The following is a 55550-nucleotide window of genomic DNA, read 5'->3' as shown; positions in this document are numbered from 1 at the left end:
TTCGGTACCTTCCAGTGCTGCATACACTGCCAGATCAGCACTGACCGTGGCCTCGATTGTGCGGTCGTTTTCAGTTTCCACCGACAGCTCCCAGGGGATACCGGCTGCATCCAGCGCCGATATCACCTGTGGTCGAAACAAACAGCGACGTCCAAGTGCCAAAGGCAGCGGACGCTTGCGCCAGGCCGATCCACCCGGAGCACCTATCCAGCGCAAGGGCAGCTCTGCAATGGTTTCCGCACCGTCCACCGACGACGGTTCCGTGGTCAGGATCACGTCACATTCGCCACGTTTGTACATCTCTTTCAATTGCAATGAATAAGACGACACCAACTGAACTCGGACTCGCGGGAAATCCGCGTTGAACCGTTGCAGGACCCGTGGGATGGCCGGGTAAACTATGTCGTGAGGAACCCCCAATACCACCTCACCTTCAAAGGCCTGATCGGTCAGTTTCGAGATGACCTCATCATTCAACGCGATCATACGGCGCGCATAAGCCAGCAATTGTTCACCTGACGCGGTCAGGGCAATCGTTCTGCCACTGCGGTCCAACAGCTGAAGGCCAAGCAGCTCTTCCAGCCGTTTCAACTGCATCGAGACCGCAGATTGCGTCAGATGCAGGAAACCTGCAGCGCGCGTCACCCCACCCTGATCCGCCACAGCAACAAATGAACGCAGGGTTGTGATGTCCAGATTCCGCATCTTCACAATTCCTTATGGGTTCCATCAAAAATATTCGTTTTTAAAATATGTCATACTCTCCCATATCAATCAAGGAAATTGATGAAGACATGAAAAATCATCGAAAAAAGACGAAAGGACAATAAATATGACCCAAATTGCCATTCATCGCCCTTGCAAGCCCCAAAAGCAATCGCTCGGCACTATCATCAGGCGTGCTGTTTCCCTGAAGCGTCAACGCCGCCAACTGGCACGGCTTGATGACCGCGCCCTTCAGGACATCGGAGTCTCCAGATCAGAGGCTGATGCCGAAGCCAGCCGTTTCGTCTGGGACGCGCCGGAATTCTGGCAGAAGTGATGCAAAATCAAATAGTAACTTCATGAGTGGCGGTCGGCTGATGCGGACCGTCACTTTTGTTGCGTAAATTAGTTGGTTTTCCGCGGTAAATACTTGAAACACAGCCCTGAGTTGCCGATATTTGCCTAGAACGCTTCCCGCACAGCCGGGGGGCTGAATAATTATGTAAAGGGAGACCCTTTGATGGCACAATTCGACACGATCCGGACGGCGGCCGGCGCGCGCGCTGCCGAGATTGATGAGGGCCTGCGCGCCCATATGAACAAAGTCTATGGCACTATGTCCGTAGGCATGCTCATCACATTCGCAGCAGCCTGGGCCATCGCAGGCCTGGCAACCACAAGCGATCCGTCAGCCGCAGCAGCACAGTTGAATGCCGACACCTATCTGACATCGCTGGGCTATAGCATTTACGCGTCGCCCCTGCGCTGGGTCATCATGTTTGCACCTCTGCTGTTTGTCTTCGGCTTCAGCGCCGGGATCAACCGTATGTCGGCGGCTGCCGCACAGCTGGTGTTCTACGTTTTTGCGGCGGTGATGGGCGTTTCGATCAGCTGGATCTTCCTTGTTTTCACCGGTGAGTCGGTCATTCAGGTCTTCCTGATCACCGCAATCGCGTTTGCGGGCCTGTCCCTGTATGGTTACACAACCAAGAAAGACTTGTCCGCCATGGGCACTTTCCTGATGATGGGCCTGATCGGCCTGATTGTCGCGATGGTTGTGAACATCTTTCTGGCGTCTTCGGCGGTTGCCTTTGCAATCTCGGCCATCGGCGTTCTGATCTTCGCGGGCCTGACCGCCTATGACACCCAGAATATCAAGAACACATACCTGCAAATGGCCCATAGTGGCGATCAGGAATGGCTGGGCAAGGCCGCTATCATGGGCGCGTTGAACCTGTACCTGGACTTCATCAACCTGTTCATGTTCCTGCTGCAATTCTTGGGTAACCGCGAGTAACTGCAAACCAACGTAAGGGAAAGGCCGGTCATCAGACCGGCCTTTTTTCGTTTAGAACCAACTGATGATCGCGCTTGCCCGGTACATGAATCCTGGCGGACAAGGCGACGACGTCCGCGTACCCCGCAAAGAAAAAGCCCCCGCTAGATCAGCGAGGGCTTGATACATCAGAAGGTGTAAGACTTAGCTGCAATTCAACGGTACAGCAAAGCCCGAACTACGCTCGGACGTGCCTTTGCGGAACACATCACCGGCAGGCAGACACCCGGTGAAACGCTCAGCCTCTTGCGCGAAACCAACGCCGACCGAGTTGTCGACCTTTACGCTGTTCGTCGGTGTGCGAAGGACACCATACAAGGTTCCGTTGACGCTGACGGTGCTCAGGAACAGATTCGTATCGCTGCCCTGTAGCTGCACCGCATTGTCCGGCGTCCGCCCGCCATTGTCGATAGCAACGGCTGCCACCTTGGAGGGGTCCACTTCATCAGCCAAGAGAGTAACGGTCTGAAGTTCTGCCAGCTCGGCCGGGACATTCGTTTCAGGCGGCAGAAATGCGACGGCTCCGGGAACGTCGGAAATCGTGCGGGGTTCGCCATCGATTCCGGTAAACCCAACACCTTTGCGGTTAAACGGGTCTTCACAGGCCGCCAAAGTCAGAACGGCAATTGTGGATAACAAGATTTTTTTCATGGCGGTCAACATTTTGTGGCGGTTTGCTCAAGCGTACTTGCAGGTCGGCACAAAAAGCAAGCCACAGGCCATGCGATTGCATCGGTGGCTGATGCGCTCCTGCAACGGCCCCAGGTGGGCATGCTGACATTCTTGGCAACAAACCACCGGAGCTCAACACAAAAAAAGGCTCTGCCAAGCAGAACCCTTTTGGAAAGTCCAAATGGAACGGCAAGATTACTTGATCTTGCCTTCCTTGTACTCGACATGCTTGCGAACGACCGGATCGTATTTACGAATGGTCATTTTCTCGGTCATGGTGCGCGCGTTCTTTTTGGTCACGTAGAAGTGGCCCGTGCCCGCGGTCGAGTTCAGACGGATCTTGATTGTCGTCGGCTTCGCCATGGTTATCTCCTGCGTCCGGAAAGGCAGGGGCCTTTCGGTTGAATTCCTATGAGCGTGCGCTTTTACGCGCTACGCCGTGCATGTCAAGGCCAATCGGACGATCCCAGCCCAGGAATCGGGCACAGGTTCAACCCGGTAACGTTGGCGCACCCATATAGCTGTGAATCTGGTCCCTTTCACTGTCCGAAAGACCCAGCGCAGTGGACAATTGCCGCAAATATGCGGCCTCACGATCATTGTCCAACCGTATTGCCGCCAGAGATGTCGCATAAATCTGCGTTCTGAGCGGTGCCCCAGAATCAGCTGCCAGACCCATGACGTCGACAGGTGCGTTCAGTTGTTCCTGCACGAATGCGCGTTCCTCGTCACTGATGTCATCGCCCAACTCTCCGAGGATCGTTTCTTTCTCGTGCTCGTCCAGCTCGCCGTCTGCCTTTGCCGCCTGGATCATCGCCCGCAACATGAGCTTGGCCTGAGCTTCCATGGCAGCCCCGGCTGGTGTTCCGCCAAACACCGTCTCCATCATGTCGGTGGTCTGCTGGCTGCCAGTTCTGGCCGCCCCCTGCATCGCATTCAAAAGCCCGCCAAGACCGGCGGCACCTGCGGCACCTGCGGCACTGCCACCCAGCCCCATCTTACCCATCATGTCCTGAAGGCCTGTCGCACCTCCGGGAAGGCCGAACTGTTCGGCCATTTTGCCAAGCTGATCCATACCAAGGCCGCCGCCTGCGCCTTGCATCATGTCCTGCAAGCCAGCCATTCCGCCCATTTTCTGGTATTTCTCCATCCCCTTCGCAGCCGCGAAACCAACTGCAACGGACGCAAGTGTCTTCATAAAGCTCATGACAATCCTCCCGGTTTTTCAAAATATGCCCCAGTTCTATCAAAGGATTGCAAAGGCGAATACCACGTTCAACCCCCACGGGATTCCGGACTGAATTTCCAAGCCGATGAGGACCAAAAGACAGTGAGTAAGTTTGTACATATCACGATATCGTGATAGGTTTGCCGCAACTGATACGTCCAAGAGGCCAACTTCAGGCTCGACGACCAAGGCAGTGTGAACAGGTAATGCCCGCGCGGAGCAGTGTTGTTTTACGCAGCTTTTCTTGGGGGGCTATCATGACAGAATGGGTTATTCAGGGCGAAGAACTGGCCAATTGTAATTGCAATTTCGGCTGTCCCTGCCAATTCAGCGTTCTTCCATCACACGGAAATTGCGAGGCTGTTGTCGTTTTCGACATCGAAAGCGGGCATTATGGCGATACTGATCTGGCCGGTTTGCGGGCAGCAGGTGTTTATCACTGGCCGGGACCGATCCACGAAGGCAATGGTCAGATGCAACTGATCATTGACGAAAGTGCTACAGCCGAACAGCGCGCAGCATTGCAGGCCATCATGACCGGCGAAGACACCGATGAAATGGCGACCATGTGGTACGTTTACAGTGCGATGGCCCCGACGAAATATGATACGCTTTTTGTCCCAATCGAATTGAACTGGAACCGCGATGATCGTAGCGGCTACGCCAATGTTCCGGGGGTCTTCGACGTCGAGGTCAGCCCGATTCCACATATCGTATCGGGCGCCGCGCACAGGGCATCGATCCAGTTGCCGAACGGCTTTGAGTACCGCCACGCCGAGGCTGCCTCGGGGTCGGCCAAAACAACGGGCGGCGAAATCAGCCTTACCTTTGATGCCACGCACGCCCATCTCGCACATCTGAACCTCTCGGGTCACGGTGTTCTGGGCGCGTAGCCGGAGACCCTCTCATGACCAGACAGAGTGCGACAGCCCCTGCCGGGGCGATTGAGCGGCTGTTGAGGCAGGACAATGCAATCGTGTTGGGCAGCGTCCTTCTGATCATTCTTGCTGCCACCTGGTACACAGTTGCCGGCGTCGGGATGAAAATGTCTGCGGTCGAAATGACCCGCATGGCAGGCCCGGTTGGGGAGCCCATGCAGATGGGTTCCGCAACCGCCTGGAGCCTCGGTTACACTCTGCTCATCTTCCTGATGTGGTGGATCATGATGATTGCCATGATGACCCCAAGTGCCGCGCCAGCCGTGCTTTTGTTTGCAGCGACAAAGCGCATGGGCCCTGAGAAAGACCGCGCCGCAACGTTCAGCCTGTGTTTCCTGTTGGGCTATCTGGTGACCTGGGCTGCGTTCAGCCTGACTGCAACGGCATTGCAGTGGGGGTTGGAACATATCGGGCTGTCGAGCGGGCCGATGATGACAATCCGCTCTGGCCCCTTCGCGGGATGTGTTCTGCTGGCTGCCGGATTCTATCAGTTTTCAAGTTTGAAGAATGCGTGCCTTCGTCACTGCCAGAGCCCTGCAAGGTTTCTGGCCGGTCACAACCGGCCCGGACCCTTCGGCGCACTCAGAACCGGAGCCCTGCACGGCACGTATTGCCTGGGCTGTTGCTGGGCTCTGATGTTGCTGCTTTTCGTCGGTGGAATCATGAACCTCTACTGGATCGTTGGCATTGCCGCCTATGTTGCGCTGGAAAAGCTTCTGCCGACAGCCCGGTGGCTGGTGCCGGTGTCAGGTGTGGCGCTTATCGGCGCAGGTCTTTGGCACATCGCGGCACCGCTGATCTCCGGCATCTGACGCAAGACGGCCCCCGGGGCGGCTGACTGAAAGGCCCTGTGATTTCTCGTTAAAAAGGAGGTACCAATGCCTGTTTTCATTACCTACGCAACTTACTCGCAAGCTGGTGTCAAAGGCATGTTGCAAAAGCCCGAGAACCGAACCGGCCCAGTGAAAGCATTGCTGGAGAAAGTCGGCGGTCGACTGCTGTCCTTCTACATGACAACCGGCAGCAATGACGTGGTCGTGATCAGCGAAGCGCCAGACGGAACAGATGCTGTGGCGGTCGGCATGGCGGTCGCGGCATCGGGTGCGGTCACGAACATAGAAACGGTTCGAGCCTGGACTGCGGACGAGTTCGTTTCGGTCACTGAGAAAGCCGCAAGATTGGCGGGGACCTACACGCCGCCCGGAGGATAAGTAGATACGCGCGGAGGGCCTGTAAGCCGGATCTTGTTCCGGGGTTGCCCCCTTCGATGACCATTCCTCTAGGCCGTGCATTGCTGCACGGCTCAAGCTGCCAACCCGGTCCCTCTCGGCCAAGACGCGCTTAGCGGCGGTATCGGCTTGCGCCGACCGGCCCGCGCGGGGACCCTATTTGGCATTGCTCCCGGTGGGGCTTGCCGTGCCGCCACTGTTGCCAGCGGCGCGGTGGGCTCTTACCCCACCGTTTCACCCTTACCCGGGGCCGAGGCCCTGGGCGGTCTGATTTCTGTGGCGCTTTCCGTCGGGTTGCCCCGCCCGGGCGTTACCCGGCACCGTTGTCTTGTGGAGTCCGGACTTTCCTCTCGGGCATACGCCCCAGCGGCCATCCGGCCCTCCGCGCCTGGGCTGGGTAGGCTTTGCGGTCTGCGGCGTCAAGAGCTGACAGGTCCGAGAAGGGGCCAGCCCCTTCTTGGCCTGCGGCCAATTCAACCCCGGGATATTTTTGGCCAGATGAAGAGCGGATCAGGTTGTTGTGTCCGACGGGGTGACCGCATTCATATCCGCCATGTCCAGCGGACCTTTCGCCCAGGGGCGAAATCGCAATCGGACAGCGGCCAGCAGTTTTGCATCGTCCACGGGGGCGGTGAAACCTGCCATCCGAGCAGAGGCGCGAAATGCTTCTGCATCGGGTGACATCGGATCAACTCCTGTGCCGCGCGGTTTGGCCAGCGCTTGCTTTTCGAGCCTGTTCCAGTCGAAGCGCGGCCCAGGATCGCATTTACGGCCGGGCGCCATATCGGAATGCCCAATGACCCCGGACGACGCAATGGACCAGCGGGTCATGATCAGGGGCAACAACTGTTCCAGCACCGCCATTTGCGGCTGCGAGAACGGATGTTTGCCGGTGTTATCCAGTTCAATCCCGACCGAGCGCGAGTTGATGTCGTCCTTGCCGTCCCATTCCCCTGCGCCGGCATGCCAGGCGCGATCTTCTTCACGCACCATTTGCCACAGGGTGCCATCACCCCCGATCAGGTAATGAGCCGAAACTTCGGAAGCCGGGTCGCATAGGCGATCCAGAGCCGCCTGCGCACCGTCCATGGCCGTATAGTGGATCACGATCAAGGATGGCACCATCCCGCCCCGGCGCTTGCCGAAATTCGGAGACGGATGCCAGATCGGCGTTAAGGCGTCAGTTGTTAACGGCACTGCGGAACGGGCTGGGGTCCCAGCCACAGGCATAGCCGTCGCCATCCGGGTCCAGACCCTTGCGGTCACGTTGCGGACCGCCGTTGGACAGGAATTCGATCTGAGCCTGATCCGGTGACGGGAATTGCGCGCAGTTCCGCTGTGACTTGGCTTGCAGGTTGAAACCGGAACGGCTGTAGAGTTGTGTGCCCACCGGATTGGAGGTGCTCAGCGCATATTGTACGATATTCGGTTGGCCGCTCGCCGTGCGCTCAGGCACGGCGGTTGGAGCGACGACTTTGTAGGTCTGGCGGTTTTGCTCAATCCGGGCGGCATCGGATTGGATGCTGCGCCTCTCGGACACGGCTGCGAAGTCCTGCTCGTCAGAGATTGCGCTGCTGTTGGAGCCGGAAGACGGCGACGCGGAGACCGAGGATTGCCCGGACGTGCTGGCCAACGCTGCGGCGGTCTGGTTGGCGATGTCCGCATTCTCACCTGTTGCAAAGGTCGATGATCCCGGTGTGCCCAGTGGTTGCTGGGAAACATCGACCGGAGCCAGCAGCGGATTGACCGCCCCGCCCTGGCCCGCCAATTGAGCCTCGCGCTGCGCCTGATATTCAGGCGTGTTGAAACCCGTGCTGGTCAACGGCGCGACATTGGTGCAGGCCGCAGCCAGTGTCAGGGCCGGGACCAAAAGCAAAACACGCATTGTTTGGCTCCGTCTTCAGTAATTCACTTGCCCGAAGGCTTACCACCATTTGCCGGGCTTGGCCACAAAACCGGCTGCGGTTTCCAGCGCATAAGCGGTGTTGAGCAAGTCACCTTCTTCCCACGGGCGCCCGATCAGCTGCAACCCCAAGGGAAGACCTTGTGCATCCAGCCCTGCGGGGACCGAGATACCGGGCAAGCCAGCGAGGTTCACGGTAACCGTAAAGACGTCGTTCAAATACATTTGAACAGGGTCCGCCTCGGTCATTTCCCCCAGACCGAAAGCCGCCGAAGGGGTTGCCGGTGTCAGAATGGCATCGATGCCTGCGGCGAACACGTCTTCGAAGTCTTTCTTGATCAGGGTCCGGACCCGGCGCGCGCGATTGTAATAGGCGTCATAGAAACCTGCGGACAGCACATATGTGCCGACCATCACGCGGCGCTGCACCTCGGGGCCAAAACCTTCGGCGCGGGTCTTTTCGTACATCTCGGTGATGCCATCGCCCTGCGCGAGCTGTGCACGGCGACCATAGCGAACACCGTCATAGCGGGCGAGGTTCGAAGATGCCTCGGCCGGGGCAATCACGTAATAGGCGGGCAGCGCGTATTTGGTGTGCGGAAGCGAGATATCGACAATCTCGGCCCCCGCGGCTTTCAGCATCGCTGCGCCATCGGCCCAGAGTTTTTCGATCTCGGCGGGCATACCCTCCATACGGTACTCTTTCGGGATACCGATCTTCTTGCCCTTGATGTCACCGGTCAGCATGTCCTCGAAATTTGGGACCGCCAGTTCGGCACTGGTCGAATCCTTGGGGTCATGCCCGCACATGGTTTCCAGCATGATCGCTGCATCACGCACGTTCTTGGTCATTGGTCCTGCCTGATCCAGCGAGGACGCAAAGGCGACGATACCCCACCGCGAGCAACGACCATAGGTGGGTTTGATGCCCGTGATGCCAACGAAGGCCGCAGGCTGGCGGATCGAGCCTCCGGTGTCGGTACCTGTCGCAGCCAGGCACAAATCAGCAGCCACGGCAGACGCAGACCCGCCAGACGAGCCGCCCGGTGTCAGTTGCGCATCATCGTTGCCACGGCGCCACGGGCTGACCGCATTGCCATAGGTCGATGTTTCATTGGACGATCCCATGGCGAATTCGTCCATGTTCAGTTTTCCCAGCATCACCGCGCCTGCGTCGGCCAGTTGCTGAGAAACGGTGGATTCGTATTCCGGCTTGAACCCTTCCAGGATTTTCGACGCCGCCTGCGACGGCACACCCTTGGTGCAAAACAGATCCTTGATGCCGATCGGCAGGCCACACATCGACGGTGCGTCGCCACGCTGGATCCGCTCATCCGCAGCCTTGGCGCGCTCCATTGCAAGTTCGGGTGTCTTGTGGACAAAGGCGTTCAGCGCATCTGCCTCGTCAATGGCTTTCAGGCAGGCGTCGGTCAGCTCGACAGAAGTGACGTCACCTGAGCGCAGCGCATCGCGCGCCTCGGCCAGACCCAGTTTGTTCAGCTCGCTCATGTCTTACTCCACCACTTTGGGAACTGCGAAGAACCCTTCGCGGGCGTCAGGGGCGTTGGCCAGCACCTTGCCCTGCTGGTTGCCGTCGGTCACCTCGTCCTTACGGCGTTTCAGCCGCATCGGCGTGACCGAGACCATCGGCTCGACACCTTCGACATCCACTTCGTTCAGCTGTTCGATGAATCCGAGGATGGTGTTGAACTCGGATGCCAGCGCCGGCAGCGCGTCATCCTCGACCTTGATCCGGGCCAGTTTGGCCACTTTGGCGGCGGTGCTTTGGTCAATCGACATCGGCTTCCCTCATCTACGTTATGGGGCGTTTACCTGTCTGTCGCGGCAGTCGCAAGACCGCTGCGCCATGGGCCGTCCCGAGTTTAAGTTCCGCCGCATGACACCCGCCATTCAAAACTGAATGAGTGGTATGCAAAAAAGTAAACTAATTAGTTCAATATTGACCTTGAAAACTGAACTGTACTGTTCATTTCTAGTTGTGCGACACAACGCAAACCGGAGAAAAACATGAAACCCCTGATGATTGCCGCAGTCTTGTCCGCCACCTTTTTGGCCGCACCGGCCATGGCCCTGGGTATCGACACAAGCAACCTGACACGCACTTTGACCTTCCCCTCGCCCGTGACGGAACCGGTCACTCAGGACAAGGTTAAACCTGCAAAGTGATGCGCAGGTTCCGGCTGGGTCGGATTTCCCCTCTCCGACCCGGCCAAAGCGCATATTCGAGGGTGCACAGCCCAAAGCGAGTCGTTAGCATTGCTGCAAATACCAAAAGGGAACTGCATAAGGCACTTGCGGTTCTGACAAGCAAGTGGAGCAGCTGATGAACACGCAAAAACAAGCGGTCCTGGATGCCATCGATGCGGCGAACGCAAATGACCCCAATCGCGATGATGGCCGCCCCGAAGCGCGGCTTTACGGCGAGCGCATGAGCGCAGAGCTTGACCGCCTGTTTCCGGGCGCGTCCGACGCCTTGCAGATTGCAGCGCGTGGTCAACATGTCGAGCGGTGGAAACTTGCCCGCAATGAATTCCCAGAAGGTCGGGCGGGTTATCTGGCCTGGCGCAAGGCGCAAGGTGTGCATCACGCGGACGTGGTGATGAGTTTGATGACCCAAGAAGGCTATGACGCTGAGCAGGCCGAAGCCGCGGGTCGCATGTTGCGCAAGCAAGGCATCAAACGCGATGCAGAGGTGCAGGCGCTGGAAGATGTGATCTGCTTTGTGTTTCTGAAATGGTATTTCCAGCCCTTTGCGGCGAAACACTCAGCCGAGAAAATCCAGAGCATTGTTGAAAAGACTGCCCGCAAGATGTCGCCTGAGGGCCGCGCACGGGTCTTGAGCGAATTCAACCTGCCCGATCATCTGGCCGCAGCCTTCAAGGACTGAGAAAGCTCTGCGCAGCTTCACTGACAGCCAGCCCAAGTCTGAAGGATGGTCTCGACAGGCCTCCGTGCCGTATGCTCATGACCCATGAGTTTGGGTGACATGACCCCTGATGAGAGCCGCACAATATACTTCGATCATCCAGCCCAACATGATGGCATTCAGGATATGCCACATGAAGTGTGTCCCCACGGGCCATTGACCACAGAGACGCATATCGAGGGCACGGAAGGTTATCGACAGGATCAGGATCAACGCCCCGATTATCAGTCCTTTGGCCAGAATCGGATCACGGCCGCGCAAAAGAACAGCATAGATCAGGATCAGCAAAGGGACCGGCGCATAAACCGCCGACCCTCCAAGCCCCGGAACCTGTTGGAACAGTGGGACAGCAGCCGTCGCATAGGGAAGAAAAAGAAGCATTCCCCCGAGCGCCACCCCCAAAGGCATCCTCCAGATGTCTTTATTCACCGCAAAAATATAGACCAATATGAACAACAGTATGGGCGCGACATCCGCCAAAGCCGCCCATACCTGCGCATGCGTGTGGAACAGGTAACTGCCAAACCCGATGATCGCCAGAAGCGCCACCAAAACCTTGGCCAGCGGCATGTTCTGATTGCGCACCCGCCGCCACATGACCCATGCGCAAATCAGAAAAGCAGCGTTTGTGACCGCGTTAACGGGCTCGGCCCAGTAGGCTGGAGACAGCCGCTCGCAGTACCCGTCTATTTCACGAAACCAATCCATGGAAATTTACTTATCCGATGTTAGGCTGCCGCCAACAGAATGATTGGGAGGAAATAATTATGAACATTATCTGGTTGGGCCATGGAAGTTTCCGTATCGAAACCCAGGGACAGGTGCTGCTAATCGACCCCTGGCTGACCGGCAACCCGGTCTTGCCCGAGGAACAGCATGACGCCGCCGTTGATGGCGCCACCCACATCCTTCTGACCCATACGCATTTTGACCATGTCGTCGACGTTCTGCCTTTGGCCAAACACCTGAAGATTCCGGTTGTGGGACAATATGACCTGATGGGGTACTGGGCCGAAGCCGAAAGCATCGAGACCATTGGTTTCAACAAGGGCGGCACGGTCAACCTGAACGGGGTCAAGGTAACAATGGTCCCGGCCTCTCACAGCTCGACCTTTTCGACACCGGACGGCCTGCGCACAGGCGGCAGCGAGGTCGGCTTCATGATCAGTGCCGAGGGGCGCATGCTTTATGTTTCAGGTGATACCGACATCATGGCCGACATGGACTGGATGGGGGATTACTACAAACCCGATGTCGGCATCCTGTCAGCGGGCGGGCATTTCACCATGGATATGAAAGCTGCCGCCTACGCCGCCAAAAGATACTTCAACTTCAAGACGGTAATTCCCTGCCACTACAAGACCTTCCCGATTCTTGAGCAATCCGCTCAGGCGCTGGCAGGTGCTTTGCCGGGTGTAGACGTCATCGAACCGCAGGTTATGCAGGCGATAAAGCTGTAGGGATGATATGACCAGCGACATTGTCCCTTCACCGGAACTGATCGCAGTTGTACGGCGATGGAATCAAGCCGTTCATGACAAGGATCGGGCTGTGCTGGTCAATATGCTGTCATCCTCGGAACACCTGCGGTATCAGGGCTCGGCGGATGAAGAGGCATGGTCCGGGCAGGTGTTTCGGCGTGGCTTCGCCGATCACACCAACGAAATCCCGGACTATGACTGGCAGGAACATTCGCTGGAAGCGTTTGAATGTGGGGATGTAGGCTGGGCATTTTGCGAAGCGACGCTGACCTTTCATTCGAACGGCAATTCAGCCTGGCACCGCTTTACATTTGTTCTGCATCTGGAAGACGGCGTCTGGAAAATGGTGCAGCTGCATGTGTCTAACCCGACCTCGAACATGGAAAAGATCGGCATCGAGCATTCGGTGTTGAATGCACTGATCGAAGCCGCAAAACAGGAGTTCACACAGGATCAGACCGAGGGAACCGCTTCGGTCATGTTCACTGACATTGTCGGGTCGTCAGATATCATCCGGCACTTGGGTGACAAAAAATGGGCCCAGCTTATTTCCGGTCATTTTGATCTGGCTGAACACCTTATCCAAGTCCATCAGGGACGGCTGGTCAAATCCCTTGGGGATGGCACGATGTCGATCTTCCCGACGGTCCAGGATGCGATTCAGGCAGCAATCGAGCTGCAAAGAAAGAACGCATTGGCAAATTCCGAAACACCTCTGGGTCTGCGGATTGGAATTCATACCGGCGACGTCATACAGAAAGATGAGGATTTCTTCGGGTCCGTCGTCAATAAGGCCGCGCGCGTGACAGACGTAAGTGGCCCGAATGAAATTCATGTCACCGACGTGACCAGATTGCTGGTCAGCCCGGAGGGCGGTCTGAGATTTAGCTCGCCAAAATCGGTCGCACTGAAAGGGTTCGGCGGGCAGCAGACAGTGTATCGCCTGGACTGGAACTGACAGTGGCCGTCCTGTCAGATCACGGTCATTTTTCTATTCGTTTTTCCGCGAAAAAATCCAGCATCAGGATTTCACATTCTTTGGCGGCTATGCCGTCATAGACCTCGGGCTTGTGATGCGCTTGCGGGTGGGAAAAAACCCGCGCGCCATGGGCCACGCCGCCGGATTTGGGATCGGACGCCCCATAGTAAACGCGCCGGATGCGCGCGGCCGCCAGTGCCGCTGCACACATGGCGCAGGGTTCCAGTGTCACATAGATATCAAATCCGGGCAGTCTTTCAGATCCGGCATAGGCACAGGCCGCGCGCAAAGCCAGGATTTCTGCATGCGCCGTAGGATCGTTCAACTCACGAGTCCGGTTTCCTGCCACCGCCACAACAGAGCCGTCCGGCCCGACTATGACCGCACCAACGGGCACTTCGCCGCGATCCGCTGCTGCGCGCGCCTCACACAGCGCCTGTTCCATATGCGATTTGAACACCATGCCCCTGACTGCATCAGAAACCTGCCTTTCGCAAGCGCGCGGGATAGGGTATGGCCCAGACATGAACAAGACCCCTCCTCCTGGCGACCGGATCGCCAAAGTCCTGGCCCGTGCTGGCGTCGCGTCGCGGCGCGAGGCCGAGCGCATGATCGAAGCTGGCCGCGTGGCCGTGAATGGCAAGACCATCGACAGCCCCGCCCTGAACGTGACGGCGAAAGACAAGATCGTGGTCGACGGCAAACCGGTCTCGGAACCGGAACCCTCGCGTTTGTGGCTGTATCACAAGCCTGCTGGGCTGGTTACGACAACCCGCGACGAAAAAGGGCGCGATACGATTTTCGACAAGCTGCCCGAAGACATGCCTCGGGTGATGAGCGTTGGTCGGCTTGACCTGAATTCCGAAGGTCTGCTGCTGCTGACTAATGATGGTGCTATCAAGCGCAAGCTCGAACTGCCCGCGACCGGCTGGTTGCGCAAATACCGTGTGCGGGTAAACGGCCGCCCGAAAGACGAAAATTTCGAACCTCTGCGCAAAGGTCTGGTGATTGAGGGAGAGCGGTTCCAGCCGATGACCGTCACGCTGGATCGCCAGCAAGGGGCCAATGCCTGGCTGACCATCGGTCTGCGCGAAGGAAAGAACCGAGAAATCCGTCGGGCCATGGAAGATATCGGTTTTAATGTGAACCGTTTGTTGCGGGTTTCTTACGGCCCGTTCCAATTGGGCAATCTGAAGCCGGGCGAAGTCGAAGAAATCCGCCGCCGCGTTATGCGCGATCAACTTGGGCTGGATTCGGATGCCAAACCCGAAGCGGCCCACAAACGCCCGACGCGACCACAAAGAAAACGCCCGCCCATCGGCAAGAATCCCCGCAAGTGATGCAGGTTCGGCAACCTTCCCCCTAGCGCCAAGCCTGCGTATCCCCTAAATTTTCTGTGATTGCTGCTATTTGGGGAGCGTGATGTCCGGAAGCGGAGTGCAAAAATTCGCCTACGCCGTATTGCTGGTGCTTTTGTTTGGCGTGTGCACAGGCGTGCTTGGAGGCTTGTAACGCATGGCAAAGCGATTTGGCGGCAAATACAGCCCTCAGGATGATAAGTCCGGCGACACTCTTCAGCCCCGTGGGCAATTCGATGGCGCGCGGGTCGAACCTGCGGGCGCGCGTGCCAATGTCCTGTTCATACCGGCCATCCCATTGGTGTTTCTGTCGCTGAACGATGGCGCGATTGGCATGACCATAGGTCTGATCGCAGCTGGCCTGCTGACGGCAGCTGCGTTCTTGCTGCGCGAAGGTCTGCGGGCCGAAGCCGCGTTTAACGCCCGTAAGGCTGCCCGCCGGCCTGCGTTTCCCCGTAAAATCTTTGCCAGCCTTCTGACAGGTCTGGGCGCCGCTCTTGCGTCCTACCGGACCGAGTTTCTGAATGCGGAAACGGCGTCGCAAGTCAGCCTGCTTGCCCCTGTCTTGTTCGGCGCTGCAGCAACGGTGCTGCATTCGGCCTCCTTCGGGTTTGACCCGATGAAGGACAAGGGCATGGAAGGAATTGACACCTTTCAGCAAGACCGCGTTGCCCGGGTCGTTGAGGATGCGGAAAACCGTCTTTCCGAGATGACGGACGCCATCAAACGCGCGGGTGATCGCCGGATCGAAGCCCGTTTGGAACGGTTTCAGGACACCGCACGTGACCTTTTTCGAACGGTCGAGGAAGACCCCCGCGATCTGGCGGGCGCGCGAAAATACATGACGGTTTATCTACAGGGCGCGCGTGATGCGACGGTCAAGTTTGCCGATGTTTACGCCCGGACCCGTGATGCCCAGGCGATGACAGACTATGTCGCCTTGCTGGATGATCTGGAACAGAATTTTGCCGCGCGTACGCGGAAAATGCTATTGGATGACCGCAGTGATCTGACGGTCGAAATCGACGTGCTGCGCGAAAGACTGCAGCGCGAAGGCGTCCGGTTGGACTGACCGGCCATTATTTGAGCGAGGAACATCCCCATGTCCGATGAGATCAAGAACAAGGCGGCTCAGGCCGAAACACTGGTGCAGGAAGTCACCGCAGTTGCCCTGCCCGAACCAAAGGCCGAGGTTATCTCGCTTGAAGAAGCCGATGAACCCGTGAGTGCCGAGATCCGCAAGCGCATGGACGAGATCGACATGGGCAACACCAACTCGATTGTTGCTTTCGGGTCTTCCGCTCAGGCCGAATTGCAGGAAATCAGTCAGGCCATGCTTGCGGATGTGCGCAACAAGGATGTTGGCCCGGCAGGTGACAGCCTGCGCAATATCGTGACCACGATCCGCGGATTTTCGGTCAGTGAGCTGGACGTGCGCCGCGAGCGTAGCTGGTGGGAAAGGCTGCTGGGCAGAGCCGCACCATTTGCGAAATTCACCGCTCAGTTCGAAGAAGTTCAGGGGCAGATCGACCGCATTACTGACGATCTTCTGGGACATGAACATACACTGCTCAAGGACATCAAATCGCTGGACCTGCTGTACGAGAAAACTCTGGGTTTCTACGATGAACTGGCGCTGTATATCGCGGCGGGTGAAGAAAAGCTGACCGAGTTGGACAGCCATGACATCCCCGAAAGGGAAGCCGCCGTTCAGGCCGCGCCAGAAGAAGAACAGGTGATGAAAGCACAGGAACTGCGTGACATGCGCGCCGCGCGTGACGATCTGGAGCGCCGCGTGCACGATCTGAAACTGACCCGTCAGGTCACGATGCAGTCGCTTCCGTCGATCCGGCTGGTGCAGGAGAACGACAAGTCGCTGGTCACAAAGATCAACTCGACGCTGGTGAACACCGTGCCGCTATGGGAAACGCAACTGGCACAGGCCGTCACCATTCAGCGCAGCGCCGAAGCTGCTGCCGCGGTGCGCGACGCCAACGATTTGACCAACGAGCTTTTGACTTCGAATGCTGCCAATCTGCGCCAGTCGAACAAGATGATCCGCGAGGAAATGGAACGCGGCGTGTTCGATATCGAAGCTGTCAAAAAGGCCAACGCAGACCTGATCGGCACCATCAACGAAAGCCTGGCCATTGCGGATGAAGGAAAAGCCAAACGTGCCGCGGCCGAGGCCGAGCTGCAGAAGATGGAGGCGGAACTGCGCGACACTCTGGCATCCGCCAAGGCGCGACGAGACGGGACCGGCGACAACGCCGGAACCGCTGTCCCCGGCTGAGGCTGAACTGGGCGTGCGGGATATTACATATCTGAAACTGGGGTTGGGGATGGCGGCGTTTTTGGCTTTGGCCAATTGCGATGAAACACTGACATCCTCGATTGCGCCGCAAGCGCGCCCGGCGCCTGTTTCTATTGCGGCGAATGCCTATGTACCGCCCTCTGCCGCAAGTCAGGATCTGGCGCGGTTTTACCAGCGTGTCGAACGCGACCTTTTGGTGCGGGGGTTATTGCGGACAGACGGGGGCGGGCCCGATACGCCTTATGATGCCCAGGATCTGGCGCGAAATTTCGAAGCGATTGCGTTCTACAGCGAATATCCGACCCAAAACGTTTCCATCGGGTCGCGCCAGACAGACGGGCAGCTCAGCCGTTGGTCGGGGCCGGTGCGCATCCAGACTGAGTTTGGGCCTTCCGTGCTGCCTGCTGTACGGGAACAGGATGCGGAACGGGTTCAATCCTTTGCTTCGCGCCTGGCGAGGCTGACGGATCATCCGATTTCCGTGGTCTCCCGAAACGCTAACTTCCACGTCTTTTTCGCGGGCAAGGACGACAGCACCTATGTGGTGTCCCGACTGAAACAGCTGATCCCGAATATCAGTCAGGCTTCGCTTGATTTGGTCGCAAATCCGAGATCGAATTTCGATTGTTTTGTTTTTGCCTCGGCGACAACGGCGTCTCCGTACAAATATGTGCGCGCCGTTGCGTTGATCCGGGCCGAGCTGACCGATCTGGTCCGCCGCAGCTGTATCCACGAAGAAATCGCACAGGGGCTGGGATTGTCGAACGACAGCCCGGCAGCGCGCCCATCGATCTTCAATGATGATGACGAGTTTGCCCTGCTGACGAGCCATGACGAAAAACTGCTGACAATGCTTTATGACAAGCGGCTGGAGCCAGGCGTGACAGTCGATCAGGCCCGCCCCATCGTGCATGTCATTGCCCGGGAAATGATGGGGCAACCGCTCTGACACCAAGGACAGGAGAACCCAAATGGGAATATTCGATTTTCTGACCGGAGAATTCATTGACGTCATCCATTGGGTTGACGACACTCGCGACACCATGGTCTGGCGGTTCGAGCGTGAAGGCCATGAAATCAAATACGGTGCCAAGCTGACTGTGCGCGAAGGTCAGGCGGCCGTATTTGTGCATGAAGGGCAGTTGGCGGATGTGTTCACGCCAGGTCTCTATATGCTAGAGACCAACAACATGCCGATCCTGACCACATTACAGCACTGGGATCATGGCTTTCAGTCGCCGTTCAAGTCCGAGATCTACTTCGTCAATACGACCCGGTTCAACGACCTGAAATGGGGGACCAAGAACCCGATCATGCTGCGCGACCCCGAGTTCGGGCCGACCCGCATACGCGCCTATGGTACCTATACCGTTCGGGTCAAAGACCCGGCCAGGTTCCTTGTGGAAATCGTCGGAACCGACGGCGAATTCACCATGAGCGAGATCAGCTTTCAGGTCCGCAACATCATCGTGCAGGAGTTCAGCCGCGTTATTTCGGGGTCAGGTATTCCTGTATTGGACATGGCGGCGAACACGGCTGATCTGGGCAAATTGATCGCGACTGAAGTTTCCCCGGTGTTGGAAGGCTATGGGCTGGAGATGCCGGAATTCTACATCGAGAATATTTCGCTTCCTCCGGCGGTCGAGGCCGCATTGGACAAGCGGACCTCGATGGGATTGGCCGGAGATCTGGGCAAATTCACACAGTATTCCGCAGCAGAGGCAATGACGGCTGCGGCCAGCAACCCCAGCCAAGGCGGTGGCATGGGCGCAGGTCTTGGCATGGGAATGGGCATGGCGATGGCACAGCAGATGTCAAACATGGCAGCGGGCCAGCCGAGCGGCCCGTGGGGATCGCCCGCCCCCGCTGCCCCACGTCCGGCAGCTCATACGGCCCCGCCGCCGCCGCCGGTCGAGCATGTTTGGCATATCGCCGTGGATGGGCAGACCAGCGGCCCATACTCCAAAGCCAGGATGGGCCGAATGGCCAGCGAGGGCGATCTGACGCGCGACACTTATGTCTGGACCGCGGGCCAGGACGGCTGGAAAAAGGCCGGTGACGTGCAGGAACTGGCGCAACTGTTCACCATTCTGCCGCCACCGCCGCCGGGGGCCTGACCGAAACGCGATACTCCTCCATCTGACCTGACACTATTGGGTAACGTATGACACACGCCCCTGACTTTGCAGAGCACCGCTTTCCCTGCCAGCAATGCGGTGCGGATTATCGGTTCAGCCCTAGCAATGGTACGCTGACATGTGATCATTGTGGTCATTCGGAACCAATCGGATCGGGCCCCTGGCAAGGTGCCAGCCTGCGCGAACTGGATTTTGACGCGGCCATTGCGGACCGTCTGCCTGACAGCGAGCTGGAACAGACCCGCGTTCTGTCCTGTCCGAACTGCGCAGCCCAGGTTGAATTCGACCCCAACACGCACGCTGCGGAATGCCCGTTCTGTGCCACGCCGGTGGTAACCGACACCGGCGTGAACCGGCATATCAAGCCGAAGGGCGTTCTGCCTTTTGCTTTCGACGAGCGCGAGGCGCATAAGGCGATGAGCGATTGGCTGGGGCGGTTATGGTTCGCGCCCAACGGGCTGAAGGACTATGCCCGCAAGGGCCGCAAGATGCAGGGCATTTATGTGCCGTACTGGACCTTTGATGCCGACACCAAATCCGCCTACCGTGGTGAGCGCGGCGTGATCTATTATGAAACCCACACTGTGATGCGGGACGGTAAACGGGTTCAGCAACAGGTGCCAAAGGTGCGCTGGTCGCCCAAATCGGGTCGTGTTGCGCGTTTTTTTGACGATGTCCTGGTGCTGGCTTCGCAGTCGTTGCCCAAGGCTTACACTGACGCGTTGCAGCCTTGGGATCTGCCGGCACTTGAACCTTACCAGCCAGAATACCTCGCCGGATTTCGCGCCGAGGCATATACAGTTGAACTAAATGAGGGCTATACCGAGGCCCGCGCGCATATGGCGCGCGTGATCGAACGGGATGTTCGCTTCGATATTGGGGGTGACAAGCAGCGTATCCACGCGGTGGACACCGAGGTGCGCGATGTCACCTTCAAACATATTCTGCTGCCGATCTGGATGGCGGCTTACAAATATCGCGGGCAGACCTATCGATTTGTGGTGAACGGTCGAACCGGGCGGGTTCAGGGGGAACGTCCCTGGTCAGCCATCAAGATCACGATTGCCGTTGTTCTGGGCCTGCTTGTTGCCGGGGTTGTCGGGTATCTGGCAGCCAACGGGCAGCAATAGCAACTGCTTGTACATCTCGCGCGGCATGATCATCCTGAGGGTCGGAACATAACAACGAGGCGCTAGTGTCATTCGCAGAACTGAATAACCTTCTGGAGAAACGCCAATCCTGCCGGGCCTTCCTGCCCGACCCTGTACCAAAGGAGCAGATCGAACAAATCGTGGCCAGCGCGGCCCGGGTCCCAAGCTGGTGTAACGCGCAGCCGTGGCAATTGGTGATCACAAGCGGCGCAGAGACCGACAGGTTCCGCGCGGCGATGCAAAACGAAGCTGAAACAGGCGCACCGGCCCCCGATCTTCCGTTTCCCGCGTCATATTCAGGCGTCTATCAAGACCGCCGCCGCGCGTGCGGTTGGGCGCTCTATGAAGCAGTCGGTGTGGAACGCGGGGACCGGGCAGGATCGGCCCAACAAATGATGCGCAATTTCGCTCTGTTCGATGCACCGCATTGCGCCATCGTCTCAAGCCCGGCGGAACTTGGGCCATATGGCGCAATGGATTGCGGAGGGTTTGTTACGGCTTTCTCGCTGGCAGCGCAGGCGTTGGGCGTGGCAACCATTCCTCAGGCCGCATTAGCTGCGTATGGCCCGTTCCTGCACAGATATTTTCAGATCCCGAAAGACCGTCTGATCCTGTGCGCGATTTCCTTTGGGTATTCAGACAGAAAGCATCCCGCAAATAACTTTCGCACAGATCGTGCCGCGCTGGGTGACTTTGTCGACTGGCGCGGCTAAACCATCGCTCAGGCAAGATAATCGCCAAGGGGGGGGAACCGCGTGCGCGCATTGCTGCAAAGAGTTTCGCAAGCCAAAGTATCGGTCGATGGCAATGTCATTGGCGCATCCGGTCCGGGGCTTTTGATTCTTGTCTGCGCCATGCAGGGGGACGATGAAGCCCAGGCTGAAAAACTGGCCCGGAAAACCGCCAGACTCAGGATTTTCAAGGACGATGCGGGCAAGATGAACCGCTCGCTTCTGGATGTAAAAGGGTCAGCCTTGGTGATCAGCCAGTTTACATTGGCGGCAGATACAACAAGCGGTAACAGGCCGGGGTTTTCAACTGCAGCACCGCCCGAACTTGGCGAGCATCTGTATAATACCTTCGCAAACTACCTTGCTGCGCAAGGTGTAGCGGTGGAAACTGGACAATTCGGGGCCGACATGGCCGTTGAACTTGTCAACGACGGACCGGTCACAATCTGGGTGGAGACTTGATGGATACTGAAAAGCAAGCCGTTCAACTTTGGCGCGCCGGGGTTGAGGCCGTTGACGGATACACCGCCACCGAGGCCGCCCTGCACGACATCCCGAAACCGGACCGTATTCTGGCCGTAGGCAAGCCCGCCGCCGCCATGGCACGGGCGGCGTTGGCGCGGTTCGGCACGATTCCCACGCTTGTTGTGACCAAGGACGATCACGGCCGTGACTTGCCGGACACTGTCGAGGTGATCGAAGCCTCGCACCCGGTTCCGGACAACCGCAGCCTTGCAGGCGGGCGCGCTCTGCGTGCTGCGCTGGAGCAGATGGAACCCGGATCACATGTGCTGCTTCTGGTGTCGGGTGGCGCGTCTTCGTTGGCCGAGGACCTTTTGCCCGGAAAATCGCTGAGCGATCTTGAAGCGTTGAACCGCAAGTTACTGTCAGAGGGAATGGACATCGGCGCTATGAACGCTGAGCGGCGCAAACTGTCCCGCATCAAAGGCGGGGGGTTGCTGTCGCACTTTGCGGGCGCGCGCGCGACCGTTCTGGCCATCTCGGACGTACCGGGCGACGACCTCAATGTCATTGGATCGGGTGTCGGCGCTTTGCCTTCCAGCCACACATTTGAGGCCGTCACGCGGATCGTGGCCTCGAACGCCCATGCCCGCAGTGCGGTTGTACAAGCCGCCGAAGCGGCTGGGCTAAAGGTTTGGGCCGATGAAGAGGCGCTGCATGACGACTATCTGAAGGTTGCCGCACATCTCGGCCAACTGCTGCGCGGCATGGAAAAGGGCGTGATGGTCTTCGGCGGAGAGCCGACAGTGGTCTTGCCCGATCACCCTGGGCGCGGTGGGCGAAACCAGGCGCTGGCACTTGCACTGGCGCAGGAGATTGCCGGGCAGCCAAACCTTACAGTTGTTGTCGGCGGCACGGACGGCACAGACGGGCCGACCAATGCGGCAGGGGGAATCATTACCGGCGCAACATGGAGCGAAAGCGGGATAACCGCCCTTCGAAATGCTGACAGCGGATCGTTTCTGGAAAAAGCCCAAGCCTTGCTGACAACCGGGCCAACCGGCACCAATGTCATGGACCTGGTTGTCGCAATACGTGGATGAATTGACGCATATCGCACCGCGCCGTACCGCAAAGGCTCGGAAACTGGCCTGAAACAGAATTGTATCATAGTATTCTTGTGGAAAGGGCATCGCGCCAAACAAGGTTACTTGCGCTTCGGCCTTCGGCATCTAGGAGAAATACCCTTGCCCGGTCCGCCGAAATAAGCCAACGTTGACTCATGCGTCAACAAAAACCCGAAAAGGGTTAAAACCACTCGATAGGGAGAATAATCGATGAACGAACAAATCACGCATATGGCCGGTCAGGTCACAGCCGGAAAAATGACCCGCCGCGAATTCATGGGGAAAGCCGCGGCTCTGGGTGTTTCGGCTGCGATGGCCAGCACAATGTTCGCGGACGCCGCTCGGGCTGCTGGGCCGAAAAAGGGCGGTGATTTGAAATTTGGTCTTCAGGGTGGTGAATCCACTAACTCTCTGGACCCAGCGACCTACGCAAGCTCGGTTCCCTTCCAGAACGGCAAACAGTTTGGTGACCAGCTTGTTGAAGTTGCACCAGACGGCTCGATCGAGCCGCGTCTGGCGGAAAGCGTTGAAGGCAGCGCCGACGCTAAGGTTTGGACTTTCAAGCTGCGTCAGGGTGTCGAATTCCACAACGGCAAGACTATGACCAGCGAAGACGTGCTGAAAACCATGCAGCGCCACTCGAACGAAGACTCCAAGTCCGGTGCCCTGGGCATCATGAAGGGCATTGAGTCAATGAAAGCTGACGGCGACAACTTCCAGGTCACCCTGACCGAGCCAAACGCCGACCTGCCCTATCTGATGGCCGATTACCACCTGATCATTCAGCCTGATGGCGGTATGGATAATCCGGGGGCAGGTATCGGGACTGGACCGTACAAATTGGAAGTTGACGAACCCGGTGTGCGTCACTTGTTTACAAAGAACGAAAACCACTGGAACAGCGATTACGGCAATTTCGACAGTGTCGAAGTCATCGTCATCAACGACGCAACTGCGCGTACCGCTGCCCTGCAATCCGGACAGGTCCACGCGGTCAACCGCGTGGAACCCAAAGTTGCCGACCTGTTGGGCCGCGCACCCAACCTGACCGTACATTCTACCGCTGGTCGCGGTCACTATGTCTTCATCATGCATTGCGACACGGCACCGTTTGATAACAATGAACTGCGCACCGCGCTGAAATACGCCATCAATCGGGCTGACCTGGTAGACAAGGTTCTGCGAGGCTACGGTTCGATCGGTAATGATATGCCGATCAACGCGGCCTACCCACTGTTTGACGAAACAATCGAGCAGCGCGAGTTCAGTGTCGAAAAGGCGGCCGAGCACTACAAAAAGTCTGGCCATGATGGCTCGCCGATTATCCTGCGTGTTGCAGATGGTGCCTTCCCAGGTGCTGTCGACGCCGCAGCTCTGTTCCAGCAGACGGCCGCTCAGGCTGGTATCCCGCTGGAAATCAAACGTGAGCCCAACGATGGCTACTGGTCCGAAGTCTGGAACGTCCAGCCCTTCTGTGCGTCGTACTGGGGTGGTCGCCCTGTACAAGACCAGATGTATACTACCGCTTACCTGTCAACTGCGGATTGGAACGACACTCGTTTCAAAGTTCAGGCCTTTGACGATCTGTTGTTTTCGGCGCGTGCAGAACTGGATGCAGAAAAGCGCAAAGGCATCTATAGCCAGATGGGCCGTATGGTCCGCGACGAAGGCGGCTTGATTTGCCCGATGTTCAACAACTTTGTTGAAGGCGTCAGTAATCAGCTGGATGGTTGGGAATCAGACCCGAACCAAGAGATGATGAACGGCAACATGTCCCGCAAAATGTGGTTCGTCTAAAACGGGCCACGGATCATGCATCCTATCATCAAACTGGTTTCCCAGCGCCTTGCGCTGGGACTCCTATTGCTGTTTGGCGCTTCGGCTCTGATTTTTGGCCTGACCGAAGCCCTTCCCGGAGACGCAGCGCAAGCCGTCCTGGGGCAGTCCGCAACCCCAGAGGCCCTTGCAAACCTTCGCGAAGAAATGGGCCTGAACCGGCCTGCCCTGACCCGCTATTTCGAATGGCTGGGCGGTATCGTTCAGGGTGATCTGGGTCAGTCCCTGACCAACAAGCTCGACATTGCTGAAAGCATTGGCAAACGGTTGGGCAACACATTGTTTCTGGCATGCGCCGCGGCCGTGGTTTCGGTTCCCCTTGCCATCTTTCTGGGCCTGCTGGCAGTCCGCTACCGCAACCGCTGGCCAGACAAGCTGATCTCTGCCATCACATTGACAACGGTTTCGATCCCCGAATTTCTGATCGGTTATGTGGTGATCTACTATGTCTCGGTAAAGCTGGGCTGGTTTTCCTCGCTTGCGATGATCAATGACTCGATGTCATTTGGGCAAAAACTCAATGCGATCGCGTTGCCCGCATTCGTGCTAACACTGGTGGTTCTGGCGCAGATGATGCGCATGACCCGCGCAGCGATCCTCAACCTGATGCAGTCGGCCTATATCGAAACGGCGGAACTAAAGGGGTTGTCGAACTTTCAGGTCATTGCGCGACATGCCTTTCCGAACGCGATCTCACCCATTGTAAACGTGGTGATGCTAAACCTGGCCTATCTGGTTGTGGGTGTTGTCGTAGTCGAAGTGGTGTTCGTTTATCCCGGCATGGGACAATACCTGGTGGACTCGGTGACCAAGCGTGACGTGCCGGTCGTGCTGGCGTGTGGTGTGGTCTTTGCCGCCGTCTATATCGGGCTGAACATGGTGGCCGATATCGTATCGATCCTGGCCAACCCAAGACTGAGGCATCCGAAATGATGAAGAATATTCCAATTTCGGCGATGATCGGTCTGTTTTTCACAGGTCTCTATTTCTTTGTCGCCTTGGCCGCACCTTTGATTGCACCATACGGTATGGCCGAAGTGGTTGGCGATGTGTGGGAGCCATCAAGCGCCGAACACCTGTTGGGCACCGACAATATCGGTCGGGATCTACTGACACGCATGATCTATGGCGGGCGCACCACCATCTTCATTGCTGCTGCGGCTACGATCCTCAGCTTTGTAACCGGCACGTCGCTGGGTTTGCTGGCTGCGGTTCTGGGCGGTTGGGCCGATCAGGTGCTCAGCCGGGCAGTTGATCTGGTTATGTCGATCCCGACGCTGATCCTGGCGCTGGTCATTCTGGCCATCGTCCCGGTGACGGTTCCGATCCTGATCCTGGTGATGGGGCTTCTGGACGCGACCCGCCCGTATCGCCTGTCGCGGTCGGTTGCTGTCGACATCAACGTGATGGATTATGTCGAGGCGGCCAAATTGCGCGGCGAGGGCCGTGCCTGGATCATCTTCCGCGAAATCCTGCCAAACGCCCTGTCACCGCTAGTGGCCGAGTTTGGGCTGCGGTTCATCTTTATGGTTCTCTTCATCTCGACCCTTTCGTTTCTGGGGCTGGGCGTTCAGCCACCGCTGGCCGACTGGGGCGGCATCGTGAAGGAAAACAAGGACGGCATCGTGTATGGCATTGGCGCAGCGCTCTACCCCGCCGTGGCCATCGCGACGCTCGCGATTTCGGTCAACCTTGTGGCTGACTGGATCCTGAACCGAACCACATCGCTGAAAGGAGGTCGGGGATGAGTGATACCCTTCTCAAGGTCCGTGACCTCAAGATCGGTGCGACCGTTTACCCACCGGGTGAGAAACCCCATGACATCGAAATCGTGCACGGGGTCAGTTTTGACCTCGAACGCGGCAAGGTGCTGGGGCTGATCGGAGAATCCGGTGCCGGGAAATCCACCATCGGCCTCGCTTCCATGGCCTATGGCCGGGGTGGTGTTGAAATCACCGGCGGCGAGGTTTGGGTAAATGGGCGCGATATCCTGAAATCATCCCATGGCGATATCCGCAATCTGCGCGGGGGTGAGGTTGCGTATGTGTCGCAATCCGCTGCCGCGTCGTTCAATCCGGCCAAGAAGATCATGGATCAGGTTGTAGAAGCTGCGGTCGAGCACAAGAAGTTTTCGCGAAAAGAGGCCGAAGGCCGCGCGCGGGAACTGTTCGCCAAACTAGGTCTACCCGACCCGGATAATATCGGTGACCGCTACCCGCACCAGGTTTCAGGCGGACAGTTGCAGCGATGCATGACGGCGCTGGCGCTGTGCCCTGAACCCGATCTGGTGGTGTTCGATGAACCCACCACGGCGCTGGATGTGACCACGCAGATCGACGTGCTGATGGCGATCAAAGAAGCCATTCGCGATACCGGTGTTGCTGCTCTTTACATCACGCACGACCTTGCGGTCGTGGCGCAGGTCAGCGACGAAATCATGGTTCTGCGGATGGGAAATACGGTTGAATACGGGTCAACCGATCAGATCATCAACAACCCGCAGGAAGAGTACACGCAAGCTCTGGTCTCGGTCCGTTCGATCGAGCACGAAGAAAAACAGCCCACAGCGGAACCACTGTTGAGCGTTGACGGTATCACCGCACGTTACAAGGGGTTGAATTTCGACGTGCTGCACAACGTCAATGTCGAGCTTCATCCGGGGCAGACGCTGGCAGTTGTGGGCGAATCCGGTTCTGGTAAGTCGACACTCGCCCGGGTGATCACCGGCCTGTTGCCGCCGCGCGATGGCGAGATTACGTTTGCCGGACGCAAACTTTCGCCTGATCTTGCCGGACGATCCCGCGAGGACCTGCGCGAGTTGCAGATGATCTATCAGATGGCTGACGTGGCAATGAACCCGCGCCAGACCGTCGGCACGATCATCGGGCGCCCGCTGGAGTTCTACTTCAACATGCGCGGTGCCGAAAAACGCAAACGGGTTGTCGAGTTGCTGGACGAGATCGAGTTGGGCGAGAAGTTCATCGACCGTTACCCAGCCGAGTTGTCCGGTGGCCAGAAGCAACGCGTGTGTATCGCGCGGTCTTTGGCGGCCAAGCCCAAGATGATCATCTGCGACGAGGTGACATCGGCACTCGACCCGCTTGTGGCGGACGGTATCCTCAAGCTGCTGCTGGATTTGCAGAAGATCGAGGATGTGGCCTACCTGTTTATCACCCACGATCTGGCGACGGTTCGGGCGATCAGCGACAGCATTGCGGTGATGTATCAGGGACGCGTGGCGCGCTATGGCCCAAAGAGCCAGGTGCTCAGCCCGCCATTCGACGACTATACAGACCTGCTGCTGAGCTCGGTGCCCGAGATGCATCTGGGTTGGCTGGAAGAGGTCGTTGCCCATCGCAAAATGGAAAGCGCGGGGAACTGATCTCTGCGCCTGTAACATCACTTTGAAGAAATGGATTCCCGGCGTTTTGCATCTTGGCTGACGTCGGGAATTTATTATTTGGGACGCGATTTGACAGGCGCGTGGTTTCAACTCGCGTATCGTCCCCATGAAATACTCAGATCAAAAGGCCGAACCATGGACCGTAAACTACTATTGATCATCCTTGACGGAGTACCATACCGGAATTTCCGCCGCCTGTTCGGCAACCTCGAAGGCTGGGTCGACAGCGGCGAAGCTCGGGTGTGGAAGCACCGCGCGGTGCTGCCTTCAACTTCGGCCAGTTGCTATGCATCGATCCATACGGGCGTAACCCCGCAAGAACACGGCTGCACCGGAAACGGCAACGTTTTTCGCCTGAGCCACAAGGATATCTTTAGCCAGGTACGTGAGGCCGGCGGCGTGACTGGGGCAGTAACGCACAGTTTTTGGTCGCAGTTCTTCAACCGTCACCCGTTCGACTATGTGCGGGACGTCGAATATGACGAGCCAGAGAGCCAGACCATCAATCACGGTCGCTTTCACAGCATGACCGGTTACGGCAAAGACAATCAGATGACCCCGTCCGACGTCGATCTATTTGCGACCCTGACCAATCTGTGTCTGCGCTTTGGGTTGGACTATGGAATCCTGCACACCTGCACACTGGACAGCATGGGTCACCGTTTCTATCACGACTGCGAGGAAATGGATCATGCCTGTTTTGTTGCAGACGAGATGCTGGCCCCGTTCATCCCACGCTGGCGCCAACTAGGGTATGAGGTGATCGTCACCGCCGATCACGGTCAGGACGAGCGCGGACACCACGGTGGGCGCAGCCCACTGCAACAGGAAACCGCGCTGTATTACTTCGGTGATGCCGACGGGCCTGACACGGAAACCGTAATCGACCAGATCCAATTGGCCCCGACCATTCTGAACCGTTTGGGTGCACCCCTCGCAGAGACGATGAAGGCTAAGCCTTTCCTGAAGTAGCTGGCTGGCGTCAGTCGTAGGGCCAGATTTCTTGCCCAAGTGCTTCGATTGCGATCGAGATCCGTTCGAAACTGTCTGCTGCGCGCTTTACCGAGGTTCGCGCGCGCAGGTACCCATGGACAAGGCCAGGTTCGTTGATCCAATGGGCCAGACCACCAGCTGCGCTGATCCGCTCGCAATAGTCCTTCCCGTCATCACGGAGCGGATCACAATCAGCAGTAATCACAACAGTAGGCGGCAGTTTCGAGAAATCATTGTCCTGTAAGGGCGCGTAAGTCGGATCGCCCTGAGGCGGGGTACCTGCGTATCGGACGGTTTCGTAGAATTTAATATCGTCCAGTGTCAGTAAAGGAGCATGGGCGTGCTCAAGATATGAGCCGCGCGATTGGTCTCCGCCAAAACCGGGGTAGATCAGCACCTGCCCCAGTATATTGTCCAACCGCCCGCGCGCATGGTGGGCGATAGCTGCTGCCAGATTTCCTCCCGCACTATCCCCGGCCAGAACAAGCGGGTCGCCATACTCAGCCGCCGCCCATTTCACAGCCGTCCAGCAATCCTGGAACTGCGCCGGATGCACATGTTCAGGGCACAGCCTGTAGTCAACTGAAACGACGCGGTATCCCGTTTGGGCACAGAACTCGGCACAGACATCATCATGGCTGTCCAGCCCGCCAACAACAAAGCCACCACCATGAAAATAGACGACCGTTCTGGTCGGATGTCCGGCGGTATAATGGCGGACCGGCACGCCATCGGCGTACAGGTCCTGGGTTTCGACACCGGCAGGGCGCGGTTGGCGAAACTGCTCGCACATCGTGTCATAGACGCGACGCTGGTCCTCGATGGACAAATCGACCGCATCATCCGGATAGCTTTCGGCCGTGCGGCGTATGAACGCCCAGGTTTCTTCGTCGATCAGGCGTTCATAGTCCATTGTTCCTCCGGCTTATTTGGACCACTCCCAGGGCCGGGTAAATGCGCCCAGGACTTTCGCGACATCGTCTTCCGAAGATCCGTTCGCGTCAAGCTGCGCGACAAGGCCACGCTTTTTATCGTCGATCACCAGAACAACCCGCGCAGCAAGACCCGCAGCGTCAAGAGCACCATTGTAGATGCGGGTGATGGCGTGTTTGCGCAGGTCCGGCTTGAACACCTTGCCGACCGCAGTTTTCGGCAACTCGTCAAGAATGGTTATATGCTTGGGTTGTGCGGCTCGCTCATGCACGTGAACTTTGCAATATTCCAGCAGCTCATTTTCAGTGACCGACGCCCCATCAACCAATTCAACAAAGGCACAGGGCACTTCGCCCGAATGCGCGTCCGGCTGACCGATCGCCCCCGCGAAGGCAACTGCATTGTGACCCAGCAGCGCCTCTTCGATTTCAGCAGGATCGATATTGTGACCACCGCGAATGATCAGGTCCTTGGCGCGACCGGTGATCCAAAGGTAGCCGTCTTCGTCAAACCGCCCCAGATCGCCCGTACGCAGGTATTTGTCAAAGTGATAAAGACCAATGTTCTTGTCGGCCTCAGTATACGTGTTGCCTGCGTACACACCGGGGTTCGAGATGCAGATCTCACCAATCTGATCAGTACCGCACTCTGTCGGCCCATCCGGTCCATCCAGCAGGATTTTGACATCCGTATAGGGGAACGGAATACCGATCGAACCGATCTTTTTCTCGCCATCCACGGGGTTGCATGAGACCAGACAGGTGGCCTCGGTCAGGCCGTAGCCTTCGACGATGGTGACGCCCGTCGCCTCTTCGAAGCGGCGGAACAACTCCACCGGCAGCGGCGCTGAACCCGAAAAGGCGGTTTTCACACTTGAGATATCTGCGTCCACCGGGCGTTGCATCTTGGCTGATATCGCGGTTGGAACAGTGATGATAAAGCTCACTTTCCAGCGCTCGATCAGCTTCCAGAAATTGTCGAACACACCGTCACCGCGATAACCTGCGGGTGTCGGGAAAATTACATGCGCACCTGACGAAACGGCGGCCATCACGATCACATGCACAGCAAAGACGTGGAACATCGGCAGCGGGCACATGATGACGTCATTCTCGTCAAACAACAGCGTGTTGCCCAGCCAGCCGTTGTAGATCAGACCCGAGTATTTATGCTGCGCCACCTTGGGCATCCCGGTGGTCCCACCAGTGTGGAAGAAACAAGCAACGCGATCGTCCTTGCTGTCCTCGAATGTCAGCGTCGTCGGTTGCTTGGCAAGTTCCTTGTTGAAGTTTTTGTAATCCGCATGCGCCAGCTTTTCCTTTTCGCCCATCTTGGGGCGCAGGAAGGGAACCAGCCACGATTTGGGAGGTGTCAGGTACCGGTTCAGGTCAATTTCCAGAATGGTGTTGACCTTGGGCGCGTGGCGCACCGCCTCTTCCACCTTCTGGGCAACATCCGTTTTCGGGAAAGACTTCAATGTAACAACCACTTTGGCGCCTGTCTCACGCAGGATCGCCGCAATCTGCTCGGGCTCCAGCAGCGGATTGATCGGGTTCACAATCCCCGCAACTGCACCGCCCATCATGGTAATCAGTGTTTCGTTACAGTTTGGCAGCACATAGGCCACCACGTCTTTTTCACCGACACCCAGCGAGCGGAACAGGTTTGCTGCCTGATTGACCTTGCCCAGAAGTTCAGACCAGGTCAGGGTTTCGGCTTTGTCATTGGGGCCAGAAAAAAGCTGAAAACTGATGGCATTGTGGTTTGGGAACTTCCCCGCCGTGCGCGACAGGAGCTGATGGAAGGTGACAGGCAGATCCCGATCCTCCCACGACATTTCCTGTTCCATGCGCGTCTTGTCTTCCAATCCCACAAAGGCCATGTGGTTCCTCCCGTTTTTCTCCCGTGTTTTTGCACGAGCTTGTTGTTCGCAACCAAGATGGAAGCAAAACAACCCTCGCGCAAGCGAGGCCTTAGCCTTCAAAGGGGGTAAAATGTAGAATGACGCTACGGCGAATTGACAAATGCCCGCGCGTCACTCCTATTCTGCCGCAACGCCATCTGTGAACTGCAGTCGTGCAAGGCGCGCATATAGCCCATCTTGGGACACCAGATCATCATGGCTGCCCTGCGCCACGATACGGCCTTCTTCTAGCACGACAATACGGTCGGCTTTCTTTACGGTCGCCAATCTGTGCGCAACAATCAGGGTCGTGCGGCCGGCACGCATCTGATCCACGGCGCCCTGCACCGCACGTTCACTCTCCGCATCAAGAGCCGAGGTCGCCTCGTCCAGCAGCAGCACGGGTGCGTCGCGTAAAATGGCGCGGGCGATTGCGATACGCTGTTTTTGCCCACCCGACAGCATGACACCGCGTTCGCCGACAAAACTGTCATACCCATCGGGCAATACGGCAATGAAATCATGTGCGATGGCGGCACGGGCTGCGGCTTCTACTTCGGCATCCGTTGCGTCCAGACGACCGAAACGAATGTTTTCGCGGGCTGAGGCGGCAAAGATCACTGGATCCTGCGGCACCAATGACATGTACTTTCGGAAATCTGTGCGATCCAGTTCCCGCAGATCATGGCCATCCAACATCACCCGGCCCGAATTTGGGTCATAGAACCGTTGAATCAATTGAATGATCGTCGTCTTGCCCGCCCCTGACGGTCCGACAAAGGCAACGGTCTCGCCCGGGTTTACCTGAAGCGACAAGTGATCCAGCGCGATTGTATCGGGGCGCGCTGGATAGCGAAAACTGACATCTTCGAACCGGATTTCGCCCCGGACGTCCTTTGGCAAAGGAGCGGGTTTGGCCGGGTCCGAAACCGTATCTTCGGCATTCAGCAACTCAACAAGTCGCTCGGTGGCTCCGGCGGCGCGCTGAAGCTCGCTCCAAATCTCGGACAAGGCCGCGACTGAACCCGCCATTATAATCGAGTAGATCACGAATTGAATCAGAACGCCCTCGGTCATCACACCGTTGCGTACGTCATTTGCACCCATCCACAGAACGCCAACGATGCCTGAAAATACCAGAAATATCACAATCACCGTCAGCACCGCACGCGTCTGAATCCGACGCAGCGAAACGGTGTAGGACATCTCGGTCATCTCATCGAATTGCTGGCGGCTGGCCTGTTCGTGGGTAAAGGCCTGCACGGTCTGCACCGCCCCCAATGCCTCGCCCGCGTTTCCGGATGACGCAGCGATCCAATCCTGGTTTTCACGGCTGATAACGCGCAAACGCCGACCCAGAATCAATATCGGCACCACCACCACGGGGATAAGCAGCAAGACAAGCCCGGTCAGCTTGGCCGAGGTCAACAGCATCAGAACCAGCCCGCCGATAAACATCAGCATATTGCGCAGCGCGATGGAAACGGATGAGCCAAGAACCGATTGGATGAGTGTCGTGTCGGTGGTGATCCTGCTCAACACTTCACCGGTCATGATGCGTTCGTAGAATTCGGGGCTCATGCCGATCACACGATCAAATACAGCCTTGCGGATGTCAGCAACCACACGTTCCCCCAACCGTGTGACCAACGCATATCTGATGCCGGTTCCCGCAGCCAGAACAGCGGCAATGCCCAACGCTGCCAAAAAGTACCAGTCCAGCAATTCACCGTCCTGAATGCGGAAATTGTCGACAACGCGTCGCACGGCCAATGGCAGGGTCAGCGTCATGCTGGCTGTCAGGATCAGCGCCAGTGTCGCCCCGATCATCAATAGCCTGTAGGGTTTCATGAAAGGCCAGAGCGACCGCAGCACCCCGATCTTCCTTGAGCGGGCCCGCTCTTCGCTAGCGCCAGGAGCCGCTGATTGTGCTGGTTTATTGGCGGTCTGTCTTGCCATGTCCGGCCCTTGTGTATTGAACGCTACAAAGTGAACGCTTTCTTGGCCCCAGCCGCCGTTCCGGTCAAGCATTCCTGCCAGAAACAGCCAACCATAAGGGCCATTTGACGCAGAAATCAGTGGGGATTGGAGCGGGTAGACGGAATCGAACCGACATAGCCTGCTTGGAAGGCAGGGGCTTTACCATTAAGCTATACCCGCAAATGGTTTGCGCTGGTTAAGTCATGCGCCGGGGCGCGTCAAGCGGGAAGTGTGAAAATTCGCGCGACCAAAACCGTGATATTTCCCGGTGGATGTACGGCCTTCAATCGTGACTGCGGAATATCCGCGTCGAGGAGAAAAACCGCTCAAGTTCCTCGATGCGTTCCTTGCTTTCTTCCCACCGTGCCTCTTGCACTTCAGCGATCAGGGTCTCCGATATCAGCTGTAGCGCTATTGTTGAATCCCAGCTGGATGGCGCCTCGACCAGTGCGTGAAAGGTGTAGTTGGCGGTCTTGCCTATCGGTGATCCCCATTGGTCGGTGAACAGGATAACCGTCACACCGCGGCTTGATGCGACCTGCGCCAATTTCTCGAGATAGGCCTCGTATCGGCGGATATCAAAAATCACCAGAACCGAGGTTTCATCCATATCAAGCAGGTACTGCGGCCAAACGTTTGCCGAATTGCCCAGCATCGTCACATTGGGTCGAATAATCTGCATGTGATTGAACAGATAGTCCGCATTTGAACGCGTGATACGCCCGCCCACGACGTAAAGATGGCGATCCGTATTTGCCAGAAGCTGGGCAACGGTGTCGAACATCTCTTTGTCCAGACGTTCCAGCGTGTGGCGCATATTTGTCCAAACAGCCTGCGCAAACCGCGTTGTGGGATGCTCCGCCGCGTCATCCACAACCCAGGCATCCCGTTTCGAGATCGGCTTTTTGATCTGTGCCGCCACCTCTTCTCGCAGGGCGTCCTGCAGGGCGGGAAAACCGTCGAAACCCAGCTTGCGTGCCATACGTATGACCGTCGGGGTCGAGACCTGCGCGGCAGCGGCCAGCTTGGTGATCGATTGCAAGCCGGTCATTGGATAATCCTGCAAAAGTACCGAGGCCAGCTGCCGTTCTGACCGTGTCAGATCGTCAAGCTCTTCCTGTATCCGCTGTTTGACAAGTTTCGCAACGGTGGCCATCGGCACCTTCATTTCTCAAATTTTTTACAGGATATGATTGTTTGTAATTTTGTCTACAGTAATTTTCTTGACAGGTCTGAGGTTGCTGTAACAAATGCTTCTTATGCACCACGATTCCGAGACACCAATGCTACTTCCAACCGAAGCTCCGGCAGCCCGCGCGCAGAATGCCAACGGCCGGGCGCAGTGCGTTTTGGTATGCGAACATGCTAGCCGATTCATCCCAGCGTCATTGAACGGATTGGGCCTGACTGAAGACGCAGCATTGTCTCATGCAGCATGGGATATTGGCGCATTGGCGCTTTCGGTCGAATTGATGAAGGCTTTGGACGCGCCGCTGGTTCATTCCTGCATCAGCCGACTTGTTTACGACTGCAACCGCTCGCCTGAACGTGCAGATGCTATGCCGCAGGTAAGCGAAGTGTTTTCCATTCCCGGCAATGAGAACCTGACAGACACCCAACGCGCCCAAAGAATCCACGAGGTTTATGAGCCGTTCAAACAGCTTTTGTCGTCCACTCTGGACGCGCAGGACCGGCCGCCTGTCGTTGTCACGATGCACAGTTTCACGCCCGTCTACAACGGAAAGACACGATCAGTCGAACTGGGCATTCTTCATGACGAAGATGACAGGGCGGCCCAACTTATGCTGCGCTGTGCCAAGGGCTCGGGTCTGAATGCCGCGTTGAACGAACCTTACTCTGCCACGGATGGCGTCACGCACACGTTGCAGGAACATGCGATCAGTCGGGGGCTTCCGAATGTCATGGTCGAGGTTCGAAACGATCTTATCGACACACCAACGGGAGTAGACCGCATCGCCGGGATTCTGACGCCGATCCTGCAAACGGTAATTGATGCGTATTCGCACACAGAGGCGAAACAATGAGAGTTGAGGTATCGAGATGAAGTTCTTGCGGGGCTACGTGGCGGTCATTGATCGAACGAACCGCTGGATCGGACGCGTCGTCATGTACGGCATTTTCGTCATGATGGGTATTCTGTTCTGGTCTTCGGTCTCGAAAACCTTTTTCGTACCGTCGCTCTGGACACTCGAGATGGCTCAGTTCGCCATGGTGGCCTACTATATGCTTGGTGGCCCTTATTCGATCCAGATGGGGTCAAACGTGCGAATGGACCTGCTTTATGGCGAATGGTCTCATCGCCGCAAGGCCTGGACGGATGCCTTCACAGTCGTATTCCTGATCATTTATCTGCTCATCTTGCTGTGGGGTGGATGGGACAGCCTGATGTATTCTTTCCAATATGGCGGTGAGCGCAGCGCGACGATCTGGCGGCCCTACCTGTGGCCCGTCAAGCTGATCATGGTTATCGGTATCTTCCTGATGCTGCTGCAAGCCGTGTCCGAATTGTTCAAGGATATCTTGCGCCTGTGCGGCGACGATATCCCGCGTGAGGTAATCTGATGTCATACGAGATGATTGCCTTGCTGATGTTCGCATCAATGATGCTAATGATGCTGACCGGCCAGCGCGTCTTTGGTGCAATCGGCTGTGTCGCTGTGGTTTCAGCCTTGTTCCTTTGGGGGGATAGGGGCGGTTACGATCTGGGTTTTGCCGCTGCGATCAAGGTCATGAAGTGGTACCCGCTGCTGACACTGCCCATGTTCATTTTCATGGGATACATCCTTTCCGAAAGTCGGATCGCAGATGACCTTTACAAGATGTTCCATGTCTGGATGGGTGGCTTGTCCGGTGGTCTGGCTGTCGGAACCATCGGACTGATGGTTCTGATCTCGGCAATGAACGGGTTGTCCGTTGCAGGTATGGCGATTGGTGCCACGATTGCCTTGCCGGAGTTGCTGCGCCGGAATTATGACAAGCGCATGGTGACCGGCGTCATTCAGGCCGGATCATCCCTTGGGATTCTGGTGCCACCATCCGTTGTTCTGGTTCTTTATGCCATGATCGCGCGGCAACCCGTTGGCCAGCTATGGCTTGCCGGAGTGATACCCGGGCTGATGATGGCGGCCATGTTCATCATCTACATTGTCATCCGCTGCCGCATCAACCCGTCGCTCGGCCCGGTCCTGCCCGCGGAAGACCGCGACATTCCGTTGCGAGAAAAGCTGCTGCTGTTGCAAGCCGGATTGTTACCCTTGGGCATTTTCATGGTGATGATGGTCCCTTTTGTTAACGGCTGGACTTCGTTGGTGGAATCCTCCGCCATCGGCGCCACTACGGCCATGCTGGCTGCCTTTCTGAAAGGGCGGCTGACACGCACGGTTTTCGAGAATTCAATTCGGCACACCCTGGGCATCTCGTGTATGTTCATGTGGATCATTCTGGCGGCTCTGGCTTTTGGCGCTGTCTTCGACGGGTTGGGTGCGGTCAAGGCAATCGAAAGCCTGTTCACCGAAAAACTGGGTCTTTCCCCTTGGATGATCCTGGTTCTCATGCAGCTCAGCTTTATCCTGATGGGCACGTTTCTGGACGATACTGCCATGCTGGTTATCGTCGCGCCGCTTTACGTTCCGCTGGTGGGTGCGCTTGGCTTTGATCTTATCTGGTACGGCGTGCTTTATACGATCACCACGCAGATCGCTTATATGACGCCGCCATTCGGCTATAATCTGTTCCTGATGCGCGCGATGGCCCCGCCGGAAATATCGCTGCGCGATATCTACAGTTCGATCGTTCCTTTTGTTCTGGTGATGGTCTGCGCCTTGGCCATAATCATCATCTTTCCTGAAATCGCGCTTTGGCTGCCGAATTATGTCTATGGAAATTAAGTCACAAGACCCCGGCAAGGGGCGAAGTTCAGCAAGACTAAACAGAGGAGAAAGACAATGACTACAAGACGCAGATTTCTAAGTTCCGCCGGTCTGGCGGGGGCCGCCACATTGGCCTCTCCTGCGATCGTCAAAGCGCAATCCGCCATCAAGTGGCGGTTCCAGACCTATGCCGGTGGCGCATTGGGCGAACATGTGACCAAGCCAGCCATCGATTACATCAACGCCAATGCCAATGGCGAACTTGAGATCGAACTGTTCTATGCGGACCAGATCGTTCCGACAGGTGAACTGTTCCAGGCCCTGCAACGCGGCACGATTGACGGTGTGCATTCAGACGACGATTCCATGGCTTCGCCTACTCCGCTGCGTCAGTTCGGTGGTTATTTCCCCTTCGCCACCAAGCATATTCTGGACGTTCCGGTGCTGTTCAACCAGTACGGTCTGGCTGATATCTGGCGCTCGGAATATGAGAAGGTTGGCGTGACGTGGCTGTCGGCAGCGGGTCAGGACCCCTGCAACTTCAACACCAAAAAGGAAATCAAGAGCCTTGGCGACCTGGATGGGCTGAAGCTCTATACCTTCCCGACGGCCGGGCGTTTCCTGGCCAAGTTTGGTGTTGTGCCGGTCAATATCCCTTACGAAGACGCGGAAGTGGCGGTACAAACCGGTGAGTTGGACGGAATGGCCTGGTCGGGCATCACTGAAGATTACACTGTTGGCTGGGCCAATGTGACCGACTATTTCCTGACCAACAACATCTCAGGCGCGTGGATCGGATCCTGGTTTGCAAACCAGGAACGCTGGGCCGAGTTGCCTGACCACCTGAAATCGGTTGTGATGGCAGGTGTCGAAGCAGGCCACACCTATCGTAACCAGTGGTATTGGGGCGGCGAAGCGGCCTTGCGCGCGAATGGCGACAAACTGCAGTTGCGACAGGTTCCGGCGGCAGAATGGAAAGAAGTGGAAAATGCCGCTATCGAATTCTGGGACGAGGTCGCACAGGAAGGCGAAATTCACCAGAAGATCGTTGGCATCTTCCGTGAGTACAACTCGGTCATCAACCAGGCCGGCGCTCCTTACACTTTCGATTGATATCAAAACAGGGGCGCTGTCATGCGGCGCCCCTACTCAACGCATGAGGTTTGTTTCATGACCGCAACTCTGACTTTCGAAACCCTGAAATCGCTTGTCGCAGACGGCGCGATCGACACTGTATTGGTTTGCATGGTTGACATGCAGGGTCGGTTGATGGGCAAGCGTTTTCATGCAGGTCATTTTGTGGCTGGCGCGTGGGAAGAGACCCATTGCTGTAATTACCTGCTGGCCACGGATCTCGAGATGGCGACGCCGGATGGGTATGCCTCGACCAGTTGGGAGCGGGGTTATGGCGACTATGTGATGAAGCCAGACCTGAGCACATTGCGCCCGGTGCCCTGGCTGGAGGGCACCGCGATGGTGATGTGCGATATGCTGGATCACCACACCCATGAGGAAGTGCCACATGCGCCGCGCTCGATCCTGAAAAAGCAGGTGAACCGCCTGAAGGCGATGGGGTATGAGGCGATGTGCGCCACCGAGCTGGAATTCTTCCTGTTCGCGAAAAGCTTTGATGCGATCCGCAAGGAAGGGTTCCGCGATCTGGAGCCGATCTCGGGGTATAACGAAGATTATCACATTCTGCAGACCACCAAGGAAGAGCATGTGATGCGCCCGATCCGGAACCACCTGTGGGATGCGGGTATTCCGGTCGAGAACACCAAAGGTGAAGCCGAGGCCGGACAGGAAGAACTGAATATCAAATACGCGCCTGCGATGGACACGGCAGAGTATCACTCGATCGCCAAGAACGCGGTGAAAGAGATCGCCTGGCAGCAGGGTCATGCGGCGACCTTCCTGCCGAAATGGCATCATGAAAGGGTTGGCAGCTCGTCGCATGTGCATCAGTCGCTCTGGGCGGATGGCAAACCAGCCTTCTATGATGCCGGGGATGAACTGGGCATGTCGGCGCTGATGAAAAGCTATATGGCCGGCCTGCTGAAATACGCCGCTGATTACACGTATTTCATGGCGCCGTACATCAACAGCTACAAGCGGTTCATGAAGGGCACCTTTGCGCCGACGCGGATCATCTGGTCGGTAGACAACCGTACGGCAGGGTACCGCCTGTGCGGGGATGGCACCAAGGCGATACGGGTCGAGTGCCGTATTCCGGGATCGGACATGAACCCTTATCTGGCGATTGCAGGGATGCTGGCGGCCGGGATCGCGGGGATCGAAGAAGGGCTGGAGTTGCAGCCGCCGACCAAAGGCGATGTCTATCAGGGAGAGACGGGAAAGATCCCGGGTACTTTGAAGGATGCACGCAACGCTTTGCACGGGTCACAGATGCTGCGCGCGGCCATGGGCGATGACGTTGTCGATCACTATACCCGCGCGGCTGAGGTCGAAATCGAGGAATTCGAACGCGTGGTAACCGATTGGGAAATTGCCCGCGGGTTTGAGCGGGCTTGAGATGGAGGAAGCGAGGGGCCGGCCCCTCGCGCACCCCGGGATATTTATGGCCAGATGAAGCAGGGATCCTGCTCTCTTTAGAGATGGAGTGACTATGGGGCAGATGTTGCAATGTGTCTCGCCGATCGATGGATCGGTATTTGCCGAACGAGAAGTACTGTCTCGGGATGCTGCGTTTGAATTTGCTGACCGTGCGCGGGCGGCGCAGGCCGGATGGGCAGCGCGACCGTTGCAGGAGCGGATTGATCTGGTGATGACGGGCGTCGCGGCCATCGGCGCGATGAATGATGAGATTGTTCCGGAACTGGCCCATATGATGGGCCGCCCGGTGCGCTATGGCGGCGAGTTTGGGGGATTCAACGAACGCGCCAGCCATATGGCAAAGATCGCCGAGACGTCACTGGCAGATATTGCCGTGGGCGAGGATGAAACCTTCAAACGCTATATCAAGCGCATTCCGCATGGGGTGGTCTTTGTAGTTGCGCCCTGGAACTACCCCTACATGACGGCGATCAACACGGTGGCCCCCGCTTTGATCGCGGGCAACACGGTTGTTCTGAAGCACGCAACCCAGACTTTGTTGGTTGGTGAGCGGATGGCGCAGGCGTTCCATTCGGCGGGGGTGCCCGAAGACGTGTTCCAGAATGTGTTCCTCAGCCACGACGTGACCAATGACCTCATCGCGGGTAACGCGTTCGATTTTGTGAACTTCACCGGTTCGGTCGGTGGCGGTCAGGCCATGGAGCGTGCGGCGGCGGGGACTTTTACGGGCGTGGGCACTGAACTGGGCGGCAAGGATCCGGGTTATGTCATGGACGACGCCGATCTGGACGCGGCGGTCGATACGTTGATCGACGGCGCGATGTTCAATTCGGGCCAGTGTTGCTGTGGGATCGAGCGGATTTACGTTCACGAAAGCCTTTATGATGACTTTGTCACCAAGGCCGTAGACATCGTGAAAGGCTACAAACTGGGCAATCCGCTGGACGCCGAAACAACTATTGGTCCGATGGCCAATGTGCGTTTCGCTGACGAGGTGCGCGCGCAGATTGCCGAAGCGGTTGAGGCCGGTGCGGTCGCGCATATTGAAGCCTTCCCCGAGGATGACGGCGGCGCATATCTCACGCCACAGATCCTGACCAATGTCACCCATGATATGCGGGTGATGCGGGACGAAAGCTTTGGCCCGGTGGTGGGCATCATGAAAGTGTCCTCGGATGCCGAGGCCATCGCGCTGATGAATGACAGCGAATTTGGCCTGACTGCCAGCCTTTGGACCCGCGATGTGGACCGAGCGGCGCGTGTGGGCGACCAGATCGAGACCGGCACCGTCTTTATGAACCGGGCCGACTATCTGGATCCTGGGCTGTGCTGGACCGGTTGCAAGAATACCGGACGCGGCGGTGGTCTTTCGGTCATCGGCTATCACAATCTCACCCGTCCAAAATCCTACCACCTGAAGAAGGTCACGGGCTAAGGACGACGGCCTGCTCGGGGCTGACCCCCTCACCCGAGCAGGTCTCAAATCACAAAGGAAACCTGACATGTCACTTGTTGGAAACTGGTCCTATCCGACCGCAATCAAATTTGGTGCCGGGCGCATCAAGGAACTGCCCGCAGCCTGTGCCGCAGCCGGGATGAAGAAACCTCTGCTGGTCACGGACAAAGGGTTGGCCGATCTGCCGATCACATCGGCGACGCTGGATATCATGGAGGCGGCTGGTCTGGGCCGCGGTCTATTCAGTGATGTGGACCCAAACCCAAATGAGAAAAACCTCGACGCAGGCGTTGCGGCATACAAGGCCGGTGGTCACGATGGTGTGATTGCCTTTGGCGGCGGCTCGGGGCTGGATCTGGGCAAGATGGTCGCCTTCATGTGCGGCCAGACGCGCCCGGTATGGGACTTTGAGGATATCGGCGACTGGTGGACCCGCGCCGACGCGGATGCAATCGCGCCGATCATTGCGGTTCCAACGACTGCGGGGACCGGGTCCGAGGTTGGTCGTGCCAGTGTCATCACCAATTCCGAGACCCACGCCAAGAAGATCATCTTCCACCCCAAGGTCCTGCCGACGGTGGTGATCTGCGATCCGGAACTGACGGTTGGGATGCCCAAATTCATCACCGCAGGCACCGGTCTGGACGCCTTCGCGCATTGCGTCGAAGCCTATTCGAGCCCGCTTTATCACCCGATGAGCCAGGGCATCGCACTGGAAGGTATGCGTTTGGTGAAAGACTATCTGCCGCGCGCCTACGCAGATGGCAACGACATTGAGGCCCGCGCCCAGATGATGAGCGCGGCGGCCATGGGCGCGACCGCGTTCCAGAAGGGACTGGGTGCGATCCACGCCATGAGCCACCCGGTTGGCGCGCACTTTAACACTCATCACGGCACCACAAACGCGGTCTGTATGCCTGCCGTGCTGGACTTTAACGCCCCCGCCATCGCCGACCGGTTCCAGAACGCTGCCGCCTATCTGGGCATCAAAGGCGGGTTCGATGGCTTCCGCGCCTTTGTGCAGGAATTCAACGACAGCCTTGGTATCCCGCGAAAGCTGGCAGACCTCGGCGTGACCGAAACCTCAATCCCAACCCTCGTCGAAGGCGCAATCATCGACCCTTCATGCGGCGGGAACCCGATTGAGTTGACCAAAGAAAACCTGACACAGCTGTTCAAAGCAGCACTGTAAGAACGCAAGCGCCCGGCAAGGAACCTGCCGGGCGCTTTAAGAACTGTTCTACTGGTGCCGGATCAATGCCCGGTCAGTACCAGAGTGTTGACCGGCATCAGGATCAGGCGCAAACGCAAACCTGCCGCATGGACCACGCCAATTGTGTCAACCACATGCAGGAAAGCAGCTTGCCAAAAGCCCAAATCCTCGTGTTCCAGACGGTCATGGTTGTCGGTGTAGACATTGGCCAGACAGTTGCTGCCTGGAGGAATGTCATCGGCCATACCTTTATACAGCGGCTCCATAAAGACCAGAATTGATCCGGGATTAGTATTGTTCTGTACATCCCGCAATTCATCTGATGGACGGATCTGGCCGGACGGTATGACATCCTGCACCTCGACCACCACAGTGGGGATAACGGTGAAAGGCTTGGTCATGCAGCCCAACTCACCGATCATACCTGGCTTGATCACCTGAGCAGACAGCTGGTTGAAAGCCGCCTGAAAACGGTCATGTCCGGTATGCGATGGAACGAGGATGCCAGCAGGACGCAACAAGGGGCTCACGTAATCACCGACTTGCAGGCTAAACTGCTCGACCCGTCCGGTAACACCGGCGACAATCAGTGTTTTGTCCAACTCGGTTTGCGCGGCGTCCAGCTGTGCTATGGCACTGGCCAGTTGCGCGGGGATCAGCTCCTCGATCTGCTGTTCAACTGCCGCACGTCTGGATTCGGCCGCAACAACCTGCGCCTCACGCTCGGCAACAAGGTTTTCCAACCGCTCAATCTCGGTCAGTCGGACAGCGCTTGAACCTTGGTCGCGCAGGGTCGTATTTCTTTCAAGATCTTCCAAGGACTGCGCCAAAGCCGCCTTGGCACCGGCAATACCGGCATCAGCCTCGGCCAGATCAGTTTCAGCCACGCGCAGCGAGGCCTGAACCTGTGCAATCTGTGCATTTGCCGCCTGAACCTGCGCTGCCTGGCTGAAATCTTCGATCCTGAAAATCGGCTGACCAGCGGTTACCAACTCGTTATTCTTGACGAATATTTCCGAAACGCGACCGCCAAGTTGCGGCAGGATCGTCACGGTTCGAAAATAGGACGCTGCGGTTTTACTGGCTGGGTGAAAATAGAACAGCGTGGTGATTACCGTCAGCGCCAGAATGGCACAGGTCGTAAGGCCCCAGCGCAATTCGTACCACATGGTGAAAAGGGTGATCTCGTGACCGATACGTTTGCCCTGAACAAACCGGCGGAACAGATAATCAGGCAGCACCGTGATCAGGGCGCAAAGCAGGGTCTCAATCATGTGTTTTGCTCCTGCACGTCGGTGACTTCTGAAACGCCAGGGGTTGGAGCAGGTGCCTCGGGCACCGGTTCCGGAGCACTTGCACCTCCAAGAGAACGAATGGCATCGGCGATGTTTCTAAGCGGGGAGGCGAAATCCGGAAACTGAAACCCTGCGACCAGTACGGCGGCAATCCAGAATATCCCGTTATGTGTAAACAGGGCCAGCAGTGCCAGAATGCCCACCAACTGAAATTGCGGATGGTTGTTCTCGTGCGCCATTTTTTCCGGAACCGAATGAAGCGTCAGGTACCCAACACCGATCAGCACCACGAGAATGACAAAGAAGACGACCATAGCCGAAAAAAGGTAATCGCTTCCGTCAGCTGCGACGATATATCGGGGAATGTGCCCAGTGGCCATTGGATGAAGATCTGCTGTGGTCACCTTGCCCTCCTGTTCGTTTTGATACTTCTTTGAACGGGTTGAAGCCCAAATTCAAGGCTGCATATATTTTGGAGATTCTTCGAAATGCCAAGTGCTTGACCCAGAGAGCTAAATGAAACCCAGAAAACTTGTGGCGAACCTGCTGCGGAAGGAACACAAATAATGATCGATTTCCTCGTCATCGGGGGCGGAATTGCCGGGTTGAGTGCGGGCGCGCGCTTGTCGGAACATGGAACCGTGATGGTTTTGGAGGCCGAAGACGCCTTGGGGTATCACGCGTCGGGTCGCTCGGCAGCCCTGTTTGAGCAAAGCTATGGTCCGCCATCCGTGGTGGCGCTGAACACGGCTGGGGCCGCGTTCCTGCACACAAAGAACGGTGGGTACCTGACACGGCGCGGACTGATGTTGATCGGTTCGTTTGAACAAAGCGAGGTTTTCGAAGCCGACCGCAAGGATCTGAACATGGAAAGAATTCCCATCGATCAGGCGGTTTCGAGCGTTCCGATCCTGAACCCGGCCAAGGTGGGTTTCGCGGCTATCAGTGAAGCTGCGTTTGACATCGATACCGATCGCCTGTTGCAAGACTTCGCGCGGGCCATTCGCCAGAACGGAGGAACCGTTGCAACGAAAAGCAAAGTAACTGGCATTCGAAAGGAGCGGCATTGGCTGGTCGAGGCCGGGCAAATCTTCGAAGCCCGCAATTTGGTGAATGCGACCGGTGCATGGGTGGACGAGATCGCCATGCTTGCCGGGATACCACCTATCGGCATCACTCCTCGCCGCCGATCCATGGCACGGCTGCCCGCCCCCGGGGGCCATGATGTATCCGGATGGCCCATGATGCTGGGCACGGGTGAAACATGGTACGCCAAACCGGACGCGGGCAAGCTGCTTGTTTCGCCTGCCGAAGCCGACCCGGTACCACCTCAGGACGCCTATGCCGACGATATGGTGCTGGCCGAAGGTCTGGCGCGCTATGAAGAATTGATGACCGAACCAGTAACACGCGTCGAAACAAACTGGGCAGGATTGCGCAGTTTCGCACCAGATGGAACCTTGGTGCTTGGGCCTGACCCGATCGATCCGTCGTTTATCTGGTCTGCGGGTCAAGGCGGGTATGGTTTCCAAACAGCACCGGCAGCTTCGCAGTTGTTGTGTGATTTGGTGGTCGGAAACACGCCGGTGCTGGATCCAGACAGTGTTAAGTCGCTGACCCCAAACAGGTTGAACAGATGATCAAACGCAATCTACCGCCCTCTGCGAATGTCGCCAACGCGAGTGAGGATGGGAAACTGGTGGCCCCGGCAGCGACGCGAAACTCCGATGCGCTTTGCGCGTTGCTACAAGACTGGGCACCGCGCCGTGGGCACGCGCTGGAGATTGCAAGCGGAACCGGTCAGCATGTCTGTGGATTTGCTGATTTGCTGCCCGATCTGACGTGGCATCCCACCGAACCTGACCCTGAACGCCGCATTAGCATCGACGCCTATACCAGCGCCTTACCCAACGTGGCAAATGCCGAACATCTGGACGCAACGAATTCGGGCTGGCATGCGCGCTTTCCTTCGCAGAACCTGATCGTCTTGATTAACCTGATACATTTGATCAGTTGGCAGGACACCAGAACCATTTTCGCCGAAATCGCTCAGTCCCTGACTGAAAATGGGCGGTTCGTTTTGTACGGCCCATTCAAACGCTCGGGGCAATTGACAAGTGACGGGGACAAAAAGTTTCACGAGGCTCTGATCGGGCAAGATCCAGACATTGGATACAAGAACGACGAAGATATGCTTGGCCTGTTTCAGGACGTAGGGTTGCGCGTGCTGAAAACCATCGACATGCCCGCAAACAACCTTGCATTTGTTTCCGAGCGCCCGGCCAACTGATCGAGATCAAGGTCAACTTACCACTGCCTGCACATATTCCCGTTATCTTATGAAAAAGGCACTCAAAATGGCTTGGCAAGATAAGCTCTCGGCGACGCGCACCAGCTTGCGCAACCTCAACGGGGCCATTCCCGACACGTCGCGCGCATTCGGCGCACTTGGGAAGGCTGTGAAGGAAGGCGGAACGCTCGACTATAAAACAAAGGAATTTATTGCGCTGGGTATGTCGGTATCGCTCCGCTGCGAGCCCTGCATTACTCTGCACACCGATGCGTTGGTCAAAGCGGGTGCAACACGTGAAGAGGTGTCCGACGTTTTGGGTATGGCCATTCAGATGGGTGGTGGACCAGCCATGATGTATGCCGCCAAGGCGTTGGAATGTTTCGACGAACTATCCGCGTAACCAACAGAAAAGGCCCCGGAATTTCCGGGGCCTTTGATTGATCAACCGTCCTTGCGGATGGTTTCGTTTTTCGGATCGTATGGGCTGTCGCAGGTGACAACCGCATCCCACAACTTGTCCTGCATCTTGACCTTCAGCTTGGTGCCTTCGACCGCCAGTTCAGGCTTCACATAGCCCATGCCGATCGACTTCTCGAACGCGACCGAATAGCCGCCCGAGGTCAGGCGACCTACACGCTCGCCTTCCGGCGTATACAGCGCCTCGCGGCCCCACGGGTCAGCATCGGCCGGACCGTCGATCAGCAAGGTGCAGCACTTGACGCGCACACCGGTCTCTTCCAGCTTGGCCTTGCCGTGGAAGTCCTTGGACAGGTCGACAAAGCGCGGCAGGTCGGCTTCCAGCGGGGTCGCATCGCGGCCCAGTTCGGTGCCGAAGGCGCGATAGGACTTCTCCTGACGCAGCCAGTTCTGGGCACGGGCACCGACCAGCTTCATACCGTGCTTTTCACCGGCTTTTTCCAGCAGGTCGAACAGGTAGTTCTGCATTTCGATCGGATGGTGCAGTTCCCAGCCCAGCTCACCGGTATAGGCCACGCGGATCGCGTTCACGGGGCACATGCCCAGTTCGATCTGACGGGCCGACAACCACGGGAAGCGCTTGTTGGACAGTGCGGTTTCCGGATCGGCGTCCTTGATGACTTCTTTCAAAACGTCACGCGACTTGGGTCCGGCGATGGCGAAGACGCCCCACTGGGTGGTCACGTCCTGGATTTCGATGTAACCGAACTCCTCCATCTTGTCCTCGGCCGCTTTACGCAGGTAGTCGGCGTCGTACTCGGTCCATGCACCGGCAGAGACGATGTAGTAGTTGTTCTCACCATTGCGGACGATGGTGTATTCGGTGCGGGTGGTGCCATTCGAGGTCAGCGCGTAGGTCAGGTTGATACGACCGACCTTGGGCAGCTTGTTGCAGGTGAACCAATCCAGGAACTGCGTGGCACCGGGGCCTTTGACAACATGCTTGGTGAAGGCCGATGCGTCGATCAGGCCAACGCCTTCGCGGATCGCTTTGGCCTCTTCGACGGCATATTGCCACCAGCCGCCACGGCGGAACGAGCGTGCTTCCTTGTCGAAATTCTCGGGCGCGTCCAGCGGGCCGTAATAGTTCGGGCGTTCCCAGCCATTCACCCAGCCGAATTGAGCACCGCGGGCTTTCTGGCGATCATAGGCCGGAACGGTCCGTAGCGGACGGCAGGCTTCACGCTCTTCATCCGGGTGGTGCAGGATGTAGACATGCTCGTAGCATTCTTCATTCTTGCGCGCCGCGAACTCGGTGGTCATCCAGTTGCTGCTGTAACGCTTAGGGTCCAGCGATGCCATGTCGATCTCGGCTTCGCCATCGACCATCATCTGTGCCAGATAATAGCCGGTGCCGCCCGCAGCGGTGATGCCAAAGCTGAAACCCTCGGCCAGCCACATGTTACGCAAACCCGGGGCCGGACCAACCAGCGGGTTACCATCCGGTGTATAGCAGATCGGGCCGTTGAAATCATCCTTCAGGCCGGATTCGGCACAGGACGGCACGCGCTCGGCCATTGCCATGTACTGCTCGGCGATCCGGTCCAGATCCAGTGGGAACAGGTCGGCGCGGAAGCTGTCCGGAACGCCGAATTCGAACTGCGCAGGGGCGCCGTGTTCATAGATGCCAAGAATCCAGCCACCGCGTTCTTCACGCGCATAGGATTCGTTGTCGGCGTCGCGGACAACGGGGTGCTCGGGGTTGCCTGCTTCGCGCCATTTGACCAACTCGGGGTCTTTATCCATGACGATAAAGGTATGTTCCACCGGGATAGCAGGCATTTTGATGCCCAGCATCTTGGCGGTGCGCTGCGCGTGGTTGCCCGACGCGGTCACAACATGTTCGGCGGTGATTACGACCTGCTCGTCGGAAGGCACCAGGTTGCCGCCCTTTTCGACCATCTTGGTGCAGGTCACTTCCCAGTGCGTGCCGTTCCAGTGAAACGCGTCAGCCTGCATCTTGCGCACGATTTCGACACCACGCTGACGGGCCCCCTTGGCCATCGCTTGGGTCACGTCGGCAGGGTTAATATAACCGTCCTCGGTGTGATAGATCGCGCCCTTCAGATCCGATGTCTCGATCAGCGGCCAGCGTTCCTTGATCTGGTCCGGGGTCAGCCATTCGTATTTCACATCACAGGTTTCGGCGGTCGAGGCATAGAGCATGTATTCGTCCATACGCTCTTGCGTCTGTGCCATGCGCAGGTTGCCCACAACCGCGAAGCCCGCATTCAGGCCGGTTTCTTCCTCAAGCGTCTTGTAGAAATCCACCGAATACTTGTGGATATGGGTCGTCGCATAGGACATGTTGAACAGCGGCAACAGGCCCGCGGCGTGCCAGGTGGACCCGGACGTCAGTTCGTCCCGTTCGATCAACATCACATCGTCCCAGCCCGCTTTGGCCAGATGATAGGCAATCGAGGTCCCGACGGCGCCGCCGCCTACGACCAATGCTTTGACTTGGGTTTTCATAACCGGGCGTCTCCCCTTGAAATCAGTTGACACCATATGGCGCACTTAAGGGGGAAAGCGCGACATTCATCCGACCAGTGATATGAAAAAAACGACCCGAATATCGAAAGCGGGTCGCAATTCATTCGTTGGACCGCTGCCCTCAACCACCGGAACGGCAACGTTTGCTTGTTCCGACCGAGACGCAAACTAATTTGCCACTTTCTTCCGAGGGATTCTTCACCGCCGGTTCCTGTGATGGCGAAGGCTGCGCCTCTGCCGTGAACCAGCCGTCAGAAAGACCGACACGCGAGGAGACCGAGGCAAGATATTCTTTCACGCCCAAACCACTTTCCGATGCTTTGGCTTGCTGAACATAGTCCAGCCCTACAACGGCCAACCCGCAGATGGCTACAAACCCCGCCAGATATTTTACGCTCATGTCGACCATCCTCTGTCATCAACCCTTTGAAACCATGACATGTGGACGTTTTGAGGGCGCAAATACGGACCAGGGGGTGAATATGGCTACGTGTCGTCCGACAAGATCTTGCCGGGATTCATGATGTTGTCTGGGTCCAGTGCGGCCTTGATCGCAGCCATGTACCGCGTGGCAGCACCCAGTTCCCTGTTCAGATACGGTCGCTTTCCCTGCCCGATGCCATGTTCACCGGTACATGTGCCTTCCATGGATATTGCCATGTCGTTCAGCCAGCCGACAAACGCCTCGGCCTTGGCAACTTCTTCAACGTTTTCCATGTCGATCAGCAGCAGCGTATGGAAATTGCCGTCCCCAACATGACCCACGATTGGGGCCAGCAAGCCGAGGCCGGCAGCTTTCTCCTGGGTCTCGGTCACACATTCGGCCAGACGCGAGATCGGTACACAGACATCGGTCGAGATGCCCCGCGCACCGGGGCGCAGTTGCAGACACGCCCAATACATATCGTGCCGTGCCTGCCAAAGTTTGTTCCGTTCTTCGGTGGTCGAAGTCGCTGCAAAATCCGTGCCGCCAAACTCTTCGGCGATCTGACCAAAGGTTTCAGCCTGCTCTGTGGCACCGCTTTCCGAGCCGTGAAACTCCAGCAACAACAACGGTGTATCCGGCAGACTCAGCCCGGAATAGGCGTTGGCGGCCTGAACCGACAACTCGTCCAGCAACTCGATCCGGGCAACCGGGATGCCATACTGAATCGTCATCATCACCGCACGGCACGCGGCATCGACGGTCGGAAAGGAACACCGGGCCGAACTGATCGCTTCGGGGATACCCTGCAACCGCAATGTCAGCTCGGTGATGATTCCCAGCGTGCCTTCCGCCCCGATCAGAAGACGGGCCAGATCATAGCCGGCCGAAGATTTCTTGGCCCGGTGCCCGGTACGGATGATCTGACCGTCTGGCATCACGGCTTCAAGGCTGAGAACGTTGTCCTTCATCGTCCCATAGCGCACCGCATTGGTGCCCGACGCGCGAGTGGCAGCCATCCCACCCAGCGACGCATTCGCCCCGGGATCAATCGGAAAGAACAGGCCCAGATCGCGCAGATGGGTATTCAACGCTTCGCGCGTGACACCGGGCTGCACGACACAATCCAGATCCTGGGCATGAACTGCAAGCACACTATCCATTTGTGTCAGATCGACCGAGACGCCCCCCGCCGGCGCATTTACATGCCCTTCCAGTGATGTTCCTGTTCCGAACGGGATCACTGGCACCCGGTGCGCCGCGCAGGTTTTGACGATGTCCGAAACATCCTGCGTCGAATGCGGGAAAACCACGGCATCGGGGCTTTGGTTTTCGATCCAGGTCGTGGTGTGCCCATGTTGTTCACGGACAGCGGCACCCGTTTGCAACCTGTCGCCAAAGCGCTGCTTGAGAATGCTTATGACGGTTTCAATACCAGCTTCATTCCTTGGCAATGCGGTTGCCTGCACCATTGTCATCCTCCCCTGCCCCAAAACATTTCGGGCCTTTCAGCCTATGACTAAAAGGCCCGTTGAAAGCAGGCAATCCCCACTAATACCGAGGGTCTATTCGCCCAGCGCAATCCCTTCGCGGCGCGGGTCGGCACCACCGCTCAGCCCGTCACCGATTTCGATGGCGTGCAGCCCCGAAGTCAGGTCGCGTGCGTTGACTTCAAAACCCAACTGAGCAAGCGCGTCTGTAAATCCTTCCGCAGAAGTCGCCGCCTCAACATCATATGTTCCGAACCGGTTGACCAGATGAGGCAGGGAAACCGCCTGCTGCACGTCCATTCCCCAATCGGCCCAGGCGATGATGGACTTGGCGACATAGCCGATAATCCGGCTGCCGCCCGGAGACCCGATAGCCAGAACCGGCTCGCCATCCTGCAACACGATAGTCGGGCTCATGGATGAGCGCGGACGCTTGCCAGGCTCCAGCCGGTTGGCAATCGGCACACCGTCGCTGTGTGTCTTGAACGAGAAATCAGTAAGCTCGTTGTTCAGCAGGAACCCGTTTGTCATCAGGCGCGACCCAAAACCATTCTCGATCGTCGTCGTCATCGACAGCACATTGCCATAGCTGTCCACGATCGAGATATGCGAGGTTGACGGCAGCTCCAGCGACACGTCGTCTGCCCAAATCAAAGCATGGTCAAATTCCGGTTGGCCCGGTGCGACCTCGGACAAGGCCATTTCGCCTTCCAGCAATGCCGCCCGCTGGGTCAAATAACCCGGATCAACCAGCCCCTTGGTGGGCATGGGTATGAAATCGCTATCGGCCATGTACCGCCCACGATCCGCAAAGGCGAGGCGCGAAGCATCGCCGATCAGGCGCCATGCCTCGGCGCTCTCAGCGCCCATTGCTGCAAGATCATAGCTGTTCAACATCCCCAGAATCTGCCCGACGGTCAGCGCACCCGACGACGGCGGGCCCATGCCGCAAACCTCGTAGGCGCGGTATTCGGCACAGACCGGTTCACGTTCGATCACCTGGTAGAGCGCCAAATCCACCCCTGCAAGAACGCCGGGATTTCCTGGGGCATTGCGAACAGTTCGCACGATATCCGCAGCGATCTCACCTCCGTAAAAACCGGCAGCGCCATCGCTGGCCAGCACGCGCAATGTTTCGGCATAATCCGGGTTCATCAACCGCTGGCCCTGCTGCAACGGCTGACCGTCAGGCAGGAAATATGCGGCTGTTTCGGGAAAGCGCGACAGGCGGTCAGCATCGTTTTCTACAAGGCTGGCCAGACGCGGGGAAACAAGAAACCCTTCATCCGCCAATCGGATACCGTCGGCAAACAGTCCGGGCCAAGACGCGCGCCCCCATCTTCGATGCGCCTCTTCCAGCAGTGCAGGCGTACCCGGTGTACCCACCGACAATCCGCCCACCACCGCATCGAAGAATTTCAGCGGCTCGCCGTTTTCATCCTGAAACAGCGTCGGGGTAGCGGCAAGGGGTGCCGTTTCGCGCCCGTCCAGTGTTGTCATCTGCCCGCTGGCCGCGTCGTACCAAACCAGAAACGCTCCCCCGCCCAGACCAGAAGATTGCGGCTCGACCAGCCCCAGCACGACCTGCACAGCAACCATCGCATCCGCGGCAGACCCGCCCGCGCGCAGCACTTTGGCCCCTGCCTCGACCGCCAGCGGATTGGCCGCAGCTATCATCCAGTTTTCGGATGTGACCGGAACGCCCTCAAGCTTGGCTTCGAGGGCCGCAATAACCTCGTCGGTCATCGCCTGAACCTGCCCTTCTGTCGCGGCTTCGGGTGCAACGGCATCGGCTGTTTCCTGCGCGAACCCCGGTGTCGAAATAGCAAGTGCGGTAGTAAGCAGCAGTGCTGAAACGTGTCTCATCTGTTCTAACCCTCCAATACAATCTTTATTTTCAATCCTGTAAGGATTTTGCCCCCTCTGCAACGATCAGGCATGGCAGCGTGTTATCACAGCGAAGTTTCGCCATTTCCCCTATGGTTCGGTTTCTTCGGCGCGACGATCCTGATCATAGCGGGTTGTCTCGGCAAATTCGGGTAGCAACGCCTCGCGTCGTTTGGTCCAGCATTCATATGTCGGTATGAATTGGTCAGGCGCGTCAAGACAGCCCAGATGCACTTCGACTTCGGCACCGCTTCGGGCAAATACCGGAGATCCGCAATCAGGGCAAAAGTACCGGTCGGAATAACCTTTCACATTTCCGGTGATCTTAACCGCATCCGCCGGAAAAATAGCCGCCGCATAAAACAACGCGCCGTGGTGTTTGCGGCAGTCCAGACAATGGCAAATCCCGACGCGAAGAGGACAACCCGAAGCCGTGACGCGCAGTTTTCCACAACGGCATCCCCCTTCAAACACGTCCATCCATGATCCTTTCCGACGCGTCAGAGCATCGCAGGCACAACCTGATCCGGTGGGCGGTGGCCATCTTCGAAGGTTTTGATGTTGATGATGACTTTTTCACCCATCTCAACCCGGCCCTCCAGCGTGGCCGACCCCATATGCGGCAGTAGAACCACGTTCGGCAACTGCCGCAAGCGCGGGTTCACACCGGTTCCCTGTTCGTAGACATCCAGCCCCGCGCCCGCAATTTCCCCCGCACGGATCATCCGGGTCAAAGCGTTCTCGTCAATAACCTCACCCCGCGAAGTATTCACGATCACTGCCGAGGGTTTCATCAGCTTTAGGCGGCGCGCGTTCATCAGGTGGAAGGTAGACGGTGTCGATGGGCAGTTGATAGATATCACATCCATACGCGCCACCATCTGATCCAGGCTTTCCCAATAGGTCGCCTCTAGTTCTTGCTCAATCTCTGGGCGCAATCTGCGGCGGTTGTGATAATGGATCTGCATACCAAACGCCTTGGCGCGGCGGGCCACAGCCTGTCCGATCCGGCCCATGCCCAGAATACCCAAACGCCGCCCGCCAATGCGACCACCCAGAAACGCGGTGGGGGCCCACCCGGTCCAGTCGCCTTGCTGCATGACGCTCAACCCTTCGGGAATGCGCCGTGTGACAGCGAGAATCAGGGCCATGGTCATATCTGCCGTGTCGTCGGTCAGCACACCGGGCGTGTTGGACACCAATATGCCGCGCTGCCGCGCCGTCGCCACATCGATATTGTCGACACCGGCCCCGTAATTGGCGATCAGCCGCAGTTTTTCACCTGCCTGACCCAATAGCCCGCCATCAATGGTATCGGTCACCGTAGGCACCAGAACATCGGCATCCTGCACCGCTGCTACTAATTCTTCACGCGTCATTGGGGTGTCGTCGTCGCGCAGGCGCACGTCAAACAATTCGCTTAACCGGGTTTCTACTGCCTCAGGCAACCGTCGCGTAACGACAACACTTAAACGTTCTCTTGGCACCTCGGCTCTCCCACTGCTTTGCAAACGGACGCGCGCCATGGCATCGTGGCGCAGGATAAGGCGGGGCACAAGAACCCCAATGGCATTGTGTCGACCTTTTTTCAAAACCGGATCAACAGGCATAAGAGCGGGCAGTCAGTGAGTGGTATTCGACCGGTAAAACGCCGATCTCTGGCGGTAGTTTCCGTATTTCTGGTCATGTTCGGTGTCTGTGCCGCACATGCCGAAGTCAAACGCGGATCGGTCACCAACCTGCCCCTGCCCCGATATGTGTCGATGAAGGCAGCCGAAGGGAACGTGCGGCGCGGACCATCCCTAACCCACCGAATCGATTGGGTATTCAAAAGGCGTGGCATGCCGCTGCAGGTCACTGCCGAATACGGCAACTGGCGCAAGGTCCAAGACCGCGACGGCGCGGGTGGCTGGGTTCACTATGCCTTGTTGTCTGGCGTCCGAACGGTGCTGATCGAATCCGAGATGCTGCCTGTTTATGCCCGCCCCGACCCGACCTCGCCCGTGAATGCCCATTTCGAGACCGGAGTGGTGGCGCGCCTTGGAGCCTGTTCGCTGGACTGGTGCAGGATCACCGCCGGCGGATACCGTGGCTGGACACTGAAATCGAACCTTTGGGGCGTCGATTCTTCCGAAATTCGGGAATAGGCGAAAGACAATTTCCGGTATCCGCGGTTGCGCATCGCCCCGAAAAAGCGCGACAAGCTGTTTGAGTTACCGGCCCAATCGCCGCTTAACTCGACCTAAACGGAGGACCCTATGCGCGCAGTCACCTATTCAGCCTTCGGAGACGCTGTCGATGTCTTGCGCAT

At 57.5% G+C, this 55550-nt stretch carries 57 protein-coding genes, 1 tRNA gene and 1 other RNA gene (2 of these 59 only partly in view); 35 read left to right on the top strand and 24 right to left on the bottom strand.

From position 1 onward, the window contains the following. A protein-coding gene (locus ACR0DY_RS10695; protein WP_480482000.1) for a LysR family transcriptional regulator crosses the window boundary here: on the bottom strand, positions 1 to 705 show its 5' portion. Its footprint begins 177 nt before the window's first position; only the first 705 of its 882 coding nucleotides appear in the window; it begins with the start codon at positions 703 to 705; its stop codon lies beyond the left edge, outside the window. Positions 706 to 832: 127 nt separating this feature from the next. Here ACR0DY_RS10695 and ACR0DY_RS10690 point away from each other — a divergent pair, with 127 nt between their 5' ends. After that, entirely contained in the window at positions 833 to 1042 is a 210-nt protein-coding gene (locus ACR0DY_RS10690) for a DUF1127 domain-containing protein (RefSeq protein ID WP_267367668.1), read from the top strand. 183 nt (positions 1043 to 1225) lie between these two features. Next, the gene (locus ACR0DY_RS10685) at positions 1226 to 2002 is read left to right on the top strand and encodes a Bax inhibitor-1/YccA family protein (protein ID WP_209504618.1); all 777 of its coding nucleotides are present in this window, start codon (positions 1226 to 1228) and stop codon (positions 2000 to 2002) included. 183 nt (positions 2003 to 2185) lie between these two features. Here ACR0DY_RS10685 and ACR0DY_RS10680 read toward each other — a convergent pair whose 3' ends face one another. The 3 genes from ACR0DY_RS10680 to ACR0DY_RS10670 all read right to left on the bottom strand — a co-directional run bounded on the left by ACR0DY_RS10680 (position 2186) and on the right by ACR0DY_RS10670 (position 3920). Continuing rightward, entirely contained in the window at positions 2186 to 2692 is a 507-nt protein-coding gene (locus tag ACR0DY_RS10680; protein WP_480486391.1) for a hypothetical protein, read from the bottom strand. Between the two features lie 216 nt (positions 2693 to 2908). Further along, positions 2909 to 3076: a 50S ribosomal protein L33 gene (gene rpmG, locus ACR0DY_RS10675; RefSeq protein WP_037309480.1), complete on the bottom strand. Its 168-nt coding sequence runs from the start codon at positions 3074 to 3076 to the stop codon at positions 2909 to 2911. A gap of 127 nt (positions 3077 to 3203) precedes the next feature. Beyond that, positions 3204 to 3920 (bottom strand): DUF533 domain-containing protein, encoded by a 717-nt coding sequence (locus ACR0DY_RS10670; RefSeq protein ID WP_480486393.1) that lies wholly within the window; start codon positions 3918 to 3920, stop codon positions 3204 to 3206. Positions 3921 to 4198: 278 nt separating this feature from the next. On the opposite strand from ACR0DY_RS10670, the gene ACR0DY_RS10665 reads away from it, so the two are divergent. From ACR0DY_RS10665 to ACR0DY_RS10655, 3 genes are all read left to right on the top strand, one after another. Beyond that, positions 4199 to 4834, top strand: coding sequence for a DUF1326 domain-containing protein (locus ACR0DY_RS10665; RefSeq protein WP_480482006.1), 636 nt, complete (start codon positions 4199 to 4201; stop codon positions 4832 to 4834). A 14-nt stretch (positions 4835 to 4848) separates the two neighbouring features. Next, positions 4849 to 5691 (top strand): DUF2182 domain-containing protein, encoded by an 843-nt coding sequence (locus ACR0DY_RS10660; RefSeq protein ID WP_480486394.1) that lies wholly within the window; start codon positions 4849 to 4851, stop codon positions 5689 to 5691. A 66-nt stretch (positions 5692 to 5757) separates the two neighbouring features. Then, the gene (locus tag ACR0DY_RS10655; protein ID WP_209504623.1) at positions 5758 to 6090 is read left to right on the top strand and encodes a GYD domain-containing protein; all 333 of its coding nucleotides are present in this window, start codon (positions 5758 to 5760) and stop codon (positions 6088 to 6090) included. Positions 6091 to 6096: 6 nt separating this feature from the next. On the opposite strand, the gene rnpB is transcribed toward ACR0DY_RS10655, so the two are convergent. From rnpB to gatC, 5 genes are all read right to left on the bottom strand, one after another. Next, positions 6097 to 6494, bottom strand: an RNA gene (rnpB, locus tag ACR0DY_RS10650) — RNase P RNA component class A. A gap of 124 nt (positions 6495 to 6618) precedes the next feature. After that, on the bottom strand, positions 6619 to 7233 hold the full coding sequence (locus ACR0DY_RS10645; protein WP_480482346.1) for an N-acetylmuramoyl-L-alanine amidase: 615 nt from the start codon (positions 7231 to 7233) through the stop codon (positions 6619 to 6621). 55 nt (positions 7234 to 7288) lie between these two features. Further along, positions 7289 to 7993 (bottom strand): hypothetical protein, encoded by a 705-nt coding sequence (locus tag ACR0DY_RS10640; RefSeq protein ID WP_480486396.1) that lies wholly within the window; start codon positions 7991 to 7993, stop codon positions 7289 to 7291. Between the two features lie 39 nt (positions 7994 to 8032). Next, a complete protein-coding gene (gatA, locus tag ACR0DY_RS10635) occupies positions 8033 to 9520 on the bottom strand; it encodes an Asp-tRNA(Asn)/Glu-tRNA(Gln) amidotransferase subunit GatA (protein ID WP_480486398.1) in 1488 nt (495 codons plus the stop codon). 3 nt (positions 9521 to 9523) lie between these two features. Continuing rightward, the gene (gatC, locus tag ACR0DY_RS10630; RefSeq protein WP_267365979.1) at positions 9524 to 9811 is read right to left on the bottom strand and encodes an Asp-tRNA(Asn)/Glu-tRNA(Gln) amidotransferase subunit GatC; all 288 of its coding nucleotides are present in this window, start codon (positions 9809 to 9811) and stop codon (positions 9524 to 9526) included. A gap of 228 nt (positions 9812 to 10039) precedes the next feature. Here gatC and ACR0DY_RS10625 point away from each other — a divergent pair, with 228 nt between their 5' ends. Together ACR0DY_RS10625 and ACR0DY_RS10620 are read left to right on the top strand one after the other, a co-directional pair. Continuing rightward, positions 10040 to 10198: a hypothetical protein gene (locus ACR0DY_RS10625; protein ID WP_209504628.1), complete on the top strand. Its 159-nt coding sequence runs from the start codon at positions 10040 to 10042 to the stop codon at positions 10196 to 10198. 157 nt (positions 10199 to 10355) lie between these two features. Continuing rightward, positions 10356 to 10919, top strand: coding sequence for a DUF4202 domain-containing protein (locus ACR0DY_RS10620; protein WP_480898229.1), 564 nt, complete (start codon positions 10356 to 10358; stop codon positions 10917 to 10919). A 75-nt stretch (positions 10920 to 10994) separates the two neighbouring features. On the opposite strand, the gene ACR0DY_RS10615 is transcribed toward ACR0DY_RS10620, so the two are convergent. Then, complete coding sequence (locus tag ACR0DY_RS10615; RefSeq protein WP_480898227.1) at positions 10995 to 11666, bottom strand: ceramidase domain-containing protein; 672 nt, start codon at positions 11664 to 11666, stop codon at positions 10995 to 10997. 59 nt (positions 11667 to 11725) lie between these two features. On the opposite strand from ACR0DY_RS10615, the gene ACR0DY_RS10610 reads away from it, so the two are divergent. Then, positions 11726 to 12418 carry a metal-dependent hydrolase gene (locus ACR0DY_RS10610; protein WP_480482020.1) on the top strand — a complete coding sequence of 231 codons (693 nt, stop codon included), beginning with the start codon at positions 11726 to 11728 and terminating at the stop codon, positions 12416 to 12418. 7 nt (positions 12419 to 12425) lie between these two features. After that, the gene (locus ACR0DY_RS10605; protein ID WP_480545777.1) at positions 12426 to 13397 is read left to right on the top strand and encodes an adenylate/guanylate cyclase domain-containing protein; all 972 of its coding nucleotides are present in this window, start codon (positions 12426 to 12428) and stop codon (positions 13395 to 13397) included. Positions 13398 to 13422: 25 nt separating this feature from the next. Here the strand turns inward: ACR0DY_RS10605 and ACR0DY_RS10600 are convergent, their stop codons facing one another. Beyond that, positions 13423 to 13881, bottom strand: a complete 459-nt coding sequence (locus tag ACR0DY_RS10600) for a nucleoside deaminase (RefSeq protein ID WP_480545778.1) — start codon at positions 13879 to 13881, stop codon at positions 13423 to 13425. Positions 13882 to 13942: 61 nt separating this feature from the next. On the opposite strand from ACR0DY_RS10600, the gene ACR0DY_RS10595 reads away from it, so the two are divergent. The 14 genes from ACR0DY_RS10595 (at position 13943) to ACR0DY_RS10530 (ending at position 28910) form a co-directional block, all read left to right on the top strand. After that, on the top strand, positions 13943 to 14758 hold the full coding sequence (locus ACR0DY_RS10595) for a pseudouridine synthase (protein ID WP_480545779.1): 816 nt from the start codon (positions 13943 to 13945) through the stop codon (positions 14756 to 14758). 175 nt (positions 14759 to 14933) lie between these two features. Continuing rightward, positions 14934 to 15848: a 5-bromo-4-chloroindolyl phosphate hydrolysis family protein gene (locus tag ACR0DY_RS10590; protein WP_480545780.1), complete on the top strand. Its 915-nt coding sequence runs from the start codon at positions 14934 to 14936 to the stop codon at positions 15846 to 15848. A 30-nt stretch (positions 15849 to 15878) separates the two neighbouring features. Next, the gene (locus tag ACR0DY_RS10585; RefSeq protein ID WP_267365964.1) at positions 15879 to 17069 is read left to right on the top strand and encodes a toxic anion resistance protein; all 1191 of its coding nucleotides are present in this window, start codon (positions 15879 to 15881) and stop codon (positions 17067 to 17069) included. A 49-nt stretch (positions 17070 to 17118) separates the two neighbouring features. Beyond that, a complete protein-coding gene (locus tag ACR0DY_RS10580; RefSeq protein WP_480538226.1) occupies positions 17119 to 18039 on the top strand; it encodes a DUF2927 domain-containing protein in 921 nt (306 codons plus the stop codon). Between the two features lie 22 nt (positions 18040 to 18061). After that, a complete protein-coding gene (locus ACR0DY_RS10575) occupies positions 18062 to 19207 on the top strand; it encodes an SPFH domain-containing protein (RefSeq protein ID WP_480545781.1) in 1146 nt (381 codons plus the stop codon). Between the two features lie 47 nt (positions 19208 to 19254). Next, on the top strand, positions 19255 to 20358 hold the full coding sequence (locus ACR0DY_RS10570) for a TFIIB-type zinc finger domain-containing protein (protein ID WP_480545782.1): 1104 nt from the start codon (positions 19255 to 19257) through the stop codon (positions 20356 to 20358). Positions 20359 to 20423: 65 nt separating this feature from the next. Further along, complete coding sequence (locus ACR0DY_RS10565) at positions 20424 to 21092, top strand: nitroreductase (RefSeq protein WP_480482033.1); 669 nt, start codon at positions 20424 to 20426, stop codon at positions 21090 to 21092. Between the two features lie 42 nt (positions 21093 to 21134). Beyond that, entirely contained in the window at positions 21135 to 21572 is a 438-nt protein-coding gene (gene dtd, locus ACR0DY_RS10560; RefSeq protein ID WP_480475727.1) for a D-aminoacyl-tRNA deacylase, read from the top strand. Continuing rightward, positions 21572 to 22675, top strand: a complete 1104-nt coding sequence (locus ACR0DY_RS10555; protein WP_480482035.1) for a glycerate kinase type-2 family protein — start codon at positions 21572 to 21574, stop codon at positions 22673 to 22675. The genes dtd and ACR0DY_RS10555 overlap by 1 nt, the downstream gene beginning before the upstream one ends. 234 nt (positions 22676 to 22909) lie before the next feature. After that, positions 22910 to 24496 (top strand): ABC transporter substrate-binding protein, encoded by a 1587-nt coding sequence (locus ACR0DY_RS10550; RefSeq protein WP_480482037.1) that lies wholly within the window; start codon positions 22910 to 22912, stop codon positions 24494 to 24496. A gap of 15 nt (positions 24497 to 24511) precedes the next feature. Then, positions 24512 to 25468, top strand: a complete 957-nt coding sequence (locus ACR0DY_RS10545; protein ID WP_209504642.1) for an ABC transporter permease — start codon at positions 24512 to 24514, stop codon at positions 25466 to 25468. Continuing rightward, the gene (locus tag ACR0DY_RS10540; RefSeq protein ID WP_209504928.1) at positions 25468 to 26283 is read left to right on the top strand and encodes an ABC transporter permease; all 816 of its coding nucleotides are present in this window, start codon (positions 25468 to 25470) and stop codon (positions 26281 to 26283) included. Before ACR0DY_RS10545 ends, ACR0DY_RS10540 begins: the two co-directional genes overlap by 1 nt. Beyond that, positions 26280 to 27917, top strand: coding sequence for an ABC transporter ATP-binding protein (locus ACR0DY_RS10535; protein WP_480486416.1), 1638 nt, complete (start codon positions 26280 to 26282; stop codon positions 27915 to 27917). Before ACR0DY_RS10540 ends, ACR0DY_RS10535 begins: the two co-directional genes overlap by 4 nt. 156 nt (positions 27918 to 28073) lie before the next feature. Further along, positions 28074 to 28910: an alkaline phosphatase family protein gene (locus tag ACR0DY_RS10530; RefSeq protein WP_480545784.1), complete on the top strand. Its 837-nt coding sequence runs from the start codon at positions 28074 to 28076 to the stop codon at positions 28908 to 28910. Positions 28911 to 28920: 10 nt separating this feature from the next. On the opposite strand, the gene ACR0DY_RS10525 is transcribed toward ACR0DY_RS10530, so the two are convergent. From ACR0DY_RS10525 to ACR0DY_RS10505, 5 genes are all read right to left on the bottom strand, one after another. Continuing rightward, on the bottom strand, positions 28921 to 29844 hold the full coding sequence (locus ACR0DY_RS10525) for an alpha/beta hydrolase (protein WP_480545785.1): 924 nt from the start codon (positions 29842 to 29844) through the stop codon (positions 28921 to 28923). 12 nt (positions 29845 to 29856) lie between these two features. Continuing rightward, positions 29857 to 31746, bottom strand: a complete 1890-nt coding sequence (locus ACR0DY_RS10520) for an acyl-CoA synthetase (protein ID WP_480545786.1) — start codon at positions 31744 to 31746, stop codon at positions 29857 to 29859. A gap of 159 nt (positions 31747 to 31905) precedes the next feature. Continuing rightward, positions 31906 to 33726: an ABC transporter transmembrane domain-containing protein gene (locus tag ACR0DY_RS10515; protein ID WP_480486422.1), complete on the bottom strand. Its 1821-nt coding sequence runs from the start codon at positions 33724 to 33726 to the stop codon at positions 31906 to 31908. Between the two features lie 127 nt (positions 33727 to 33853). Further along, positions 33854 to 33927, bottom strand: a tRNA-Gly gene (locus tag ACR0DY_RS10510). Between the two features lie 103 nt (positions 33928 to 34030). Next, the gene (locus tag ACR0DY_RS10505; RefSeq protein WP_480482048.1) at positions 34031 to 34903 is read right to left on the bottom strand and encodes a MurR/RpiR family transcriptional regulator; all 873 of its coding nucleotides are present in this window, start codon (positions 34901 to 34903) and stop codon (positions 34031 to 34033) included. Positions 34904 to 35030: 127 nt separating this feature from the next. On the opposite strand from ACR0DY_RS10505, the gene ACR0DY_RS10500 reads away from it, so the two are divergent. The 7 genes from ACR0DY_RS10500 (at position 35031) to ACR0DY_RS10470 (ending at position 42859) form a co-directional block, all read left to right on the top strand. Then, the gene (locus tag ACR0DY_RS10500) at positions 35031 to 35792 is read left to right on the top strand and encodes an N-formylglutamate amidohydrolase (RefSeq protein WP_480516130.1); all 762 of its coding nucleotides are present in this window, start codon (positions 35031 to 35033) and stop codon (positions 35790 to 35792) included. Positions 35793 to 35808: 16 nt separating this feature from the next. Further along, positions 35809 to 36330, top strand: a complete 522-nt coding sequence (locus ACR0DY_RS10495; protein ID WP_480475706.1) for a TRAP transporter small permease subunit — start codon at positions 35809 to 35811, stop codon at positions 36328 to 36330. Beyond that, on the top strand, positions 36330 to 37655 hold the full coding sequence (locus ACR0DY_RS10490; RefSeq protein WP_267367377.1) for a TRAP transporter large permease: 1326 nt from the start codon (positions 36330 to 36332) through the stop codon (positions 37653 to 37655). The genes ACR0DY_RS10495 and ACR0DY_RS10490 overlap by 1 nt, the downstream gene beginning before the upstream one ends. Before the next feature lie 57 nt (positions 37656 to 37712). Continuing rightward, on the top strand, positions 37713 to 38750 hold the full coding sequence (locus ACR0DY_RS10485; RefSeq protein WP_209504652.1) for a TRAP transporter substrate-binding protein: 1038 nt from the start codon (positions 37713 to 37715) through the stop codon (positions 38748 to 38750). A 57-nt stretch (positions 38751 to 38807) separates the two neighbouring features. Further along, on the top strand, positions 38808 to 40169 hold the full coding sequence (locus ACR0DY_RS10480; protein ID WP_267364712.1) for a glutamine synthetase family protein: 1362 nt from the start codon (positions 38808 to 38810) through the stop codon (positions 40167 to 40169). Positions 40170 to 40263: 94 nt separating this feature from the next. After that, the gene (locus tag ACR0DY_RS10475) at positions 40264 to 41646 is read left to right on the top strand and encodes an aldehyde dehydrogenase family protein (protein ID WP_480545789.1); all 1383 of its coding nucleotides are present in this window, start codon (positions 40264 to 40266) and stop codon (positions 41644 to 41646) included. A gap of 67 nt (positions 41647 to 41713) precedes the next feature. Further along, positions 41714 to 42859 carry an iron-containing alcohol dehydrogenase gene (locus tag ACR0DY_RS10470; protein ID WP_480545790.1) on the top strand — a complete coding sequence of 382 codons (1146 nt, stop codon included), beginning with the start codon at positions 41714 to 41716 and terminating at the stop codon, positions 42857 to 42859. A 62-nt stretch (positions 42860 to 42921) separates the two neighbouring features. On the opposite strand, the gene ACR0DY_RS10465 is transcribed toward ACR0DY_RS10470, so the two are convergent. Together ACR0DY_RS10465 and ACR0DY_RS10460 are read right to left on the bottom strand one after the other, a co-directional pair. Next, a complete protein-coding gene (locus tag ACR0DY_RS10465; protein ID WP_267364709.1) occupies positions 42922 to 44154 on the bottom strand; it encodes an HlyD family secretion protein in 1233 nt (410 codons plus the stop codon). Beyond that, positions 44151 to 44579, bottom strand: coding sequence for a hypothetical protein (locus ACR0DY_RS10460; RefSeq protein ID WP_480898221.1), 429 nt, complete (start codon positions 44577 to 44579; stop codon positions 44151 to 44153). Before ACR0DY_RS10460 ends, ACR0DY_RS10465 begins: the two co-directional genes overlap by 4 nt. Before the next feature lie 162 nt (positions 44580 to 44741). Here ACR0DY_RS10460 and ACR0DY_RS10455 point away from each other — a divergent pair, with 162 nt between their 5' ends. The 3 genes from ACR0DY_RS10455 to ACR0DY_RS10445 all read left to right on the top strand — a co-directional run bounded on the left by ACR0DY_RS10455 (position 44742) and on the right by ACR0DY_RS10445 (position 46868). Next, positions 44742 to 45815: an NAD(P)/FAD-dependent oxidoreductase gene (locus tag ACR0DY_RS10455; protein ID WP_480545792.1), complete on the top strand. Its 1074-nt coding sequence runs from the start codon at positions 44742 to 44744 to the stop codon at positions 45813 to 45815. After that, positions 45812 to 46465: a DUF938 domain-containing protein gene (locus ACR0DY_RS10450; RefSeq protein WP_480545793.1), complete on the top strand. Its 654-nt coding sequence runs from the start codon at positions 45812 to 45814 to the stop codon at positions 46463 to 46465. Before ACR0DY_RS10455 ends, ACR0DY_RS10450 begins: the two co-directional genes overlap by 4 nt. A gap of 67 nt (positions 46466 to 46532) precedes the next feature. Then, the gene (locus tag ACR0DY_RS10445; RefSeq protein WP_480545794.1) at positions 46533 to 46868 is read left to right on the top strand and encodes a carboxymuconolactone decarboxylase family protein; all 336 of its coding nucleotides are present in this window, start codon (positions 46533 to 46535) and stop codon (positions 46866 to 46868) included. A 41-nt stretch (positions 46869 to 46909) separates the two neighbouring features. On the opposite strand, the gene ACR0DY_RS10440 is transcribed toward ACR0DY_RS10445, so the two are convergent. The 6 genes from ACR0DY_RS10440 to ACR0DY_RS10415 form a co-directional block, all read right to left on the bottom strand. Then, the gene (locus ACR0DY_RS10440) at positions 46910 to 49417 is read right to left on the bottom strand and encodes a GcvT family protein (RefSeq protein ID WP_480898218.1); all 2508 of its coding nucleotides are present in this window, start codon (positions 49415 to 49417) and stop codon (positions 46910 to 46912) included. Between the two features lie 142 nt (positions 49418 to 49559). After that, positions 49560 to 49838 (bottom strand): hypothetical protein, encoded by a 279-nt coding sequence (locus ACR0DY_RS10435; RefSeq protein WP_480482071.1) that lies wholly within the window; start codon positions 49836 to 49838, stop codon positions 49560 to 49562. Between the two features lie 86 nt (positions 49839 to 49924). Next, entirely contained in the window at positions 49925 to 51334 is a 1410-nt protein-coding gene (locus ACR0DY_RS10430) for an FAD-binding oxidoreductase (protein WP_480898216.1), read from the bottom strand. Between the two features lie 93 nt (positions 51335 to 51427). Next, positions 51428 to 53218, bottom strand: coding sequence for a gamma-glutamyltransferase (gene ggt / locus ACR0DY_RS10425; protein ID WP_480482075.1), 1791 nt, complete (start codon positions 53216 to 53218; stop codon positions 51428 to 51430). Between the two features lie 111 nt (positions 53219 to 53329). Next, a complete protein-coding gene (locus ACR0DY_RS10420) occupies positions 53330 to 53719 on the bottom strand; it encodes a GFA family protein (RefSeq protein ID WP_480545797.1) in 390 nt (129 codons plus the stop codon). 20 nt (positions 53720 to 53739) lie between these two features. Then, positions 53740 to 54726, bottom strand: coding sequence for a 2-hydroxyacid dehydrogenase (locus ACR0DY_RS10415; protein WP_480482079.1), 987 nt, complete (start codon positions 54724 to 54726; stop codon positions 53740 to 53742). A gap of 198 nt (positions 54727 to 54924) precedes the next feature. On the opposite strand from ACR0DY_RS10415, the gene ACR0DY_RS10410 reads away from it, so the two are divergent. Beyond that, entirely contained in the window at positions 54925 to 55386 is a 462-nt protein-coding gene (locus tag ACR0DY_RS10410; protein ID WP_480545821.1) for an SH3 domain-containing protein, read from the top strand. 111 nt (positions 55387 to 55497) lie between these two features. Continuing rightward, a protein-coding gene (locus ACR0DY_RS10405) for an NADPH:quinone reductase (RefSeq protein ID WP_480545799.1) crosses the window boundary here: on the top strand, positions 55498 to 55550 show its 5' end (the start). The gene runs 937 nt beyond the window's last position; only the first 53 of its 990 coding nucleotides appear in the window; it begins with the start codon at positions 55498 to 55500; its stop codon lies beyond the right edge, outside the window.

Source organism: Ruegeria sp. O6 (assembly GCF_056535045.1).
The sequence above is the reverse complement of the archived record's forward strand: the minus strand, read 5'-3'. Positions and strand labels throughout refer to the sequence as shown.

Excerpts from the sequence above, each read along its gene's own strand:
- ACR0DY_RS10575 (WP_480545781.1), top strand. The coding sequence starts at position 18,062 with ATGGGAATATTCGATTTTCTGACCGGAGAATTCATTGACGTCATCCAT.
- ACR0DY_RS10430 (WP_480898216.1), bottom strand. The coding sequence starts at position 51,334 with ATGGTGCAGGCAACCGCATTGCCAAGGAATGAAGCTGGTATTGAAACC.
- ACR0DY_RS10550 (WP_480482037.1), top strand. The coding sequence starts at position 22,910 with ATGAACGAACAAATCACGCATATGGCCGGTCAGGTCACAGCCGGAAAA.
- ACR0DY_RS10600 (WP_480545778.1), bottom strand. The coding sequence starts at position 13,881 with ATGGTGTTCAAATCGCATATGGAACAGGCGCTGTGTGAGGCGCGCGCA.
- ACR0DY_RS10680 (WP_480486391.1), bottom strand. The coding sequence starts at position 2,692 with ATGAAAAAAATCTTGTTATCCACAATTGCCGTTCTGACTTTGGCGGCC.
- ggt (WP_480482075.1), bottom strand. The coding sequence starts at position 53,218 with ATGAGACACGTTTCAGCACTGCTGCTTACTACCGCACTTGCTATTTCG.
- ACR0DY_RS10475 (WP_480545789.1), top strand. The coding sequence starts at position 40,264 with ATGGGGCAGATGTTGCAATGTGTCTCGCCGATCGATGGATCGGTATTT.
- ACR0DY_RS10470 (WP_480545790.1), top strand. The coding sequence starts at position 41,714 with ATGTCACTTGTTGGAAACTGGTCCTATCCGACCGCAATCAAATTTGGT.
- ACR0DY_RS10520 (WP_480545786.1), bottom strand. The coding sequence starts at position 31,746 with ATGGCCTTTGTGGGATTGGAAGACAAGACGCGCATGGAACAGGAAATG.
- ACR0DY_RS10515 (WP_480486422.1), bottom strand. The coding sequence starts at position 33,726 with ATGGCAAGACAGACCGCCAATAAACCAGCACAATCAGCGGCTCCTGGC.
- ACR0DY_RS10670 (WP_480486393.1), bottom strand. The coding sequence starts at position 3,920 with ATGAGCTTTATGAAGACACTTGCGTCCGTTGCAGTTGGTTTCGCGGCT.
- ACR0DY_RS10555 (WP_480482035.1), top strand. The coding sequence starts at position 21,572 with ATGGATACTGAAAAGCAAGCCGTTCAACTTTGGCGCGCCGGGGTTGAG.
- ACR0DY_RS10645 (WP_480482346.1), bottom strand. The coding sequence starts at position 7,233 with ATGGTGCCATCCTTGATCGTGATCCACTATACGGCCATGGACGGTGCG.
- ACR0DY_RS10665 (WP_480482006.1), top strand. The coding sequence starts at position 4,199 with ATGACAGAATGGGTTATTCAGGGCGAAGAACTGGCCAATTGTAATTGC.
- ACR0DY_RS10530 (WP_480545784.1), top strand. The coding sequence starts at position 28,074 with ATGGACCGTAAACTACTATTGATCATCCTTGACGGAGTACCATACCGG.
- rpmG (WP_037309480.1), bottom strand. The coding sequence starts at position 3,076 with ATGGCGAAGCCGACGACAATCAAGATCCGTCTGAACTCGACCGCGGGC.
- ACR0DY_RS10685 (WP_209504618.1), top strand. The coding sequence starts at position 1,226 with ATGGCACAATTCGACACGATCCGGACGGCGGCCGGCGCGCGCGCTGCC.
- ACR0DY_RS10465 (WP_267364709.1), bottom strand. The coding sequence starts at position 44,154 with ATGATTGAGACCCTGCTTTGCGCCCTGATCACGGTGCTGCCTGATTAT.
- ACR0DY_RS10585 (WP_267365964.1), top strand. The coding sequence starts at position 15,879 with ATGTCCGATGAGATCAAGAACAAGGCGGCTCAGGCCGAAACACTGGTG.
- ACR0DY_RS10540 (WP_209504928.1), top strand. The coding sequence starts at position 25,468 with ATGAAGAATATTCCAATTTCGGCGATGATCGGTCTGTTTTTCACAGGT.
- ACR0DY_RS10440 (WP_480898218.1), bottom strand. The coding sequence starts at position 49,417 with ATGAAAACCCAAGTCAAAGCATTGGTCGTAGGCGGCGGCGCCGTCGGG.
- ACR0DY_RS10570 (WP_480545782.1), top strand. The coding sequence starts at position 19,255 with ATGACACACGCCCCTGACTTTGCAGAGCACCGCTTTCCCTGCCAGCAA.
- ACR0DY_RS10500 (WP_480516130.1), top strand. The coding sequence starts at position 35,031 with ATGCTACTTCCAACCGAAGCTCCGGCAGCCCGCGCGCAGAATGCCAAC.
- ACR0DY_RS10410 (WP_480545821.1), top strand. The coding sequence starts at position 54,925 with ATGTTCGGTGTCTGTGCCGCACATGCCGAAGTCAAACGCGGATCGGTC.
- ACR0DY_RS10590 (WP_480545780.1), top strand. The coding sequence starts at position 14,934 with ATGGCAAAGCGATTTGGCGGCAAATACAGCCCTCAGGATGATAAGTCC.
- ACR0DY_RS10485 (WP_209504652.1), top strand. The coding sequence starts at position 37,713 with ATGACTACAAGACGCAGATTTCTAAGTTCCGCCGGTCTGGCGGGGGCC.
- ACR0DY_RS10620 (WP_480898229.1), top strand. The coding sequence starts at position 10,356 with ATGAACACGCAAAAACAAGCGGTCCTGGATGCCATCGATGCGGCGAAC.
- ACR0DY_RS10495 (WP_480475706.1), top strand. The coding sequence starts at position 35,809 with ATGAAGTTCTTGCGGGGCTACGTGGCGGTCATTGATCGAACGAACCGC.
- ACR0DY_RS10605 (WP_480545777.1), top strand. The coding sequence starts at position 12,426 with ATGACCAGCGACATTGTCCCTTCACCGGAACTGATCGCAGTTGTACGG.
- ACR0DY_RS10660 (WP_480486394.1), top strand. The coding sequence starts at position 4,849 with ATGACCAGACAGAGTGCGACAGCCCCTGCCGGGGCGATTGAGCGGCTG.
- ACR0DY_RS10640 (WP_480486396.1), bottom strand. The coding sequence starts at position 7,993 with ATGCGTGTTTTGCTTTTGGTCCCGGCCCTGACACTGGCTGCGGCCTGC.
- gatC (WP_267365979.1), bottom strand. The coding sequence starts at position 9,811 with ATGTCGATTGACCAAAGCACCGCCGCCAAAGTGGCCAAACTGGCCCGG.
- ACR0DY_RS10450 (WP_480545793.1), top strand. The coding sequence starts at position 45,812 with ATGATCAAACGCAATCTACCGCCCTCTGCGAATGTCGCCAACGCGAGT.
- ACR0DY_RS10420 (WP_480545797.1), bottom strand. The coding sequence starts at position 53,719 with ATGGACGTGTTTGAAGGGGGATGCCGTTGTGGAAAACTGCGCGTCACG.
- ACR0DY_RS10545 (WP_209504642.1), top strand. The coding sequence starts at position 24,512 with ATGCATCCTATCATCAAACTGGTTTCCCAGCGCCTTGCGCTGGGACTC.
- ACR0DY_RS10490 (WP_267367377.1), top strand. The coding sequence starts at position 36,330 with ATGTCATACGAGATGATTGCCTTGCTGATGTTCGCATCAATGATGCTA.
- ACR0DY_RS10580 (WP_480538226.1), top strand. The coding sequence starts at position 17,119 with ATGGCGGCGTTTTTGGCTTTGGCCAATTGCGATGAAACACTGACATCC.
- gatA (WP_480486398.1), bottom strand. The coding sequence starts at position 9,520 with ATGAGCGAGCTGAACAAACTGGGTCTGGCCGAGGCGCGCGATGCGCTG.
- ACR0DY_RS10505 (WP_480482048.1), bottom strand. The coding sequence starts at position 34,903 with ATGGCCACCGTTGCGAAACTTGTCAAACAGCGGATACAGGAAGAGCTT.
- ACR0DY_RS10655 (WP_209504623.1), top strand. The coding sequence starts at position 5,758 with ATGCCTGTTTTCATTACCTACGCAACTTACTCGCAAGCTGGTGTCAAA.
- ACR0DY_RS10690 (WP_267367668.1), top strand. The coding sequence starts at position 833 with ATGACCCAAATTGCCATTCATCGCCCTTGCAAGCCCCAAAAGCAATCG.
- ACR0DY_RS10535 (WP_480486416.1), top strand. The coding sequence starts at position 26,280 with ATGAGTGATACCCTTCTCAAGGTCCGTGACCTCAAGATCGGTGCGACC.
- ACR0DY_RS10525 (WP_480545785.1), bottom strand. The coding sequence starts at position 29,844 with ATGGACTATGAACGCCTGATCGACGAAGAAACCTGGGCGTTCATACGC.
- ACR0DY_RS10595 (WP_480545779.1), top strand. The coding sequence starts at position 13,943 with ATGAACAAGACCCCTCCTCCTGGCGACCGGATCGCCAAAGTCCTGGCC.
- ACR0DY_RS10615 (WP_480898227.1), bottom strand. The coding sequence starts at position 11,666 with ATGGATTGGTTTCGTGAAATAGACGGGTACTGCGAGCGGCTGTCTCCA.
- ACR0DY_RS10625 (WP_209504628.1), top strand. The coding sequence starts at position 10,040 with ATGAAACCCCTGATGATTGCCGCAGTCTTGTCCGCCACCTTTTTGGCC.
- ACR0DY_RS10480 (WP_267364712.1), top strand. The coding sequence starts at position 38,808 with ATGACCGCAACTCTGACTTTCGAAACCCTGAAATCGCTTGTCGCAGAC.
- ACR0DY_RS10610 (WP_480482020.1), top strand. The coding sequence starts at position 11,726 with ATGAACATTATCTGGTTGGGCCATGGAAGTTTCCGTATCGAAACCCAG.
- ACR0DY_RS10455 (WP_480545792.1), top strand. The coding sequence starts at position 44,742 with ATGATCGATTTCCTCGTCATCGGGGGCGGAATTGCCGGGTTGAGTGCG.
- ACR0DY_RS10435 (WP_480482071.1), bottom strand. The coding sequence starts at position 49,838 with ATGAGCGTAAAATATCTGGCGGGGTTTGTAGCCATCTGCGGGTTGGCC.
- ACR0DY_RS10445 (WP_480545794.1), top strand. The coding sequence starts at position 46,533 with ATGGCTTGGCAAGATAAGCTCTCGGCGACGCGCACCAGCTTGCGCAAC.